The organism is Streptomyces sp. ME02-8801-2C, assembly GCF_033793965.1.
In the GTDB taxonomy this organism is placed as follows: Bacteria; Actinomycetota; Actinomycetes; order Streptomycetales; family Streptomycetaceae; genus Streptomyces.
Genome location: NZ_JARAXP010000018.1, coordinates 1 through 56,110, shown reverse-complemented (window position 1 = coordinate 56,110; position 56,110 = coordinate 1). Strand labels below are relative to the sequence as shown.

Sequence of the window (56,110 nt, the reverse complement as noted above, 5' to 3'; positions counted from 1 at the left end):
GACGGAACGCGGGGGCATCCGGTGCTGTTCGGCGCCGCTCACTGGGCGGGCGTCGAGACGGCGGCGGTCGGCGATCGCGGGGCCCGCGACTATCTCAGGGCCCATGAGGACACGATCACCCTCGTGGCATGCGGTGATGTGGCACTGCCCTACGACATCGACACGGCGGACGACCTGGAGCGCCTCGCGTGACGGCTTCTCGCCACGAAGAATCTCGACATCAACAAATTATTGAACTTCCACGATGAGGAAACTAGCATCCACTGAGAGAAACAGAATCATCAGTTCGCCCACAGCAGCCCGCTGAAGGAAGTGACCGCTCATGTCCGCACCAGCGCCGTCCCCGCTGGCCATCGTCGACGCCGAGCCCCTGCCCCGGCAGGAGGAGGTGCTCACCGACGCGGCGCTCGCCTTCGTGGCCGAACTGCACCGGCGGTTCACGCCCCGGCGTGACGAACTCCTCGCGCGCCGCACGGAGCGCCGTGCCGAGATCGCCCGCACCTCGACCCTCGACTTCCTCCCGGAGACGGCCGCGATCCGCGCCGACGAGTCCTGGCGGGTCGCCCCCTCCCCCGAGGCCCTGAACGACCGGCGCGTCGAGATCACCGGCCCGACCGACCGCAAGATGACGATCAACGCCCTCAACTCGGGCGCGAAGATCTGGCTCGCGGACTTCGAGGACGCCTCCGCGCCGACCTGGGAGAACGTGGTCCTCGGTCAGGTCAACCTGGCCGACGCCTACACCCGGAACATCGACTTCACCGACCCGGCGAGCGGCAAGTCGTACGCCCTCAAGGACGACGCCGAACTCGCGACCGTCGTCATGCGTCCGCGCGGCTGGCATCTGAACGAGCGCCACCTCCAGCTCGACGGGGAGCCGGTGCCCGGTGCCCTCGTCGACTTCGGCCTCTACTTCTTCCACAACGCGCGGCGGCTCATCAACCTCGGCAAGGGCCCGTACTTCTACCTCCCCAAGACCGAGTCGCACCTCGAAGCCCGCCTGTGGAACGACGTGTTCGTCTTCGCGCAGGACTACGTCGGCATCCCGCAGGGCACCGTCCGCGCGACCGTCCTCATCGAGACGATCACCGCCGCGTACGAGATGGAGGAGATCCTCTACGAACTCCGCGACCACGCCTCGGGGTTGAACGCGGGCCGCTGGGACTACCTCTTCTCCATCGTCAAGAACTTCCGTGACGGCGGCGCCAAGTTCGTCCTCCCGGACCGCAACGCGGTGACGATGACAGCCCCGTTCATGCGCGCCTACACCGAACTCCTCGTCCGCACCTGCCACAAGCGGGGCGCCCACGCGATCGGCGGCATGGCGGCGTTCATCCCGTCCCGGCGCGACGAGGAGGTCAACAAGGTCGCCTTCGAGAAGGTCAAGGCCGACAAGGACCGGGAGGCCGGCGACGGTTTCGACGGTTCCTGGGTCGCCCACCCCGACCTCGTCCCGATCGCCATGGCCTCCTTCGACGCGGTCCTCGGCGACCGCCCGAACCAGAAGGACCGGCTGCGCGAGGACGTCCACGTCGAGGCCGCCGACCTGATCGCCGTCGACTCGCTCAAGGCGAGCCCGACGTACGACGGACTGGTCAACGCCGTTCAGGTCGGCATCCGTTACATCGAGGCGTGGCTGCGCGGGCTCGGCGCGGTCGCCATCTTCAACCTCATGGAGGACGCGGCCACCGCCGAGATCTCCCGCTCGCAGATCTGGCAGTGGATCAACGCGGGCGTCGAGTTCGAGAACGGCGAGCGGGCCACGCCGGAGCTGGCCCGCAAGGTCGCCGCCGAGGAACTCGCCGGCATCCGCGCCGAGATCGGCGAGGAGGCCTTCGCGGCCGGCCACTGGCAGCAGGCCCACGACCTGCTGCTCCAGGTCTCCCTGGACGACGACTACGCGGACTTCCTGACCCTGCCGGCGTACGAGCAGCTCAAGGGCTGAGCACGGCGTACGTCATTTCTCCGAGTGGCCCAGGGACTTGTCCGGGGCCACTCGGTCGCGTACGAGGCGCTTGACCGCCGTCGGTTCGGGGAAACCCTGCTCGCGCCGGTCCCACACCACCTCGTCGTTCACACGGACGACGAAGACGCCTCCGGTGCCGGGCCTCAGGGACAGTTCCGTCAGCTCGGTCTCGAAGGTCGTGAGGAGTTCCTGCGCCAGCCAGGCCGCGCGGGGCAGCCAGCGGCACTGGGTGCAGTACTCGATCTCCACCCGGTGCACGGCGTCCATGTCGATCTCCACCCACTGTGTGTCCGTCATCCGAGATGCACCGACCAATCCCGTTCCGCCGCCGGTTTGCCGTGCAGGTCGGGGACCCGCTTGAGCCAGTCCGGCCGGCCCTGCTCCGTCTTCGCCGCGCGTCGGGCGTCCTCGGCGGCGAGTTCCTCGCGGCCGGGGAAATCGGTGGGAAGCCAGGACGCGGACGCCCGCACGCGCGCGTGGAGGTACGTCACATAGGCGTCCCGGACTTCGTCGGGGGTCGCGAAGCCCGCCTCGACCTCCAGCCAGGCGTCCGGTACCTCGGCCAGGACCTCGCGCAGCAACTCCTCCGTCACGCGGGGCGCCAGTTCGGCGTCGGCGGCACGGGTGTCCGGGGCGTGGCCACCGAGGGCGTGGCGGCGGAAGTCGTAGGCCTTGTCCGGTGCCGACAGGTCCCACCTGTGGTGGAAGACGAGGGCGGCGCCGTGGTCGATCAGCCACAGGCGCGGCGGCGCGATGCCGAACGTGGGCCACACCATCAGGTTGGAGCTGTGCGTCGTACGGTCCACGTTGACGGTCAGGGCGTCCAGCCAGACGATCCGGCCCGCCTCCACCGGGTCGACGTCGAACGCGGCAGCCGTCTCCGGGGTGAAGTCCTTCGCGCCCGGGAGGTAGTCCATGCCGAGGTTGAGGCCGGCGCTGGCACGCAGCAGGTCCTGGACCTCCTGGTGGGGCTCGTGGGCGCCGGTGGCCGGGTCGAAGTGGACGAGGACCAGCTCGGGGAAACGCAGCCCGAGGGCGCGCGCCAGTTCCCCGACGACCACCTCGGCGACCAGCGCCTTGCGGCCCTGCGCCGAGCCGGTGAACTTCACGACATACGTGCCGAGGTCGTCGGCCTCGACGACCCCGGGTACGGAGCCGCCCGACCTCAGCGGGGTCACGTATCGAACAGCAGTCACTTCGCGCAGCACACGGGCCACTGTAAATGAGCCGGTCGTCCGGCCCGGCGGATTATTCGCGCAGCGGATTCGGCACCGGCCCGCGCAGCGGATTCGGCAGGGGCAGATACCGGGCGTCCGCCCCGTCCGCGCCCGTCCAGCGGAGCAGCAGGTTCGTCTTGCCGGGGAGGGTGGGCGCGGTGAGTAGGGCGGCGGCCTCGGGGAGGTCGAGACGGCGGCTCTGGCGTTCGAATTCGGTGCGTACGGCGGGCCAGGGGTCGAGGTGCGGGTGGCGCTCGCGCAGTGCCTCGGCGATCTCGACGAGGTGGTTGACGACCAGGCAGTACATCAGCCGCTCCCACCCGGCCGCCCGGCTCACCTCCGGCAGCAGCTTCACGCCCTCCGCGTCCCGGAACAGCGCCTGTACGGGATGTCCGGCGCCGTCGACGGCGATCAGGCAGTTCTGGAGGTGGGCCTCGACGACGACGCCGTGCCGGGCGAACAGTTCGAGGGCGGGGGGCACGACCGCCCGCAGATACGCCGTCCACCAGGCGGCGGGGTCACGGAGGCCGTCCAGCGGGGTGCCGTCGAAGCCCTCCACCAGGGCGGCGGCGAGCAGCGGTGCGGCGCCGGGGAAGACGTGGTCGTGCAGGCCGTCCCTGACCAGTACCGCCAGGGCCTCGAAGGCGAAGTCGGCGGTGCGGTAGCCGCGGTCGCTCAGCCAGGCGCCGGGGGTCTCGCAGGAGGCTGCGGCGGCGGCCACCGCGCTGTCCGTGCGGCGCAGTTTCAGCAGGTCGTGGCGCCAGAGCCGGCGTATGTCGTTGGTGATGCGGACGTCGAGGCTGAACTTGACGAAGAGGTCGTGCCCGGGCACGTACAGCGTGCGGATCGCCGCCGTGGGCCAGGTGTCGAAGCCGGTCGTGCCCAGCCGGATCAGCCGGCCGTCGGCGAAGGCGTCCGTGAGGGTCGGGCCGACGAGGTCGAGCTGCCAGGGGTGGGCCGGCAGCAGCCGGTAGCCGGGCGGGGCCGTGCCGAAGGCGTCCAGGGCGGACACGTCGCCCTCCTCCACGATCGCGTCCTCGCGCACTCCGAGCAGCACCAGCGGGAACGCGGCGTACGCCTCGGGCGCGTACGGCAGCCAGCCCGCGACGGGGCCGCCCCCGCGCGCCTTGGGCGCCGGGTGGTAGGGGTGCCCGGTGAGGAGGGACTGCTCGGAGCGCCGGTACGGGTCCTCGGGCGGGGTGACGCGGGCGCGGGCGGTGAGCAGCGCGGCGACCGTGTCCCGGCTGTCGGCCATCTCGGCGGGCAGCTCGGGGTTGGACAGGCCGGTGTGCGCCCGGAGTTCCTCGGCGACGAGCTTGACGAGTTCGGCGTGCCCGACCCGGTGCCAGGTGCCGTCCGTGTTCACCTCGGGCGCCGCGGGCCGCCGCCCTCCGCGCACGCGCAGCAGACGCTCCCCGCTCGGCAGCCGGTACACCCGCGGCTCGCCCGGCCCGGGCACCGGCCGTGCCACTTCCCGGAGCAGGCAGTTGAGCAGGGGCGCGGTCGCGTACGCGTCGGCGCGCGCCCCGATGCCGTCGTGCGCGGGCACGGCCTCGGGCGTGGTGGGCGGCATGGTGGAGTCCACGCGTTTCCTTCGTTTCTTACGGTGCTCTTCCACGTGCGGTTTCCCGCGGTGCACTGGCGATCAGTATGTCTGTCGTCGTCCCCGCCCGCTCACCAGCACTTACCCGCACCCAAACCCGTACCCGAGGAGCCCGCCGTGCACCGTCCCAGCAGCGCAGAGGCCGAGGTCGCCGACGAACTGGCCGCCGTACGCCCCGACCTCGCCTCGCGCTACGCGGCCGAGCTGCCCGGCGCGCGGGCCGCCGTCCTGACCCGGTTGTGGCGGGCGCTCGTGCACGAGCCGTTGCCGTGGATCGTCCGCCGTGAGCACGGCTCGGGTCTTCTGCTGGCGGACGGCCGCAGGCTGGAGGGCCCGGACGCCGATCCGTACGCCGTCGACGACCGCGTCACCGCCGTACGGCTCGGGACACGGCTCGCGGGGGTGTCGTACGACGATCCGGTGCGGCTGATGAGGGACCTGGCCGTCCCGCACGGTCCCGGCTTCGCGGCCGAACTCGGCCACAGCGTCGCGTCGTTGGCGTTGTCGCGGGCGAACCAGGAAGGTGCTCCGCACGACCCCGTCGCCGGCTGGGAGTGGGAGCAGCGAGTCGTCGACGGGCATCCTTTCCACCCCAACTGCCGTTCCCGGCCCGGATTCTCGGTCGCCGAGCAGCTCGCGTACGGTCCTGAGCACCGGCCGGTGGTGGAGCTAACGCTGGTGACGGGCGACGCGGGTGGCGTGCGGGGCCAGTGGCCCGAGTGGCTGTGGGACGGAGGGCGTCCGCTGATCCCGGTGCATCCCTGGCAGGCGCAGCATGTGCTCCAACTCCCCAGCAGGGGAAAGCTGTCGGCGCGTCCGCTGATGTCCCTGCGCAGCCTCACCCTGCCGGACGGCGGCCCGCATCTCAAGACGGCGCTGAGCGCGCGGCTCACCTCCTCGGTACGGGACATCTCGCCGTATTCGATCGGGACGGCGGCGACCGTGTCGGCGTTCATGGAGTCGATGGCCGCCCGGCTCGACGGGCTGCTGCACATCACCCGCACCCTCGGCGCGGTCACCGCCGACTCCCCTGATCTGGCGGCGGTGCTGAGGGAGCCGCCCGACCTGTACGCGGACGCGGCGGCGGGCGAGCAGGTCGTCCCCGTCGGGGCTCTGGCCGCCACGGAACTTCCCCGGTCCCCCTCCTGGCTGGCCGAGTTCACGCGTCTCGCCCTCACCGTCGGACTGCGGCTGCTCGATCTGGGCGTCGCCCTCGAGGCGCACGGCCAGAACCTCCTCGTCGTGCTCTCGGCGTCCGGGGATCCAGTGCGGCTGGTCTACCGCGACCTCGCGGACATCCGCGTCAGTCCGGCACGGCTCACCCGGCACGGCATCCCGGTGCCGGAACTGACCGGACGGATCGTCACCGACGACGAAACCACCCTGCGCCGCAAGCTGTTCGGCTCGCTGGTGGCGGGAGCCCTGGGTGCGACCGCCGGTGGTGAGGCGGCGCTGCGGACGGCTCTGGAGACGGCGGTACGAGGGCTGCCGCGCACACCGGATCTCCTGGCACTGCTCGAACAGCCGCTGCCCACCAAGGCGTTGACCCTGATGCGGCTGTCGCCGGAGTCGCCCGGCGACCTGTGGACCCAACTCCCCAACCCCTTGGGAGAGGTGAAGCGGGGAGCGAGCTGAGGGACCCGTTGTGAAGCGGGTCGCCACGGGTCAATAGGATCCATCGATGATCACAAGACAACGGCTGGCGGCGGGCGCCTGCGCCCTGTTCGCCGCCCTGGCGGCCGGGATCGCGGTCCCGGCCTCAGCCGTCGCCGACGAAACCACCGCCCTCGCACCAAAGGTCGACCTGGTCCTCGACGTCAGCGGTTCGATGCGGGCCCGGGACATAGACGGCCAGTCGCGGATGGCCGCGGCGAAGCAGGCGTTCAACGAGGTGCTGGACGCGACCCCCGAGGAGGTCCAGCTCGGTATCCGCACGCTGGGCGCCAACTACCCCGGCGACGACCGCAAGGAGGGCTGCAAGGACACCGCGCAGCTCTACCCGGTGGGCCCGCTCGACCGCGTGGAGGCCAAGACGGCGGTCGCGACGCTCACGCCCACCGGCTGGACGCCGATCGGCCCCGCGCTGCTGAAGGCCGCCACCGACCTCGACGGCGGTGAGGGCACCAAGCGCATCGTGCTGATCAGCGACGGCGAGGACACCTGCGCGCCGCTCGACCCGTGCGTGGTGGCCCGGGAGATCGCGGCCAAGGGCATCGGCCTCACCATCGACACCCTCGGTCTGGTCCCCAACACCAAGATGCGCCAGCAGCTCAGCTGTATCGCGGAGGCGACCGGCGGGACGTACACCTCGGTCGAGCACACCGACGAACTCGCCGACAAGGTCAACCAGTTGGTCGTCCGGGCCGCCGACCCGGTGGTGACGCCGGTGGCCGTCGAGGGCGCGGCCGGGTGCACGAACGCCCCGGCGGTGAAGTCCGGTCTGTACACGGACCGCGAGGAGTTCGGTCGGCAGCGCTGGTACCGCGTCGACGTGCTTCCCGGCCAGGAACTGCGCGCCTCGGTGAGCGTGGCGGCCGACCGTGCCGTCAACCCCGACTACGGGGTGCTGCTGCGGGCGGTGACCACGCACGGCCGCGAGATCGTCCGTGGCGAGGGCAACGGCACCGGGCGTACCGATGTCATCTCGACGGGCCTGCGGTATGCGAAGGCGGAGGCCGACGACGAGGACAAGCCGGCGGCCGAGACCGTGTGCCTCCAGGTCACCAACTCCTTCTCGGCGGCCAGCGGTGTGAAGTCCGCGCCCGGTCTGCCGCTCGAGCTGACCGTCGACGTCGTGGACGGTCCGAGCCAGGCGAGCGATGTGGCCTCCTTCGGTCTCGGCCGCGGCTGGTGGCTGCTGGGCACGCTCGTCCTGGTCGGCTTCCTCACGGGTGTCCTGTGGGGCTGGATCTCGCGTTGGCGGGTCGCGGTCTGGAGGACCAACTGATGCGAGTAGGACGACCTCGACAAATGGCAAGAGCTTTCAGGGATCAACTGGTGAGCGGTACGCGGGTGTTGGGCTCGGCCGTGCTGCTGCTCGGGCTGGCCGCGACCCCGGCCGTCGCCGATGCCTCGCCCTCCGCGAGCCCCTCGGACGACAGCGCGGCGCCCACCTCGGCGGGCACGTCGTTCCGTACGGCGACGGAGATCGACCAGGGCGAACAGGCCACCGCGAGCGGCTCGGCGGGCGACTACCTGTACTGGTCGTTCCCGGCGGACGCCGCCCAACGCCCCACCGTCAGGGCGACGGTGAAGCTGCCGGACACGCACGCCTCGGAGGCGTGGCAGCTCGATGTGTACGACGGTCTGCGGCGCCGCCAGGCCTGCCAGTACGGCGCGCAGACGCGCACCGCCGCCGCGGGCACCGCGTCCGTGGAGCTGGCGTGCACCCTGCGCACGGTCCGTGCCTGGTCGGAGCAGTGGGCCAACGACCCGCTGCCGGGCACGTACTACGTCAGGCTGACGGCGGTGGACCTCCCGACCTCCGACCTCGGTCTGCCGGTCAACGCGGAGATCCGGGTCGACTCCAAGGACATCGGCGGTGCGGCCGCGGTGGACGGCTCGCTGGCCGAGCCGCTGGTTCCCGGGATCGCGGTCGAGTCGGAGGAGAAGGAGGACAGTTCGGCGGCTTCCGCGGTGCTGTCCAGCATCGAGCCCGACGACGGCTGGTCCTCCGGCTGGTGGTCCGACCGCTGGGTCTGGACGGCGATCGGCGGCGCGCTGGCGGCCCTGGCAGGGGTCGGCGGCTACGCGCTGACGCGCGGCACGGGACGCCCGAGGCAGGTTCCGCCGGGCGCCTGACCATTCGCTGACGGTCCGTCAACATGCCCGCCGCACACGGTAGCGCGGCGGGCATGCCCCGTTTCCGGACCACTGCCACCCGGCGCCCTGTCCCTCCTCAGCCCTCCCGCAGGGCCTTGGCGAGCGTCCCCTCGCCGGTCACCTCGATGCGTCCGTCGCGTACGGCGTCGAGCACGCCCACCTCTCCCCGGCCGACCGCCGCGCACGTCCCGGTGTCCATCGACAGACGGGCGTCGGGCTCACCGGGGGCCGGCCCGGCGCCGTACACCGGAACGTCCTCGGCGCCGACGTACAGATGGAACTCGCCCTCCTCCAGCCGGACTTCGACCAGTCCCCCGCCGCTCGCCCCGCCCACCGCCTCGAGTCCGCGCAGCAACGGCAGCGCGAACCAGTGCGCCCGTACGGCGTCCGTGGGCCGGCGCTCGCCCAACTCGGGTGCGCCCCACTCCCCCAGCGCCTGGAGGACGGGCAGCAACTGCCGTCCCCGCCCGGTGAGTTCGTACACGTACGCGGCCCCCGGCGGGGGCAGCCGGCGTCGGGTCGTGAGGCCGTCGCGCTCCATGTCCTTCAGCCGTGAGGCCAGTACGTCCGTGCTGACGCCCGGGAGATCCGCGTGCAGATCGGTGTAGCGGCGCGGGCCCGCCAGCAGCTCCCGGACGATCAGGAGGGTCCAGCGGTCGCCGACGACGTCGAGGGCGCGAGCGGTGGAACAGTACTGGTCGTAGCTTCGGCGAGGTGACATGCGACGCAGTCTAGACATGTTGTTGGACTTTCCAAGCGGGAACTTGGTAAAACCAAGCATCACCACGAACCGGAGGGGCGTAAGCGCATGGAGTTCCGGCAGTCGAGCAAGCTCAGCGAGGTCTGCTACGAGATCCGCGGACCGGTGATCGAGCACGCCAACGCGCTGGAGGAGGCGGGCCACAGCGTCCTGCGCCTCAACACCGGCAACCCCGCGCTCTTCGGCTTCGAGGCACCGCCGGAGATCCTCCAGGACATGATCCGTATGCTGCCGCAGGCCCACGGCTACACGGACTCGCGCGGCATCCTCTCCGCCCGCAGGGCCGTCGCCCAGCGCTACCAGGAACGCGGCCTGGAGGTCGATGTCGACGACGTCTTCCTCGGCAACGGCGTCTCGGAACTGGTCTCGATGGCTGTCCAGGCCCTGGTCGAGGACGGCGACGAAGTCCTCATCCCCGCCCCCGACTTCCCCCTCTGGACCGCGGTCACGACCCTCGCCGGCGGCAAGGCGGTCCACTACCTCTGCGACGAACAGGCCGACTGGTATCCGGACCTGGACGACATGGCGGCGAAGATCACCGACCGCACCAAGGCCGTCGTCATCATCAACCCCAACAACCCCACCGGCGCGGTCTACCCCAAGGAGATCATCGAGGGCATCCTCGACCTGGCCCGCCGGCACGGCCTGATGGTCTTCGCCGACGAGATCTACGACCAGATCCTCTACGACGACGAGGTGCACCACTCGGCCGCCGCCCTCGCCCCCGACCTGGTCGTCCTGACCTTCTGCGGCCTGTCGAAGACGTACCGGGTGGCCGGCTTCCGTTCGGGCTGGCTGGTGGTGACCGGGCCGAAGCAGCACGCGCGCAGCTACCTCGAGGGCCTGACGATGCTCGCGTCGATGCGCCTGTGCCCCAACGCGCCCGCGCAGTACGCCATCCAGGCCGCGCTCGGCGGCCGGCAGTCCATCGACGAACTCACCGCCCCCGGCGGGAGGTTGCGCGAACAGCGCGACCGCGCCTGGGAACGCCTCAACGAGATCCCGGGCGTCTCGTGCGTCAAGCCGAAGGGCGCGCTGTACGCGTTCCCGCGCCTCGACCCCGCCGTGCACAAGATCCACGACGACGAGAAGTTCGTCCTGGACCTGCTCCTCCAGGAGAAGATCCAGGTCGTCCAGGGCACGGGCTTCAACTGGCCCTCCACCGACCACTTCCGCATCCTCACCCTCCCGCACGCCGACGACCTGGAGGTGGCGATCAGCAGGATCGGCCGCTTCCTGAGCGGCTACCGGCAGTAGCGCCCGCAGGGGCGGGTCATCCGCCGTCCGTCATGGGTATCCCGTCCCCATGACGGACCGACCGCTGCTGCTCCTCGACGTCGACGGCCCCCTCAACCCGTTCCGCGCCCGGCTTCTGCGCCACCGGGGCTATGTGAGCCGCCGGGTGCATCCGGCCAACTGGTCCTCCCGCCAGAAACCGGGCTCCCGGCGTCTCAGGCGGGGCCTGCGCATTCGGCTGCACCCGGGCCACGGCGCCCAACTGCTCACCCTGCCGTACGAGCTGGCGTGGGCCACCGCCTGGATGCACGAGGCCAACGAGATGATCGGCCCGGCGATCGGGCTGCCCGCCGACCTGCCGGTCATCGAGTTCACCGACCTGTTGTTCACCGAGGACCCCGACGGGCTGTGCTGGAAGACACGGCGCGTCGTGGAGTGGGCCGACGGGCGGCCCTTCGTCTGGGTCGACGACCTGATCACCGACCTCGACGTCCGCCATGTGGCCGAGCATCATGCCGGGCAGGCCCTGCTGCTGCGGATCGACCCGCGCAGGGGTCTCGGGGAGCGCGAGTTCGTCGAGCTGGAGCGCTGGGCTCGCGATGTCAGTCCCTGGTCGTAGTCTTCGAAAGAGTCGGGTCCACCGGTCGACCCGCACCTGTCGACGACCTGGGAGGAGTACGTCATGACACGCCCGCCGACCGCCGCCCAGCGGCGCGTCATCGACGCCGCCGATCCCGTCACCGGCCGGCTGCGGGGTACGGACTTCCAGCTCGCCGCGCTGGTGAGGCGCGGGCTCGCGTTCCGGCATCCACGGCCACCGCACGATCATTTCCTGACGCCTGCCGGTCATCGCGTCCGGGAGGAGGAGCGGCCCGCGACCGCGCCTGCCGCCGCCGAGCCCGCCCCTGTTTCGGGAACCGCCGGAGTGTTCGCCGCGCGGGTGGGCGGCGAGGAGGAGATACCGGCCACCGGGCCGGCCCGGACGCGTGAGGTGCACAGTGCCTGGCAGGGGCTGCTGGAGCTGCGTCGGATGACCAACACGGACGGGGCCGTGGACCGTCCGTGCGACTGGGAGCGTACGCATCTGGTGCAGGCCGCCGCGCTGGCGCTGGAGGCCGCCGGTCACCGCCCGGCGGACGGGGGTGCGGGCAGCGGTGGCTATCGGGTGCAGGCCACTCCGCAGCCGGAGGCCGTCGCCGTGCGCGAACCGGACGCCGACGCGCTGCGGGCCTGTGCGGCCACCCTGGAGAAGGCGGGCTGGCAGGCAGGCGAGTACACCGAGCCGCGTACCGGCGTGCGCTATCTGCTGGCGTCGCCCCGGCGGACGTAACCGGGCTGTGCGCGTGGGCAGTTGAGGACCGTGAGCGACCGCTCAGTACGCTTGCGCCCTCATCGACCAGTCGTGAAGGGGAAGTCGTGGCCGAACCGTTTTCCGTTCCGGTGACCGTGCGCGGGTACGAGACCGATGTGCAGGGGCACCTCAACCAGAGCGTGTACGTCAACTACGCGGAGCACGCCCGCTGGTCGTTACTCCACGCCGCCGGGATCACCCAACAGGGGCTGATATCCAAGGGAGTCGGTCCGGTGGCCCTGGAGACCACCATCCGCTACCAGCGGGAGCTGCGCGCGGGCGACGAGGTCGAGGTGACGTGCGACTTCGCGTGGAGCGAGGGCAAGACGTTCCGTATCCAGCAGACGATCCGCAAGACCGACGGCACGGTCGCCGCCGAGATCACGGCGGTCGGCGGGCTGATGGACCTCACGGCGCGCAAGCTCGTCGCGGACCCGAAGGAGTACTTCCGCGCACTGGCGTCCCAGCCGCAGCTGTTCGGCCTCTGACGCGCGTGCCGGCTCGGCGTGCCGTCGTCCTGGAGACGGCCGATCACCGTCTCCCGGGCCGGCTCCGGCGTACCGGCGCCGGCCCGGATCACCTTGCGGGCGCTGTCGGTGGTGGCCTTCTCCGCCTCCAGCGCCTTCGCCGCGCCGAGCCGGCCGCCGCCCGGACCAGTTGCCTCATCGGCCCCCGGCGGTGACGGCGGCTCCGGCCGAGGGTCGTTCCCCTCGGCCGGAGGTCTTCTCGGGCCCCGTGATCAGGCGCGTCCGGCGCCTCAGGCGCTCGCCGCGAGGGCCGCCAGCCGCCGGGCCTCCGCCCGCGTCGAGCGGGCGATCTCGTCCTCGTCGACGCGCAGCAGCCGCCCGTTCTCGACGATCTGTTCGCCGTTCACGAAGGACGCGGTGACCGGGGCCGCCGCCCCGAAGACGAGGGCGGTGACCGGGTCGGCGATCGACGCGTGGGCCAGGGTGTCCAGGTTCCACAGGACCAGGTCGGCGAGCTTGCCCTCCTCCAGCGACCCCGTCTCCCTCGCCCGGCCAAGCACCTGGGCGCCGCCGTACGTGCCCAGGCGCAGCGCCTGTCGGGCGTTGAGCGCCGCTTCCCGGTGTGCCCCGAGGCGGTTGATGAGGAGGGCGTTGCGCAGTTCGGTGTGGAGTTCGCCGGACTCGTTGGACGCCGTGCCGTCGACGCCGAGGCCGACCGGGACACCGGCCGCCAGCATGTCGGGGACGCGTGCGATGCCCGCCGCCAGCCGGGCGTTGGAGGACGGGCAGTGGGCCACGCCCGTCCTCGTACGGGCGAAGGCGGCGATGTCCGAGTCGTTCATATGGACGCAGTGCGCCATCCACACGTCCTCGCCGAGCCAGCCCGTGGACTCGAAGTAGTCGGTCGGGCCCATGCCGAACAGTTCCTTGCAGAACTGCTCCTCCTCGACCGTCTCCGAGCCGTGCGTGTGCAGCCGCACGCCCTTGCGCCGCGCCAACTCGGCTCCCTCGCGCAGGAGTTCGGTGGATACGGAGAACGGCGAGCAGGGCGCGACCGCGATCTGGGTCATGGCGTCGAAGGAGGGGTCGTGATGCTCGTCGACCGTGGCCTCGGTGGCGGCGAGGGCGCCCTCCAGGGTCTCGACGGCGAAGTCCGGGGGCAGACCGCCGTCCTTCTCGCTGCGGTCCATCGAGCCTCGGGCGAGGGTGAAGCGGACGCCCATCTCGCGGGCCGCGCCGATGATCGCCCCGGACAGGTCGCCGGAGTCCTTCGGGAAGACGTAGTGGTGGTCCATGGCGGTCGTGACACCGCCCCGGGCCATCATGGCCAGCGAGCCCTGCGCCGCCGCCCGCACCATCGGCTCGTCGATGCGCGCCCACGTCGGGTAGAGCGCCACCAGCCAGTTGAAGAGGTTGTGGTCGGTGGCCAGGCCCCGGGTGATCCACTGGTAGTAGTGGTGGTGGGTGTTGACCAGGCCGGGGGTGACGAGATGACCGCTCGCGTCGATACGCCGGACCACGTCCGCGAGGCCCTCGGGCGCTCTGCCCGGGCCGACCGACTCGACGCGGTTGCCGGCGATCACCACATGGCCGGACGCGTACTCGGTGTCGGCGGCGTCCACGGTCGCGATCGCGCAGTTCTCGATGACGATGCGCTGAACCATCGTTCGAACGTCCTTAGAGGTTGGTGAGGTCGGCGGGGATGCGCGCCTCGGCGCCGTCCCGCAGGATCGTGCCCTCGATCAGGCCGTAGGGCCGGTCGGCGGCGAAGTACACCTCATTGTCGTTCTTCAGCCCGAACGGCTTCAGATCCACCAGGAAGTGATGCTTGTTGGGGAGGGCGAAGCGCACCTCGTCGATCTCGTCCCGCCGCTCGATGATCCGCGCGCCCATCTGGAAGAGGGTCTGCTGGAGGGAGAGCGAGTAGGTCTCCGCGAAGGCCGCGAGCAGATGCCCCCTGGTCTGCGCGTAGGACTCCTCCCAGTCGGGCATCTCCCGTGCGTCGTCGGACCAGTTGAAGCGCCAGCGCGCGGACACCTGGGTCGCCAGGATGCGGTCGTACGCCTCGGGGAGCGTCGTGTACTTGTCCTTGACGTAGCCCCAGAACTCGGAGTCGGTCGTGTTCATCACGACGAGGTCCTTGAGCCCGGAGACCACCTCCCACGACGAACCGTCGTAGGTGATCTGGGTCAGCCGGGTCTCCTGGCCCTGCCGGACGAAGGAGTGCTCGCCCTCCCCCGCCGCCTCGATCCGGTCCCAGGAGTACTCCTCGATCCGGATGCGCACCCTGTGGATCGGCTCCTGGCTCGTCACGAAGTGCCGGGCCAGCTGGATGCCGAACTGCTCGGCGGAGTCGATGCCGTGCTCCTTGGCGAAGGCGTACACCGTGTTCTTGGTGGTGTCCGTCGGCAGGACGTTCGCGTTCGAGCCCGAGAGGTGCACCTCGTCCATGTCGCCGGAGAGCGACACGGAGACGTTGAGATCCTTGATGTGGTGGGTGGCGCCGTCGCGGGTGACGCGCACGACGCGGTTCTCGGCCTTGCCGTACTGGTTCTGTCCGAGGAACACGGGACGGGCCGGGCCCGCCGCGCCGGTGGTGGCTGAGTCGGTCATGGTGCTGCTAGCTCCCTCGGTATACGGAGTAGCCGAACGGGTTGAGCAGCAGCGGTACGTGGTAGTGCTCGCCCGGTACGACGGCGAACGTGACCGCCACCTCCGGGAAGAACGCTCCCGCCGCACCGCTGTCCCGATTCGCGGGGGCGTCCTGCTGCGCATCGGCCTGTTTCTTCTCCAGGTAGGGCTGGACCTCGAAGTCGAGCCGTACCTGGGTCGTGCCCGCCGGCAGCGCCGGCAGGTCCTTGCACCGTCCGTCGGCATCGGTCGCGCTGCCGCCGAGCGCCCGCCAGTCCGCTTCCCGTCCGCCGCGCGCGGCGAGCCGGACGGCGACGTTCGCGGCGGGCCGTCCGACGCTGGTGTCCAGGATGTGCGTGGACACGGAGGCGACGGGGGTGATGGGATCAATGGCGTCGGTGCTCACGTCTGTCACTGGTCTGTCACTGCTCTTCCTGTACGAGGTTGCCGAGCCGGATGCGGTTGATCTTCCCCAGTTCGGTGCGGACGATCTCCCGCTCCCGTTCCGGCGTGTTCCCGATCCGTTCCCGCACGGAGTCGCGCATCTGCTCGCCGGTCAGGCCGGTCGCGCAGATCAGGAAGACATGACCGAACCGTTCCTGGTAGGCGAGGTTCAGTTCGAGCATCTCGGCCTTCAGCTCCTCGGAGGCGCCGGCCATACCGCGCTGTTCGCGGGCGGAGGTCGGGTCACCGGGCCTGGGACGGCCGATGGGCGGGTGGCCGGCCATCGCCTCGGCCAGGTCGTCGGCGGTCAGTTCGGCCGTCGCGGTGTCGCTCGCCGCGTACAGGTCCTCGGCGGTGGCGTAGGGGCGCTTCGCGAGCAGGTGCCGTCCCCAGGCCGTCGAGGCGCAGGCCTCGTGGAGGGCGACGCGGGCCGCGGACTCCTCCAGGGCGTTGAACCGGGCGAGGCCGCCAGGGGTCGTACTCGACGTCACGGCAAGCCTCCGTGGCCTTGTGCGTGCGGGGCGGCGTGCTGGACGCACACCGGGCTGGCTGCGCCCAGCTAACGCCGTCCGACGACAAGACGTCAACACTTTGTTGAAAATTCCGGGTTACGGCGGCCGTCACCCCTGGTCCGGCCTCGTCTCACAGCGGGGCCCGGTCCCGCCTCACAGCGGGACGTTGCCGTGCTTCCGGTCGGGCAGCACCGCGTGTTTGCCGTGCAGCATGGCGAGCGCGCGGATCAGTGTGCGGCGGGTGTCGCCGGGGTCGATCACGTCGTCGATCAGTCCCCGCTCGGCGGCGTAGTACGGATGCATCAGTTCCGACTTGTACTCCTCGACCAGTCGGGCGCGGGTGGCCACCGGGTCCTCGGAGGCGGCGATCTCGCGCCGGAAGACCACGTTCGCCGCTCCCTCCGCCCCCATGACGGCTATCTCGTTCGTAGGCCAGGCGAAGGACAGGTCAGCTCCGATGGAGCGGGAGTCCATGACGATGTACGCGCCGCCGTACGCCTTACGCAGTACGAGGGATATACGCGGGACTGAGGCGTTGCAGTACGCGTGCAGCAGCTTCGCCCCATGCCGGATGATCCCCCCGTGCTCCTGGTCCACTCCCGGCAGGAAGCCGGGCACGTCCACCAGGGTCACCAGAGGGATGTTGAAGGAGTCGCAGATGGAGACGAAACGCGCGGCCTTCTCCGAGCCGTGGATGTCCAGCACCCCGGCCAGCGCGGCGGGCTGGTTGGCGACGATGCCCACGACCTGTCCGCCGAGCCGCGCGAACGCGCACACCACGTTGCGGGCCCAGGCCTCGTGCACCTCGAAGAACTCGCCGTCGTCGACAACCTCCCCGATGACCGCGCGCACGTCGTACGCCTGGGCGGGATCGGCGGGAACGATCGAGGTCAGGGCGTCGGTACGCCGGTCGACCGGGTCGGTGCCAGGTGCACCCGGGGGCAGCTCGCGGTTGTTCTGGGGCAGCAGCGAGAGCAGGTAGCGGACGTCCTTGAGACACTCGCTCTCGTCGTCGTAGCAGAACCCGGCGACCCCGGAGATGCCGGCGTGCACGTCCGCGCCGCCGAGGCCGTTGTGGGTGATCTCCTCGCCGGTCACCGCGTGCACCACGTCGGGGCCGGTGAGGAACATCTGCGAGGTCCCGCGGACCATGAACACGAAGTCGGTGAGCGCCGGGGAGTAGGCGGCCCCGCCCGCGCACGGGCCGAGCATCACGCTGAGCTGCGGGATGACCCCCGAGGCGCGGGTGTTGCGCTGGAAGATCCCGCCGTATCCCGCGAGCGCGGTGACGCCCTCCTGGATACGGGCCCCGGCGCCGTCGTTGAGGCCGACCAGTGGTGCCCCGGCGGAGAGCGCCAGGTCCATCACCTTGTGGACCTTCGCGGCGTGGGCCTCGCCCAGAGCACCGGCGAAGACACGGAAGTCATGGGCGTACGCGAAGACCGTACGGCCGTGGACCTGGCCCCAGCCGATGACCACACCGTCGCCGTGCGGCTTGCGGTCCTCGAGGCCGAAGCCGGTGGCGCGGTGCCTGCGCAGGGGCTCGATCTCGGTGAACGTGTCCGGGTCGAAGAGCAGGTCGAGGCGCTCCTGGACGGTGAGCTTCCCCTTGGCGTGCTGGCGGCGCGTGGCGTCCGGGTCCGGGCCCCGGCTCACTTCTTCCTTCAGAAGATTCAACCCGGCGGTCGCCCGGCGCAGGTCGGGCCGGGGTGTCGCGGCCAGGAGTTCGTCGAAGGTCGTCATCGCCCGAAAGTAGTAACCACTGCTCAAAGTGGGCTGAAGACGGGGTGGAGCGCGTCCGGCGCACCGAGGGCCGGCCGAGGCCGGCGGACCTCAGTCGACTCCCGCGGTCTGCTGGTCCATGACCGTGTCACCGGAGAGCACCGCGTGGTGGAGCTGCCGCAGTGACACCGAGGGCTCGAGCCCCAGCTCCGTGACCAGGGCGCCGCGCAGCCGCTGGTAGGCCTCCAGCGCCCGCCAGGACCCGCCCGACCGGTGCAGGGCCAGCATGAGCTGCGCGCAGAACCGCTCATGCATGGGATGACGGGCGGTCAGGACCCTGAGTTCCGGGACCACTTCGGCGTGCCGCCCCAGGCGCAGGTCGGCGTCGATCCGCCGCTCCAGCGCGGCCATGCGGTTCTCCTCCAGGCGCAGCACCTCGAGTTCGAGCATGCTGCCCGTCCGTACGTCCACCAGGGCCGGGCCCTGCCACAGGGCGAGGGCGTTGCCCAGCAGGCGTGAGGCGGTGCGGTAGTCGGTGGCGTCGTAGGCCGACCGCCCGTCGGCGACCAGTTGTTCGAACTCCTGAACATCGATCTGGCCGGGCTGCACCCGCAGCAGATAACCCCCGAACTGCGTCACTAGGACGTCCTTCGCGCTGCGGGCGGGCTCCGCGGGGGTGGCCGCGATCTTCCGGCGCAGCTGGAGGATGTACGTCTGCAGTGTCGTGGACGCGCTGCGCGGTATCCGCTCCCCCCAGATCTCCGCCATCAGCGTGGGGACGGTGACCACGTGCTCCGCCTGCAGGGCGAGCAGCGCGAGTATCTGCCGGGGCTTGGCCGCGCTGGGGACGACCGAGACCCCCTGTTCGTGGGCGGTCAGCGGCCCCAGTAGCTTGATCTCCATAGCGCGCTCTCCCCTTTTGGTCGCATCCCCTGAAACCAGACCCGGGCCAACCTCGCTCGGTGCAGGGCAGGCTCCCATCCACGGCCGGGGCCGCCCAGTGAGCAGCACATGAACACAATCATGAAAAGTTCATAGTCATCCCATGACGCCCGCACTCCCCTGTCCAGTCCCGCTCGGCTCAAAATCACCGCACAGACGGAGAGCATCCGCTCGAATCCGCCGAATGTGACTCACTCACCACGGGAAGGACCCTTGTCATGGACACCCTCTTCACCAAACCTGCACTCGTCGCCGTCGACCTCCTCGAGGACGATCTCCGCTTCGCCGAACTGACCGCCCGCGCCGGCCTGGAGCCGGAACTGGGCCGGCGCTACGAGAACAGCCCCACCCTCGTCCTCGCGGAGTTCGGTCTGTCCGGCGCGGCGCAGGCGCCCGCGGGCGCCGGTGTGGTCATCGAGGACCTGAGCCGGTCCGCCGCCGGAGCCATGGCCATTCCGACCTGGACCACCGCCGGCCCCAGCCCCGAGGAGCCGAAGGTCCCGGCGGTGGCGCCCCGATGGTGAACCGGCCTCCGGCCGCCGACGCCCCCACCGTGGGGTTCAAACGGCATCTGAGAGTCCAGGCGATCGGCGACAAGGCCGTCTACCTGCTCTCGGCCCGTGGCGTGCAGGTGCTGCACGGACCGGAGGTCGTGGCGCTCGCCCCGCTCCTGGACGGCACCCGCACCCTGCCCGGCCTGCTGCGCGAGGCCGCCTCCCGGATGCCGGCCCCCGAGGCCGGCCGGGTGGTGGGCGAGCTGGCGAGGGCCGATCTCATCGGCTACCGGGAAGCCGCCCCCCGGGAGCCGACGGACACGGCCGGCCCGGCCTACTGGGACCTGCTCGGCAACGGCAGCGCCGCCATCGCCAACCTCGCCCGTACGGCGGTGGAGGTGATCGGCGTCGGGCAGGCCGACCGGGCGGCCGCCGTCGCGGCCTGCCGGGCCACGGGCCTCACCGTCGTGGACGAGGACGACGGCGGCCCCGGCGCGGGCCTCTCGCTCGTCCTGTGCGAGGACTACCTCGCACCGGAGCTGGGCGAGGTCGACCTGCGGATGCGGGCCGCGTCCCGCCCATGGCTGCCGGCCAAGCCCGGCGGCCCGGAGTTCTGGGTCGGGCCGGTCTTCTCGCCCGAGGACGGCCCCTGTTGGTCCTGTCTGGCACACCGGCTGCGCGCGCACCGCTCGGCGGAGGAGGCGGTGTGCCGCGCCGGCGGATTCACCGGACCACTGCCGGTCCCGGAGGCCTCGCTGGCCGCGGGCCGGGCCCTGGGCCTCCAGGCGGCCGTACTGGAGGCCGCCAAGTGGATCGCGGGGGTGCGGCACGAGAACGCACGGAGCGTGTACACCCTGGACACCTGCACGCTGCGCTCCGCGCACCACCCGGTGACCCGTCGGCCGCAGTGTCCGCAGTGCGGGGACGGCTCCCTGGTGGCCCGGCGCGCCTTCGAGCCGATACCGCTGGCCTCCCGCCCCAAGGCGCGGCACACCGGTTCGAACCACCGTGCGCTGCCGGCCCGTCAAGTACTGGACCGATACCGGAAGTTGACCGACCCGGTCACCGGGATCGTCTCGGAGGTCGCCCCGGATCCGAACGCCCCGGAGGGCGTCACCAGCTTTCTCTCCGGACACAACCTGGCGCTGGCCGGCCACACGCCGTCCGAGGTCCGCAGGGGGCTGCGACAGTTGAGCGGCGGCAAGGGCGTGACGGCGGAGGAGGCGGAGGCCGGGGCCCTCTGTGAGGCGGTGGAACGTTTCTGCGGAACCCGGCAGGGCGACGAAGCCGTTGTCCTCGGCTCGTTCGAGGAGCTCGGCGAAACGGCCCTCCACCCCAACGACTGCCAGCTCTTCCACGAGCGGCAGTTGCGGGACCGCGCCCGGTGGAACGCCACCCACGGGGGGTTCCAGCAGGTGTGCGCCCCCTTCGATCCCCGGCGCACCATCGAGTGGACGCCGGTCCACTCCCTCACCACGGGCCGGCAGCGGCTGCTGCCCACCTCGATGCTCTACTTCACCAACCCCGCGACCGAAGGCCTGCCCTGGGCCGACTCCAACGGGAACGCCGCCGGGAGCAGCCTGGAGGACGCGATCGTCCAGGGGTTCCTGGAACTCGTGGAGCGGGACGCGGTCGCCCTGTGGTGGTACAACCGCACCCGGCAGCCCGCGATCGACCTGGACGCCTTCGACGAGCCCTGGCTCGCCGAACTGCGGGAGACATACGAGCGCCTGAACCGTGAGGTGTGGGCACTCGACCTCACTTCGGATCTTGGCATTCCGGTAATCGTGGCGTTGTCCCGGCGCACCGACAAACCGGCCGAGGACATCGCGTTCGGCTTCGGCGCGCACTTCGATCCCCGGCTCGCACTGCGCCGGGCGGTCACCGAAATGGGACAACTGCTGTCGCCCGCGGCAGGCGCTCGGGAGGACGGTACCGGATATGGAGTGGACGATCCGGAGATCCTCTCCTGGTGGACTCGGGCAACCATCAGGAATCAGCCATACCTCCTACCGGATCACGTCGAATCGCCTCGGTCACCCAACCATTTCCCCCGGGTTTTCCGCACTGATCTGCTCGAGGACGTGAAGGCGGCGAGCGCCCTCGTGGCGCGGCACGGGATGGAGTTGCTCGTCCTCGACCAGACACTGCCCGATGTGGCTCTGCCCGTGGTCAAGGTGTTGGTGCCGGGCCTGCGGCACTACTGGGCGAGGTTCGCTCCCGGGCGTCTGTACGACGTTCCCGTTCGCCTCGGCCTTCGCGAGCAACCGGTTGCTTACGAACATCTGAACCCGATTCCCATATTCGCGTAATTAATAGCCGTTCGGCCAACCTCCGATGGATCAGGCACCGTATATTTCGATCACAAGTCCAACGGTCTGACGAGGAGGCACTTCATGACCGACCCCTTCCGTCATCCGGAAACCGGACTCGTTCATGACGGTGTTCTCGGGAGACCCGGGGCCGGACAACAGGGGCCAAGACCAATACCACGCGGGGGCGGGATACGAAGACCTCGCCCGGAACGAGATATTCCGGCTACGCACGTCTCGAAGATCATCACCGTCACCACCCTCGTCGGTTACGCGGCGGTTCTTCTGCTCAACGTCCTGTGGGCGAAGCCCAGTCCGGGCAAATTGATCCTGTGTCTGGCCTGTGTGACCGCCCTGTGCGGGGTGCAACTGCTGCACACCTCGCCACGGACCCGGCGCCGGCCCATGCGGTGGCGGATCCTCACGCTCACCATCCAGGCGGTCCTCACCTTCCTGCCGTTCGTCTGGTTCGGCATCACCTGGGGCAGCATGGGCGGGATTCTCGGTGCCTCGATCCTGCTCATGCTGCCCCGTCCGGTGTCCTGGATCCTCTTCGGACTGCTGGCTGCCGCGATCGGCGGCTACGCCTTCGCGCTGCACCTTCCGTTGATCAGTCAGATCTACGCGCCCCTCACCACCCTGCTCACCGGCCTCATCCTCTACGGGCTCACCCGGCTGACCGACCTGGTGCACGAAGTCCACGCGGCGCGGGCCGAGTTGGCGCGTATGGCGGTCGCGCAGGAGCGGCTGCGATTCTCCAGGGACGTGCACGACCTGCTGGGTTACAGCCTCTCCGCGATCACACTGAAGTGCGAGCTGATCCACCGTCTGGTACCGACCCACCCCGGCCGCGCCCTCGACGAGGTGGCCTCGGTGCTGAACGTGTCCCGGCAGGCCCTCGCGGACGCGCGTCTGGTGGCCCGCAGCTACCGCGAGATGTCCCTGGCGGACGAGGCGGAGTCGGCCGCGACGGTCATGGCCGCCGCGGACATCCGGATCACCATGGACATAGCCTGCGGCCGGCTGCACCCGGCGGTGGACACCGCGCTCGCGACCACGCTGCGGGAGGGGATCACCAATGTCCTGAGACACAGCAAGGCGCAGTCGTTCGACATCAGGGCGGTCCGCGAGGACAAGACCGTACGGCTTCTCCTGGTCAACGACGGGGTGGTCGAGAAGGGCCCGTCCACCGCTCCGGTCGGCAGCGGCCTGGAGAATCTCCGCACCCGGCTCGACGCCGTGGGCGGCCGGCTGACCGCCGAAGTGGACGACGACGGCCGGTTCCGGCTCATGGCAGAGGTACCCGTCCGACCGATTCCCCCCGCGACAGTGGTCACTGGCGCGGGGAGGGACGCATAATCGCCACTGCACCTGCGGGACACGGGGACACGCTTGATCAGGGGAAATCGATGCTGTCGGTGAAGATTCTGCTCGCCGAGGATGTGCACATGGTCCGGGGAGCACTGATAGCCCTCCTGGAACTGGAGCCGGACTTCCAGGTGATCGCCTCCGTTGACCGCGGGGACCTCATCGTGGAGACCGCGCTGCGGACGCGCCCCGATGTGGCCGTCCTCGACATCGATCTACCCGGCATGGACGGCATCACCGCCGCCACCGAACTGCACGAACGGCTTCCCAGCTGCCGTGTTCTCATCCTCACCAGCCTCGGCCGGCCCGGCATGGTCCGCCGGGCCCTGTCCGCCCAGGTCTGCGGCTTCCTCCACAAGGACGCGCCGCCCTACCGGCTCGCCCACGCGGTCCGGGCGGTGGCCGCAGGGGAACGGGTCTTCGATCCCCACCTGGCCCTCTCCGCCTGGGAAGCGGTGGAGTGTCCGCTCTCGCCCCGCGAGGCCGAGGTACTCCAACTCGCCTCCCGGGGCGCGGACGCCGCCGAGATCGCCGCCGCCCTGTATCTGACCAAGGGCACCGTGCGCAACTACCTCACGGCGATCGTCGCCAAGCTCAACGCCCGCAACCGGATCGACGCCATACGGATCGCCAAGGAGGCCGACTGGATCCCGTGACGCCGGTTTCCGTCGCCGTGTCACGGCCCCGGCGGGTCCTCGGCGAGCGGCCCGGCGTTCAGTGCGGAGAGCACTCCGGCGAGGTCCACCGCGTTGCTCTCCGGACCATGGCACACCGCCAGGCACCGGGGGCCGTCCGCACCTCCGATCCGGCGCAGCAGCGGGGTCAGCACGGCCTTCGGGCCGATCTCCACCACATGGGTGGGGTCCAGCTGGGCCAGCATCCGCCGGACCGCTTCGGCGAACCTCACGGGTGAGGTGATCTGCCGGGCCCAGTAGGCGGCGCCGAGCGGCTCCGCCAACTCCCTTCCGTACACCGTCGAGTAGAAGGGGACGCGCGGCAGGACGTCGGGGAACCTCCCCGCCACCGCCGTGAACCCGGGGACCACCGCCTCCATGCGCGGCGAGTGGAACGCGTGCCCGACCGGGAGGAGCCGGCTGGAGATGCCGGCGTCCGCCAGCCTGTCGCTGACCCGCGCCAGCCCCTCGAGATCGCCGGAGAGCACGGTGGCCCGGGCCGCGTTGATGGCGCCGATCGACACCCCCGGCTCGGACGCGGAGACCTCCGCCGCCTCGTACGGATCCGCACAGGTCGCCAGCATTCCGCCGTTGTTGGGCAGCCGCTGCATGAACGCGCCCCGCATCGCGACGAGTCGGGCCGCGTGCCCCGGCGTGAGTGCCTCGGCGACCGTCGCCGCGGCGAACTCCCCGAGCCCGTGACCGAGCACGGCCACCGGACGTACCCCGGCGTCCAGCAGGGTCTGCGCGAGGGCGTACTCGACGGCGAAGAGGGCCGGCTGGGACAGCGACGTCCGGTCGATACCGGGATCCTGACTGAGGATCAGGTCGGCCACCGAGCGGCCCAGATAGGGCCGCAGCACCTCGTCCACCCAGGTCAGGCCGATCCGGTAGCTGGTGGAATGGCGGTAGAGGCCCTCCGCCATGCCCGGGTACTGGCTGCCCTGGCCGACGAACACGAACACCACCCGGATGCGCTCGCGCCGCTTCACGCGCACCCGGCGAACCGCCAGATGGCCGGCCAGTTCCCGGACCGTGGGGTACACCCACATGTCCTGGGGGTCGATCAGTGAGCCGAACTCCGCCTCGATGTCCCCGTAGAGGCTCAGCAGTGCCACCGAGTCGAGTCCGCACTCCACCAGGAGGGTCTCCTGCCCGACCTCCCGGCGCGCGTAGTCCGAGATCCGGCGCGTCAGCCAGGTGAGGAACTCCCGTTCGTGCCGCTCGTCGTGCGGTACGTGGTTCACACCAGTCCCCTCTGTCGCCCTGGTTCATCCGGCCAGCGCGTCCAGCCCCGTCACGAGATCCATGTCGAGCTCCTGGTGCAGGGGACGGATACGGCCGCGCAGGAACAGCTCGCGCATCGCGGAACGCTCCACCTTTCCGCTGGTCGTACGGCGTACGGTGCCGGGGCGGACCAGCAGGACACCGCCGACGTGTACGTCGAACTCCTCGGTGAGGCAGCGCTCCACCTGGGTGGCGAGCGCGGCGAGGTCGAGGTCGTAGCCGCTGCGGGTACGCAGCTCCTGGACGACCACCACACGCTCGCGCTCACCGGGAACGGCGAAGGCGGTCCCCGGGCCGAACAGCGCGTTGACCCGCTGTACGGTGCGCTCCACGTCCTGGGGGTACAGATTGCGCCCCGCCACCACGATCACGTCCTTGAGGCGGCCGGTCACATAGAGGTGACCGCCGTCGAGGGTGCCCAGGTCCCCGGTACGCATGAAGTCGCGCTCGCCGTCGGCCGTCGTGGCGCGGAAGACCCGCGCCGTCATGCCCGGGTCGCGCCAGTAGCCGTGGGCAACCCCGCTGCCGCGGACCCAGATCTCACCGATCCGCCCGTCGGGGACCACCGCCCGGGTCTCGGGATCGACGATCCGGATCTCGCAGCCGACGGCGTAGCCGCAGGAGGGCAGCCGCCTGGCCGGACGCCCCGGGGTCGGCTCACGCCACAGGTGGCGTTCCAGGGCCTCCGCGTCCACTGTGCGTTCCTGACGCGGTTGCACTCCCCGGTTGCCGGAGACCAGCAGGGTGGCCTCGGCCAGGCCGTAGCAGGCCGAGAAGGCCCCGGCCCGGAACCCGGCGGGCGCGAACCGCTCGGCGAAGTCCCGCAGGGTCTTGGAGCGGACGGGTTCGCCTCCGGAGACGGCGGTGCGCCAGCCGGAGAGGTCGAGGCCGTTCAGCTGCTCGTCGGTCACCCGCCGCAGGCACAGGTCGTACGCGAAGTCCGGGGCGCCGCTGGCTGAGATCCCATGGCTGCTGATGGCTTCCAGCCAGCGCACCGGCTGCCGGATGAACGACTCGGCCGGGAGCATGACGGACGTACCGCCCAGCCAGAGCGGGTGGAGCAACTGGCCGACGAGGCCCATGTCGTGGTGCAGGGGAAGCCAGCCGCCCAGCCGCGCCCCGGCCGCCGTGCCCAGCGCGTCGTGGATCGCGCGCTGGTTGGCGAGCAGGTTCTCGTGGGTGACGACCACTCCGTGCGGCTGTCCCGTGGAGCCGGAGGTGTACTGGAGGTAGGCGACGGTGTCCGGAGGCAGCTCGGGCAGGCTCCAGGGCGGTGCGGTGGGCACCGCGTCACCGGGCAGACAGGGCGTGTTGCCGTATCCGCACCGGGCCAGCAGCCGGGACACCTCGGGGGCCAGGGCGGCGTCCGTGAGCGTGACGCACGGAGCGGTGTCCTTGACGATCCCGGCGATCCGCTCCTCGTGGTGGGCACGACCGCCGCCCGGTGGCGCGGGAACCGCGATGGCCCCCGCGTACAGACAGGCCAGGAAACTGACGGCGAACTGGTGGCGGGAGCGGTGCACGAGCAGCACCCGCTCCCCGACGGCGTTCTGACTCTGCAGCCAGCCCGCGAGCCTGCGGGCGGAGGCATCCAGGCTCCGGTACGAAACGGATTTCGGACGTCCTCGCTCCGCGCTGTCCGGCAGCAGGAGCAGCGCGTCCCTGCCGGGTGCTTGCGCGGCCCTGGCCAGCATGAGTTCGGTGAAGTTCCGATGACTGGTCAACGCCTCCCCCTCACGTGTGTTCCGTCGGCGCCACCCCCGGGCACCGACCTCGCCGGCGGGGAGACATCCGACCCCTTGCCCGCGCCGCGCGAACTCCCACGCCGGACGGGGATCGTGCCCGCTCACCTGGCGGACCAGGCGACCGCGGAGCGGTGGCAGAGCCGCCCGGGGCCCCATTCGGCCCGCCGCGGGGGTGCCCCGCCGAAGGCGGAGTCGGGGCCCGCGGGGTCTTCGCAGGCTCGCAGCCGTGCCAGCAGCACGGCGGTCACGGCGGCCAGTTCGGTCTCGTCCGGCTGCCCCCGGACCACTTTGAGGAGCTTGTGTTCGGACATGGCACGAGCCTGTACCCGACAACTCGAACGTCGGTCGTGCCACAGCCGCAGGAAGGTGGAGCGGCCCGGCCGGTGGGCCCGGGCGGTCAGGACAGCGGGGACTCGCAGGCGACCCGCGCCCGTTCGACGGTGAGCCGGGTCGTCGTGCCTTCCAGCCGAATCCGGCAGTCGGAGAACCGGCTGCTGCGCAGGGCGTCGTCACAGGGCTGTGCGCTGCTCCACCAGATCAGGCCCAGGTAGGCGCGCGGATCGGTCGTGGAGCGCAGCAGCAGACCGCCCTGACAGTTGGCGTCCTGCATGAACTGGCCGGCCAGGGCCCCGAAGTCCAGCTCGAACTGGGCCGCTTCACCGTCGAGCAGCGCCTCCACCAGTACCACGTGCGCGGCGTCGGCCATGATGTGGTGGGCGCCCATCCGGCCCACTCCCACCGCCTGGCCCGGCTCGATGTCGGCGAGCCGGCCGAGGCGGTCGAGCTGGGCGCTGTAGGTGCCGGTGTGGATCGCGCTCAGCATGTTCCCGTACGAGCGCCAGCAGCTGAGGTGCAGATAGGTGCGCGGCCGGTCGAGGGACCGCAGTGTCACCTGGCCCCTGCTGCCCGTCTGGTGGCGCTGATGCCGCGCGCCGAGTTCCAGTTCCCGTTCGAAGCTATCCCTGGTCCCTTCGTCGTTGAGCTCGAACCACCGCACGGTGACGACAGCGTGGCCGCGCTCGCCCTGGATGTCGGCCGGACGCGGTTCCCACCTCTCCATGCTCGCCCCGTTCAGCGACACAGCACACCGTCCTTGGGGGCCTGATGATCTCGTCGGAGTCTCACGGCAACGCGCGCCCACGCAGCCTGCATCCTGTATCCGAGCAAGAAACACTCGAGGCCAACTCGAGCCCGTAGTGCAGAATGCCGAACCCGACGTTCCGGTTGGGCCGCGGCGCCGTTGCGAGGGTTCCTTGAGTCCTGGTTGAGCGCCGGTTGTCACCCTCCTCCCCACGGTGTTTTCCATGCTGGAGGGAACCGACGACATGTCCGGCACAAGCAAGGGACTGCGAGCGCTCGCCATGGCAACGGCGAAGCGGCTGCTGCGGCCGGTGGGACGGGCCCTGGTGATCTACGGCTGGCTGTGGCTGCCGGGGCCGCCGCCGAAGGAACTCTTCGACTGGCCCGCGAAGGACGGAAGTCCGGTCGGCCATCCGCCGCCGGCCGAGTTCGAGCAACTGGACTCGCGGCGCTTTTGAGTCCGGGGCGGGGCACGCGCCAGCCTGTTCCATGGAAGAACGGTAGGAAGCGATGTCGGTTGCGGCGAGCGGTGCGGACCTCGACGGGGCGTCCGTGGAGGAGCGGATCGCCCGGCTCGAGCACGACTGGGGAGATCTGGACGACCCGGGAAATCCGCTGGGGGCCGAACAGTTCGTGGCGGCGGACGCCGAGCGGCGCCCGCTGCCCGCCGCTGAGCGGCTGCTCGACGACTTCCGGCTCAACGCCGAGTTCGTGCCGGGGGAGTTGGGCGGCAGACTGCTGCGACTGGACGCGCTGGCACGGGTGTTGCGGTCGGTCTTCCGGCGGGACGCGTCGCTGGGCATGGGCTACGGGATGAGCTCGTACATGGCCGCCGCGGTCGTCTGGGCCGGGGGCTCGGCCGAGCAGCGGCGCGCCACCGCCGAACTGCTGCTGTCCGGCGGGCGGATGGTGTGCGCCTATCCGGAGCCCGCCGAAGGGAACGACTTCCTGCAGAACAGCTTCACCACCACCCCGAGCGGTGACGGTTTCCTGCTCAGCGGCCGCAAGGAGGCCCTCAACAACGCCTCGCGGGCCTCGTCGCTGCTGCTGTTCGCGCATCCTGCGGGAGAGGCGGTGGACGGCCACAGCGCGTACCTCGTCCGCGCCCCGGAGCCCGGCAGCCCCGGCTTCCGGTCGCTGCCCAGGCGCTCCACCGTGGGTCTGCGCGGCTGTCTGGTCAACGGCGTGGAGTTCACCGGATACGGGCTCACGGCCGACCAGTTGCTCGGACCGCCGGGCGCCGGGGCCGAACTGGCCGCGCGCGCCTTCCCCGTCATCCGCTGCGTCGGCCCCTCCATGGCCCTGGGGTGCGCCGACACGGCCCTGCGCACCGCCGTCGCGTTCGCCCGCTCGCACCGGTCGCGCAGCAGGGCTTCGCTGCGCACGCCCCGCACCCGCGCCGCACTGGTCGACGCGTTCACCGACCTGCTGCTGTGCGACACGCTGGCCCTGGTGGCCACCCGGGGCCTGCATCTGCTGCCGCGCGAAGGCCCCACACTGAGCGCCGTGGTGAAGTACCTGCTTCCCACGGTGCTCACCGAGATGGTGTACGACCTGTCCATCGTGCTCGGCGCCGAGTCGTACGCGAGCCAGGGACCGTACGCCGTCTTCCAGAAGTCGGCCCGCGACCTGCCGATGATCGGCCTGGGTCCGGTGGGCAGCACGGCGAGCCGGGCGGCGATCGTGACGCACCTTCGCCGGCTGCCCGGGCTGCGGGCGCCCGTGGACGAGGAGGTCCCGGCCGCGCTGTTCCAGCCGTTCGGCCAGGTACTGCCGGGCCTTCGCCCGGAGGAACTGACCCGGGCCGCCGACGTGGACTCACTCCTCGGGACGCTGGAGTCCACCCTGTGGCAGGCATCCGCCGCCGACGGCGGGGAGCTGGAGAAGGCGCTGGCCGGGTACGCCGCCGCGCTCGACGCCGAACTGGCGCGACTGCGCCGGGCCAGCGCCGACCTGGCGGACCGGCCCGAAGGCGGCCCGGGGCTGCGGGGCTTCGCGCTGGCCGAGCGGTACGCCCTGATCACCGCCGGCGCGGCCTGTCTGGGCGTACGGCGCTACCACAGCGGCTCCCCGGACGACTTCCTCTCCGGTCCGGCCTGGGCGGTCATGGTGCTCTTCCGCATCCTGCGCAGACTCGACCCCGGTACGCCGGAGCCGCCCCGCGTCGGGGAGGAGCAGCTGCTCGACGAGCTGCTCCACCGCTTCGACGACGCCCGCAGCTACGACCTGTACGCGACCCTGATCGGCCGATGAGAACAAGAGGCTCCCCATGACTCCGAGGACGCACGAACGGCGGTCTCCCGAGGGCCTCGTCCCGAAGCGGGACGGCGTCCCGCCGGGTGGTGCGGGCGAGCAAGGCGGCGGAATCCGAAGGCCGGTGACGGTGACTCCGCCCATGGGGGTACCCGACTCGCCTCGGCAGGACGCCTCGTGGACCGCCGCTGCTCCGGGGCTCGTCAGGGGCGTCGTACCGGAACGCGCAACGCTTGATCCCGTACACCACGACGCGGGACACACCCCGGAGTGGCGGCCCCCCGCGCCGACGGACGTCTCCCCAGTGGACCCGTCCCCGAGCGGCACGCTCCCGCGCCGCGGTCCCGTCGACGAACCCGCCGACCGCCTCGCGGACCTGGTCCGCCCGCCGGTGCGCTGATGCCTCCCGGGCACGACCGAGGCCCCGGGGACCCCTGGCGGGGGATGCGCGGCGAACTCGACTCGGCGGGCACGTCGGTCGTCCACGCGGCCGTCGCCGACTGGCTCCCCGACGCCCTGGACTCCGACCGGCTGGCGGCGATGCTCGGCCAGGACCACGCCCGGCTGAGGCGGATCGCCCAACCCCAGCTCCGCGCGCGGTTCGCCGCCTCCCGGCTGCTGCTGAAGTCCGCGGCGGCCGCGGCCCTCGACACCTCGGCGGAGGACCTCGAACTGGCGTACAGGCCCGGCGGACGGCCGTATCTGCGCGGTATCGACCAGCTCGACGTGAGCCTGAGCCACACCGAGGAGCTGCTGGTGGTCGGGCTGGCCCGGCACGGCAGGATCGGGGTCGACGTCGAGTTCGCGGACCGGCGGATGCTGAGTCTGGGCACGGAACGCATGGTGTGCACGCCCCACGAGCTGGAGGCGCTGCGCGGCATGGCGGAGGAGAACCGCAACCGGGAACTGGTGCGGCTGTGGACGCTGAAGGAGGCGTACAGCAAGGCGATCGGCCAGGGTCTGCGGTTTCCCTTCACCGGGTTCGGGTTCGACCCGGGGGACGAGCGGGCCCGGATGCTGCGCCCGGACGGATCCCCGGTCGCGGGCGTGGACTGGACGTTCCACAGCTGGCTGCTGGACGACGAGTACATGGTGAGCGCGGCCGTCCACGACCCCGGCTTCGGCGACCGGCGGCGCTCCGGCGGCGTGCCGCTCCTGGCGCCGCCGCTCTCCGCCCCCGGCTCTACCACTCGTTGAGCGCCCTTCCAGAGGCTGCTGTGACGCTCATCGCCGTCCTGGCCGGAAGGCATCGCACGGAAGGGGGGTCGGCAAGGTGCATCGTTATCTCGCGACTCGGCCGTCGGCCGGCGGCTCGGCACGAAGACTGCTGTGCTTCCACCACGCGGGAGCGGGCGCCATGGCGTTCGCCGGCTGGCGACAGCGGGTCGGGCCGGGTGTGTCGGTCCTCCCGGTGCGACTGCCCGGCAGGGAGTCGCTGCGGCGGGAACCCCCGCTCACCGACGCCCAACAGCTCGCCGAGGAACTCACGGAGGACTTCGGTCCGCTCCTGGACGAGCCGTACGCCTTCTACGGGCACAGCCTCGGGGCGCTGGTCGCCCACCGGCTCGCCCTGCACCTCGTGGCCACCGGCCGCAGGCCACCCGAGGTCGTCATGGTCGGCGCCTGCCCCGCCCCGCAGTCGCCCTCGCGACTGCTGGAAGCCGCGTCGCTGCCCGGGGTGACCGACGAGCAGCTGGTGGGCCTGCTCGCCGACGACGAGAGCATGCCCGAGCTGCTGCTCGAGCGCCCCGAGTGGCTGCGCGCCACTCTCACCACGCTCCGGGCGGACCTGCTGCTCGCGCACAGTCTGCGCTCGGCGCCACCGGCCCGACTGCCGTGCCCGCTGTGGGCATTCGCGGGCCGGGACGACCGGATGGTGAGCGCAGCGGAGGTCCGTGCGTGGGAGCACTGTACGACCTCCGGGTTCCACTTCCGGATGATGCCCGGCGCGCATTTCTTCGTCCGCGGCCGTGAGCTACCCCTAGCCGTCAAAGAGGCACTGCATACCGAAATGTCGCTGCCTCGCGTCGGCTGAAATGTTCGTTGTGGAAGGAGATCCGCGGATGGACATCAGCATTCTCGGCCCGTTCAGGGCGACTCAGTCCGGGGTGTCGGTGACACCGACCGCCGTCAAGCCCCGCAAGGTACTCGCCCTTCTCGCCCTGCAGGCAAACCAACTGGTCTCGGTGTCCGCACTGGTGGAGGAGGTGTGGGGGGAGGCACCGCCGCGCAGCGTGCAGACCACCCTGCAGACCTACATCCTCCAGCTGCGCACCCTCATCGCCGCCGCCCTCGAGGAGGACTGTGCCGGGCTGCCGCACGGCGCGAAGAGCGTGCTGATCACCGAGCCCGGGGGGTATCTGCTCGACACCCAGGGCGGGTTGTTCGACATGCAGGAGTACGAGGCCCTGGCCGCCGCCGGGCACCGGTCACTGGAACAGGGCGACTGGTCGGCGGCCTCGGACCATCTGGGCCGGGCGCTCGCCCTGTGGCACGGCCGGGCCCTGGTGGACGTGCAGTGCGGTTCACTGCTGGAGGTGGAGGCCACCCGCCTGGAGGAGTCACGCATGAGCGTGCTGCACGGGCGCATTGAAGCCGACCTGAGACTGGGGCGCCACCACGCGCTCATCGGTGAGCTCTCCGGGCTCGCCGCCCGCTATCCGTTGCACGAGGGCATCCACGGACAGCTGATGGTGGCGCTGTACCGCGCCGGGCGCCGTGGCGACGCGCTGGGCACCTACCAGCAGCTGCGTACCGCCCTCGGCCAGAACCTGGGCCTTGACCCGTCGCCCTCGATCGAGGACCTCCAGCGCGCGGTCCTGGGCTCCTCCCTGCTCGACCTGGACGACGCCCTGTCGCCGGCACCGCTGGCCAAGGTCGGCTGACACCTCGGCCGACACCAGGGCGACCCGACTTCTCTCCCGCCTCCCCTCCCCTCCCCTCCCCTCCCCCGTCCTGTCCTCCCCTCCTGAGAATCCCGGCGCCCGCCGGCATGCGAAAGGAACAACGACGATGAGCGACATCAGCCTGTCCGAGCTGAGCGAGCTGCTGCTCGAGTGCGTCGGAGCCCCCGAAGAGGGCACGAGCCTCGACAGCGACAACGCCCTCGACACGCCCTTCCTGGAGTTCGGTTACGACTCCCTGGCCCTGCTCCAGGTCACGGGTCTGATCACCCGCCGGCACAACATCGTGCTGTCCGACGACGCCGTGATGGAGGCCGAGACGCCGCGCCTGCTGCTGAACATGATCAAAGAGGCGCCGCAGGCCGGGGCGGTCCGATGACGTCCGGCACCGGATTCGACGGCAGGCGGGTGGTGGTCACCGGCGGGACCCGGGGCATCGGACGGGCGATCACCCTGGCCTTCGCCCGGGCCGGCGCGCGGCTCACCGTCGTCCACCGCGCCGACGGCGAGGCGGTCCGGCAGCTCGACGAGGAACTGACCGCCATCGGCTGCGAACACGTTCTCGTACAGGCGGACGTCACCGGTGACACCGGCGCCCGGCTGGTGGCGGACACGGTGCGCGAGCGGTTCGGCGGTGTGGACGTCCTGGTCAACAACGTGGGCGTGGACGGCCATTCCAAGTTCGAGGACCTGTCCGAGGCGGAGTGGCACCGGGTGATGAACCACAACGCCACGTCCACGTACCTCGTCACCCACGCGCTGGTGGGACTGTTCCCGGACGGCGCGTCGGTGGTCAACGTCGGGGCCTCGGTGGCCCTGCGCGGCCGGCCGCTCGGTGTGCACTACAGCGCGTCCAAGGCCGCCCTGGTCGGGTTCACCCGGGCGCTCGCCAAGGAGCTGGGCGGCCGGGGGATCCGGGTCAACACCGTGGCCCCCGGCGTGACCGAGACCGAACCCGGTGCCGGGCTGCCGCCCGTGATCGCCGAACGGATCGCCGGGATGACGGCCCTCGGCCGGCTCGGACGTCCCGAGGACGTCGCCGGGGCGGTCCTCTATCTCGCCGGGGACACGGCCGCGTACGTCACCGGCGCCACCATCGAAGTCGACGGAGGAATCTGATGCCCTACGCAGCCATCACCTATCGCGTCAAACCCGGCCACGAGGAGGAGGTCGCGGAGATCTTCGCGGGCTTCCAGCGGGTCGACACCCCTGACTTCGCCGGGAAGGCGGGCGAGACGGCCGGCCGGCTGCTCGGTACGGCCGTGTTCATCAAGGACGACGTTCTCGTCCGGTTCATCCACTACGAGGGCGACTTCTCGGCCGTCGCCCGGCACATGGCCGCGCAGAAGGGCGTGCACGTCCTGGAGGAGAAGCTCGCCCCGTTCCTCGCCGAGCAGCGGGACACCAGTTCGCCGCAGGGCTTCGCCGAGTACTTCCGCAACGCCACGATGCGTTCGATCGCCCAGCTCACCGTCGACACCCACCCCACGGTGGCCCCGGCGTCATGACGGGACTGCTGGGCGTCGCCGCGCTGCTCGGCGGCGGAATCACCGCGGGGGTGCTGTTCGCCGTGGCGCTGAGTGTGGTGCCCGCGCTCTTCGCGATGGAGACGGGCACCTATGTGTACGCGCACGGGCTGCTGGGCCGTAACTGGGATCCGACGATGCCGGTCATCGTGCTCGGCAGTGCGCTCGCCAACGGTGTCCTCGCCGGCCTGACCGACGGGGCCGCGCGGGTTCTCTTCGCCGTCGCGGTGGTCCTGCTGCTGGGGGTGTCGGGCGTCTCCCATCTGTGCAACGTGCCCATCAACCGGCGCGTCAAGGCCGTCACGGACCCCGCCGCGCTCCCGGCGGACTGGGAGGACCCCCGGCCCCTGTGGCGGCGCTGGCATCTGCTGCGCACCGCGCTCGCCGTCGTGGCACTGGCCGTGACGGCGGCGGCCGTCACGGCTATCTGACGACACGTCAGACACCCCTGTCCTCCCGTGTGTTGGTGCGCACGGGAGGACAGGGGTGTCTGACGTCGGGCCTCAGGCCGGGTTCGCCGCGGCCGCCGGTGCCGCCGGGGCCGCCGCCTGGTCGCGTACGGAGATCTGGGCGACGGTCTTCAGCAGACTGCGCTGGAACGTGGCCACGAAGCCCTCCGTCGTGTCGGTCTCGCGCGGCTTGCTGAGATACGGCTTCAGCTTCTTCTCCACCTCACGAACACCGGGCTGCGCCGCCATGTGGCGGGCGACGGCCTCGAGGTCGCCGGTGTACTCGATGACGCGGACCAGCGTGTCGTCCCGCAGGAAGACGGCGGTGGCCAGGATGGTGCCGGCCGTGCGGCCTGACTCGTCCGTGACGTTGCTGCCGCGCACCCGCTTGAAGTTGCCGAAGATCTCGGTGAGTTCCTTCTCGTAGCCGGGCTTGATGTCGTAGGTGATCGCCGCAAACGGCATGGGACGGCTCCTGTTCGCTCCGGGGTGTGTGCGCCCAGCGGAACCGAGACGGCTCGGGAGTGCCTCGAGGCGCCCTCCATCCCCCGGAGAGCTGGATCTGTGTTCGAGCGGCTCTCCAGACAGCGGTGCGACCGTCCGACCTGATGCTGACCGTGGTTCCCCAGGAGGTACGCCGTGCACCGCACCTTGATCGTCGCCCGTCTGAAGCCCGACAAGGCCGACGACATCGCTGAGATCTTCGCCGAGTCCGACGCCACCGACCTCCCGGGAATGGTCGGCGTCTCCCGTCGCACCCTCTTCCGGTTCCACGGCCTCTACTTCCATCTCGTCGAGGCCGACGAGGACATCACCGGCAACCTCTACCGGGCGCGCAGCCACCCGCTGTACGACGACATCAACACCCGGCTCGCCGAGTGCGTCGAGCCCTACGACCCCGACTGGAAGGAGCCCAAGGACGCGATGGCCGAGCCCTTCTACATCTGGACCAAGGACGGAGGGCGGATCCAGTGACCACCTCCATCACCCGTACCGTGAAGGTCTCCGAGGACGAGGTCGCGGCCAACACCAAGCGTGGCGGCGACATCCGGGTCACCCTCAGCCCCAAGACCGTCGGCTGCACCTCGGGCTTCGGCGGGGTCGTGACCCTGGAGCCCGGTGACTTCATCACCGAGCACTACCACCCGTACTCCGAGGAGTTCCTCCACGTCGTCAGCGGCGATCTGCGGATGACGCTGGACGGCGGCGAACCGATCGCGCTGGCCGCCGGGGACTCGCTGCTCGTCCCGATCGGCGTACGGCACCGGCTGGTCAACGCCGGCGACACCACCGCGAAGTGCGCCTTCCACCTGTCCCCGCTGGCGCCGCGTCCCGAGCTCGGACACGTGGACACCGAGACGGCGCAGCACCCCGAGCAGTCCAACCCGGATGTGGGTGGGGCGCCGTGAGACGACGGGCCGTCATCACCGGTATCGGTGCGGTGGTGCCGGGCGGGGTCGGCCGGGAGGCGTTCTGGAAACTCCTGTCCGAAGGACGCACCGCCACCCGGCGGATCAGCCTGTTCAATCCCACTCCCTTCCGTTCGCAGGTCGCCGCGGAGGTCGACTTCGACCCGGCCGCCGCGGGCCTCGAACCACGCCATGTGCGGCGGATGGACCGTGCCGCGCAGTTCGCCGTCGTCTCCGCCCGGGAGGCGGTCGCGGACAGCGGACTCGACCTGGCCGCGCTCCCCCCGGAGCGGATCACGGTCAGCCTCGGCAGCGCCGTCGGCTGCACCATGGGGCTCGAGGAGGAGTACGTCGTCCTCAGCGACCGGGGCCGCAAGTGGCTGGTCGACCACGAGTACGGCGTACCCCACCTGTACGGCTACATGGTGCCCAGCACCCTCGCCGCCGAGGTCGCCTGGGAGGTCGGCGCCGAGGGGCCGGTCGCCCTGGTCTCCACCGGCTGTACGTCGGGGCTGGACTCGATCGCCCACGCCGTCCAGCTGATCGAGGAGGGCAGCGCGGACGTCGCGCTGGCCGGCGCCACAGACGCCCCGATCTCGCCGATCACCTCGGCGTGTTTCGACGCGATCAAGGCGACGACCACCAACAACACCGATCCGGAGCACGCCTCGAGGCCCTTCGACCGCGACCGGGACGGTTTCGTGCTCGCCGAGGGCTCGGCCGTGCTGGTCCTGGAGGAGCGGGAGGCCGCCGAGGCGCGCGGCGCCCGGATCTACGGCGAGATCGTCGGCTTCGCCGGGCGCAGCAACGCGTACCACATGACGGGACTGAAGCCCGACGGCAGGGAGATGGCCGAGGCCATCACGGTCTCCCTGAACCAGGCGCGGCTCAACCCGACGGACGTGGGCTACATCAACGCCCACGGTTCCGGCACCAAGCAGAACGACCGGCACGAGACGGCGGCGTTCAAGCGGAGTCTGGGCGAGCACGCCTACGACATCCCGGTGAGCTCCATCAAGTCGATGGTCGGCCACTCCCTCGGGGCGATCGGGTCCATCGAGGTGGCGGCCTGTGCCCTCGCCCTGGAGCGGCAGGTCGTGCCGCCGACGGCGAACCTGCACAACTCCGACCCGCAGTGCGACCTGGACTACGTACCGCTCACCGCCCGGGACCACACGATGGACGTGGTGCTGAGCGTCGGCAGCGGGTTCGGCGGGTTCCAGACCGCGATGCTGCTGGCCCGCCCGGGTACGGCGGCCGCGGCAGCCGGAAGGAGCGGGGTATGACGGCCGCAGACACCGCCCCGCCGGTGATCACCGGGATCGGCGTCACCGCCCCCACCGGCATCGGGGTCGAGGCCCACTGGTCGGCGGTGCTCGCCGGGAAGTCGGCGATCAGCCGGATCGAGCGGTTCGACCCGTCCGGGTACCCGGTGCAACTGGCGGGCGAGGTACCGGGGTTCGACGCCGACAGCGCCGTACGGCCCAACCGGCTGGCCTCCCAGACCGACCACTGGACGCATCTGGCGTTCGCGGCCGCCGAGGAGGCGCTCGCGGACGCCGAGGTCGATCCGTCCGGGCTTCCGGAGTACGAGATGGCCGTGGTGACCTCCTCGTCCTCGGGCGGCACCGAGTTCGGGCAGCGGGAGATGACCGCGCTCTACCGGAACGATCCTTCCTGGGTGGGCGCCTACCAGTCCATCGCCTGGTTCTACGCGGCCACCACCGGACAGTTGTCCATCCGCCACAAGATGCGCGGTCCGTGCGGTGTGCTGGCCTGCGAACAGGCCGGCGGGCTCGACGCGGTCGCCCAGGCGAAGCGGCTGACCGACAAGGGTTCCCGGCTGGTGCTCACCGGCGGCACGGACGCTTCGCTGTGCCCGTACGGCCTCACCGCGCAGTTGTCGACCGGCAGGCTCTCCACCGTCCAGGACCCGGGCCGCGCCTATCTGCCCTTCGACGCGGAGGCCCGCGGGTACATCCCCGGCGAGGGCGGGGCGATCCTGGTCCTGGAGAGCGCCGGGTCGGCGGCGGAGCGGGGTGCCGGGCCGGGTTACGGGAGGGTGCTCGGCCACGCCGCCGGTTTCGACCCGCCGCCCGACTCGGGGCGGCCCCGGGTGCTGCGCCGGGTGGCCGCGCAGGCTCTGCGGGCGGCCCGGCTGACGCCGGGGGACATCGACGTGGTGTTCGCCGACGCCGCCGGACTGCCCGCCGACGACCGCGCGGAGGCCGAGGCCCTCGCGGCCCTCTTCGGGCCCTCGGCGGTCCCGGTCACGGCGCCGAAGACCCTCACCGGACGGCTCTACGGCGGGGGCGCGCCCCTCGACGTGGCCACGGCGCTGCTCGCCCTGCGCGACGGAGTCGTCCCGCCCACCGTCGGCACCCGCCGGCCGGCGCCCGGTCTGGAGATCGACCTGGTCACCGACGGTCCCCGGCAACTGCCGCTGCGCCACGCCCTGGTGCTGGCGCGGGGCCACGGGGGCTTCACCTCGGCCCTGGTCCTGGGCCGCTGACGCCGACGGCCGACGGCGGCGCAGGGACCACCGGGACCACCGTGACGACAATGGTTAGGAGCACAACGATGGCTGGACACACCGACAACCACATCGTCATCGACGCCCCCATCGACGTGGTGTGGCAGATGACCAACGACGTGCCGAACTGGCCCGATCTCTTCAGTGAGTACGCCTCCGCCGAGGTGCTGGAGCGCGACGGCGAGACCGTGCTCTTCCGGCTCACCATGCACCCCGACGAGGACGGCAACGTCTGGAGCTGGGTGTCACGGCGCACCAGTGACCCCGAGACCCGCAGTGTGCGGGCCGAGCGGGTGGAGACCGGCCCGTTCGACTTCATGAAGATCTTCTGGGAGTACACGGAGGAACCCGGCGGGGGCGTGCGGATGCGCTGGGTCCAGGACTTCCACATGAAGCCGCAGGCGCCCGCCACCGACGAGGCGATGACCGAGCACCTCAACCGCAACACCAAGGTGCAGATGGCGCTCATCAAGGAGAAGGTCGAGGCCGCCGCGCGCGCCCTGACCCGCTGAGGGGGACCTCGTGCTCGCGTTTCTCACTCCCCTGGTCCTGCTGCTCAACGGGCTCGCGGCCGGGGTGCTGTTCGGCACCCAGCTGGGCGGATTCCCCTATCTGGCCTCGCTGCCCGCCGACCGGTACGTGCACGCCCACGCGTTCTTCGGGACCCGGTACGACCCGGCGATGCCGATCTGTCTGCTCGGCACCGTCGTCTGCGACGCGGCCCTGGTGTTCGTCGCCACCGAACCGGTGGCGCGGGCCGCGTTCGCCACGGCCGCCGTGCTCGCCGCGGCCACCGCCGTCATCTCGGTCGCGAAGAACGTTCCGGTCAACCGGTGGATGCGCACCCTCGACCCGGAGAACCTGCCCGCGGACTTCGCGGACCGGGACCCGCGGCTCGACTGGGGTGCCTGGAACCGCAGGCGCAGCCTGCTGACCGTCGCCGCGCTGCTGGTGAACTGCGCCGCGCTCGGCGTCCTGCTGTGACCGACCGCTCGCGCCCACCCTCAACCTCACCGTCAACCCCGCTGTGGAGGAATCATGGATCTCGCACTTCGTGGCAAGAAAGCCCTGGTCACCGGCGGTACCCGAGGCGTCGGCCGGGGCATCGTCCTCGCCCTCGCCCGGGCCGGCGTCGACGTAGTGACCTGCTACCAGCGTGAGAGCGACTTCGTCACCTCGCTGGAGGCCGAACTCAAGGAGATCGGCGGCGACCACCATGTGCTGCGCGCCGACATCTCGCAGCCGGCCGAAATCGCCGACCTGCTGGAACGGGTCAAGGAGCGGTACGGACGGCTCGACCTGGTCGTCAACAACGCCGGCGCGATCAGCCACATCCCGTACGCCGAGCTCCCGTTGGAGGAGTGGCAGCGGATCTTCACGACCAATGTCACCGGCGCCCATCTGGTGATCCAGCACGCGCTGCCGCTGCTGGGCGAGGGCTCCTCGGTGGTGAGCATCGGCTCCCGGGCCATCGACGCCGGTATCCCGCTGCGCTCGCACTACACGGCGACCAAGGCGGCGCTGGTGGGCCTCAACCGTTCGCTGGCCAAGGAGTTCGGGCCGAAGGGCATCCGCTTCAACGTGGTCGCCCTGGGTGTCATCGAGACCGAGAACTTCCACGCGATGCCCGAGGAGCAGCGCACCGTCATGGCGGAGCGGTACGGCGCCAAGACCGCGCTCGGCAGGCTCGGCACCCCGGACGAGGTGGCCGGCGCCGTGCTGTGGCTCGCGAGCGACCTGTCCCGCTACGTCACCGGCAACACCATCGGCGTCGACGGGGGGATCTCCTGATGACGTTCCGGGTGATGCTGCGCATGGAGATCGAGCCGGGCAAGGAGGCGGACTTCGAACGGGCCTGGTCCTCCGGGACCGACGCGGTGACCGGGCACCCGGCCAACCTGGGGCAGTCGCTGTCCCGGTCCACCGGCGAGGAGAGCACGTACTACATCGTCAGCGACTGGCTGGACGAGGCACGGTTCCGCGAGTTCGAGGACAGCCCCGCCCACCTGGAGCACCGCTCCACGCTGCACCCGTTCCGCCGGAGCGGCTCCTTCCACACGATGGAGCTCGTCACGCACCTCGACGGCAAGGCGGCCGGCCGTGCCCGCTGAGGTCCGGGTCATGGTCTACCAGGCGGCGTACGACGAGGCGCAGCTCGCCGAGGTCAGGACGGCGTACCACCTGGTGAGCAAGCGGCTGGCGGGGGTGCCCGGCATGCTCGGGAACGAGCTGCTGCGCAGCCCCGCCGACCCCACCGCGCTCGCGGTGGTGAGCAGTTGGGAGTCCATGGCCGCGTTCCAGCGCTGGGAGCAGGGCGACGGCCACCGTAACGACACGGCCCCGCTGCGCCCCTTCCGCGACACCCGCGTCCCCGCGCCGTTCGCCGTCTACGAAGTCGACGCGGCGTACTGAGCCGAACGGGCTCGCCGGACCACAGGACGTAACGAAGATTTCGGATGTATCGGACGTACCGAAGGAGAAGGGTTTTGTCATGAATCACCGCCAGTTGGCGTTCATCGGCCTCGGCAACATGGGCAGCGGCATGGCGCATCGGCTGCTGGACCGCGAGTACCAGGTCACCGTGTTCAACCGGACCGCCGCGAAGGCCGGTCCGCTGGTCGAGGCCGGGGCCCTCCTCGCCGACTCCCCCGAGCAGGCCGTGAAGGGGCACCGGGTCGTCCTGCTGAGCCTCAGTGACGAACAGGCGGTCGACGAGGTGCTCTTCGGCCGGGTCGTGCCCGTCCTGGAGCCGGGTTCGCTGATCGTCGACACGTCGACCGTCTCCCCCGGTTACGCCCGGGAGGTGGCCGAGCGGCTGGCCGCCAAGGGGCTGCGCCGGGTCGAGGCCTGTGTGGTGGGCAATCCGCTGCAGGCCCGTGAGGGCGCCCTGCGCGTCTATGTGTCCGGCGCCGAGGAGGACCTGGCCGAGGTGCGGCCGGTGCTGGAGTCGATCGGCTCGCAGGTGCTCCACCTGGGCGCTCCGGGCACGGCGACGAGCATGAAGCTCATCCTGAACCTGCTGCTCGGCGCCCAGGTCGCCTCGATGGCCGAGGCCGTCGCCTACGGCGTCGCCGCCGGCCTGGACCGGGAACAGCTCATCACCTCCATAGCGGAGAGCGGCTTCAGCTCCGTGGTGATGCGGTTCCGGGCGGCTCTGATGCGTACCAGCTCCTACGAACCGGCTTTCTTCCGCGCCGATCTGATGGAGAAGGACATCCGGCTCGCCACGGCCGCGGCCCAGGAGAGCGGACTCGCCCTGCCGGTCCTGAACACGGTCCGGGAGAGGTTCGCCGCGGTGGTCGCCGCCGGGGACGGCCCCAAGGACGCCTCCGTCATCGTCGAACACCCCGTGTAGCCGGGCGGGAAAAAGGCGGGCGCCCTCCTCCGACGGAAGCGGAGGAGGGCGCCCGCCTTCGCGGTACCCGGCTCGGCACAGCGACACCGACGGGGAAGGCGGCGCCCGGACCGTGAGGCCCGCGGGTCCGCCTTCCCCGCCTTGCGCATTGAGGGCTTTGCGCACGGAGGCCGTGCGACCTCACCTCATGCCGCCGCCCGCATCCCGGCCAGGCCGAGGCCCTGGTAGATCTCCAGGGTCGCCGTGGAGTTGTTCAGCGTGATGAAGTGCAGCCCCGGTACGTCCTCTTCGAGCAGCCGCTCGCACATACGGGCCGCGTACTCCACCCCGATCTCCCGTACGGCGGCCGGATCGTCCTCCACCGCGTGCAGCCTCTCGGCGAGCGCCGGCGGGAACACCGCGTTGCTCAGCTGCGCCATGCGCTCGATCTGACCGACGTGGGTGACCGGCATGATCCCGGCGATCACCGGAACCCGGCAGCCCTGTGCGTACAGCCGGTCGCGGAGCCGGAGGTAGTCCTCGACGTCGAAGAACATCTGGGTGACGGCGTAGTCGGCCCCGGCCTCGCACTTGCGGTGGAAGTGCCTGATCTCGCTCTCCCAGTCGGGCGAGCGCGGGTGCCGCTCGGGAAACGCGGCGACCCCGACCCCGAAGTCCCCGCAGGACCGCACCAGGCGGACCAGTTCCTCGGCGTGGCTGAGCCCCTCGGGGTGCGGGCGCCACTCGCCCATGGGGTCCCCCGGCGGGTCCCCTCGCAGCGCGAGGATGTCGCGTACGCCGGCGTCCGCGTACTGGCCGATGATGTGGCGCAGCTCCGCCTCGGAGTGCTCGACCGCGGTGAGATGCGCGACCGGGGTGAGCGTGGTCTCCAGGGCGATGCGTCGGGTCGTCTCGACCGTGCGCTCGCGGGAGGATCCGCCGGCCCCGTAGGTCACGGAGACGAAGGTCGGGTGCAGTGGTTCGAGCCGCCGGATGGACTCCCACAACCGCTGCTCGGCCTTCTCCGTCTTTGCGGGGAAGAACTCGAATGAGTAGGAGCGCACGCCGGCGGCGAGCACGTCTGAGATGCGTGGCACTGCTCGCCTCCCCGAATCAGTAGCGGTAGTGGTCCGGCTTGTACGGGCCCTCGACCTCGACCCCGATGTACGACGCCTGCTCCGGGCGCAGCGTCGTGAGTTTGACGCCGAGGGCGTCGAGGTGGAGGCGGGCGACCTTCTCGTCGAGGTGCTTGGGCAGCACGTAGACGTCGGTCGGGTACTCCTCGGGCTTGGTGAACAGCTCGATCTGGGCCAGGGTCTGGTCCGCGAAGGAGTTGGACATCACGAACGACGGGTGCCCCGTCGCGTTGCCCAGGTTCAGCAGACGGCCCTCCGACAGCACGATCAGCACCTTGCCGTCGGGGAACTTCCACGTGTGGACCTGCGGCTTGACCTCGTCCTTGACGATGCCCTCGATCTTCGCCAGGCCGGCCATGTCGATCTCGTTGTCGAAGTGACCGATGTTCCCCACGATCGCCTGGTGCTTCATCCGGGCCATGTCCGAGGCCATGATGATGTCCTTGTTGCCGGTCGTGGTGATGAAGATGTCCGCCGTCTCCACCACATCGTCCAGCGTCGCGACCTGATAACCGTCCATCGCCGCCTGCAACGCACAGATCGGGTCGATCTCCGTCACGATCACCCGCGCACCCTGACCGCGCAACGACTCCGCACAGCCCTTGCCCACATCCCCGTACCCGAAGACGACCGCCGTCTTGCCGCCGATCAGGACATCCGTGGCCCGGTTGATCCCGTCGATCAGCGAATGCCGGCAGCCGTACTTGTTGTCGAACTTCGACTTCGTCACCGCGTCGTTCACGTTGATCGCGGGGAAGAGGAGGCTGCCCTCGCGCTGCATCTCGTACAGGCGGTGCACACCCGTCGTGGTCTCCTCGGTCACACCACGGATCTCCGACGCCAGCTGCGTCCACTTCTGCGAACCATTGCTGATCGTCCGGTTCAGCAGCTCGAGAATCACCCGGTGCTCGTCGTTCTCGGCCGTCTCGACAGCGGGAACCTTGCCCGCCTTCTCGTACTCGACACCCTTGTGGACCAGGAGCGTGGCGTCACCACCGTCGTCCAGGATCATGTTCGGACCACCCGTGGGACTGCCCGGCCAGGTCAGCGCCTGCTCCGTGCACCACCAGTACTCTTCGAGGGTCTCGCCCTTCCAGGCGAACACCGGGACACCCTGCGGGTTCTCCGGCGTGCCGTGCGGGCCGACCGCGATCGCCGCGGCCGCATGGTCCTGCGTCGAGAAGATGTTGCAGGACACCCAGCGGACCTCGGCACCCAGGGCGACCAGGGTCTCGATCAGGACGGCGGTCTGCACGGTCATGTGCAGCGAACCCATGATCCGGGCACCCGCCAACGGCTGCGCCGCCGCGAACTCCCTACGGATGGACATCAGACCGGGCATCTCATGCTCGGCAAGGGTGATCTCCTTACGGCCGAACGCGGCCAGCGAGAGATCCGCGACCTTGAAGTCCTGTGCGGTGTGGGTCGTGGTCATGCGAGCAGCTCCTCAGCGTGCGTTGAAGTAGGTGGCTTCGGGGTGGTGGATGACGATGGCGTCGGTGGACTGCTCGGGGTGGAGCTGGAACTCCTCGGAGAGGTGGACGCCGATGCGCTCGGGCTGGAGGAGGTCGGCGATCTTGGCGCGGTCCTCGAGGTCGGGGCAGGCGCCGTAGCCGAGGGAGAAACGGGCGCCCCGGTACTTGAGGGCGAACATGTCTTCGACGTCGGCGGGGTCCTCGCCGGCGAAGCCGAGTTCGGAGCGGACGCGGGCGTGCCAGTACTCGGCGAGCGCCTCGGCCAACTGGACGGACAGGCCGTGCAGTTCGAGGTAGTCGCGGTAGGAGTTCGCCTCGAAGAGCTTGGCGGTCTCCTCACCGATCCGGTTGCCGACGGTGACCACCTGAAGGCCCACGACATCCGTCTCGCCGGACTCCTCAGGGCGGAAGAAGTCGGCCAGGCACAGCCGGCGGCCACGACGCTGACGCGGGAACGTGAAACGCGTACGTTCGGAGCCGTCTTCGTTCAGCAGAATGAGGTCGTCGCCCTTGGAGTGGCAGGGGAAGTAGCCGTGGACGACGGCGGCTTCGAGGAGGTTGCCCGTCTGCAGTCGCTCCAGGAGGCCGCGCAGCCGGGGCCGGCCCTCGGTCTCCACCAGTTCCTCGTACGTCGGCCCTTCGCCGGTGCGGGCCTGCTTGAGACCCCACTGCCCCTTGAAGAGCGCGCCCTCGTCCAACCACGAGGCGTATTCCCCCAGTTGGATGCCCTTGACGATTCGCGTGTCCCAGAAGGGCGGGGTGGGGACGGGGTTGTCGATGGCGACGTCGGAGCGGACGTGCCCTTCCTCGGGCCGTTCCTCCACCACCGTGTCGGCGGCGCTCGCCCGCACCCGGCGCTGCTTCAGCTCCGGCAGCTTGGCGCCGGGCACCCCGCGCTTGACGCCGATGAGGGCGTCCATCAGCCGCAGGCCCTCGAACGCGTCACGGGCGTAGCGGACCTCGCCCTCGTAGATCTCGTGCAGGTCCTGCTCCACATACGCCCTGGTCAGGGCCGCGCCGCCGAGGATCACGGGGTAGTCGGCGGCCAGCTTGCGCTGGTTGAGCTCCTGCAGGTTCTCCTTCATGATCACCGTGGACTTGACCAGCAGACCCGACATGCCGATGACGTCGGCCTTGTGCTCCTGCGCGGCCTCGAGAATCGCGGAAACCGGCTGCTTGATACCGATGTTGACGACGTTGTACCCGTTGTTCGACAGGATGATGTCCACGAGGTTCTTGCCGATGTCATGGACGTCACCGCGCACGGTGGCCAGCACGATCGTGCCCTTGCCCTCCGCGTCCGACTTCTCCATGTGCGGCTCGAGATGCGCGACGGCCGTCTTCATCACTTCCGCCGACTGCAACACGAACGGCAACTGCATCTGGCCCGAGCCGAACAGCTCGCCGACGACCTTCATCCCGTCCAGCAGGGTGTCGTTGACGATGTCGAGAGCCGGGCGGGATTGCAGGGCCTCGTCGAGGTCCGCCTCCAGGCCGTTCTTCTCACCATCGATGATCCGCCGCTTGAGCCGCTCCTCCAGGGGAAGGGCGGCGAGTTCCTCGGCCTTGCCCGCCTTCAGCGACTTGGTGGTGGCGCCCTCGAACAGGGCCATCAGCTTCTGCAGGGGGTCGTAACCCTCGCGGCGGCGGTCGTAGACCAGGTCGAGAGCCGTGCTCACCTCCTCCTCGCTGAAGCGGGCGATGGGGAGGATCTTCGACGCGTGCACGATCGCCGAGTCCAGGCCGGCCTTGACGCACTCGTCCAGGAAGACGGAGTTGAGGAGGACGCGGGCGGCCGGGTTGAGGCCGAAGGAGATGTTCGACAGGCCCAGCGTGGTCTGCACGTCCGGGTGGCGGCGCTTGAGCTCGCGGATCGCCTCGATCGTGGCGATGCCGTCCTTTCGCGACTCCTCCTGGCCGGTACAGATCGTGAAGGTGAGGGTGTCGATGAGAATGTCCGACTCGTGGATGCCCCAGTTCGCCGTCAGGTCCTCGATCAGGCGTTCGGCGATGGCGACCTTCGTCTCGACGGTCCTGGCCTGCCCCTCCTCGTCGATGGTGAGCGCGATGAGCGCGGCGCCGTGCTCCCCCGCCAGTCGGGTGACTTTCGCGAACCGGGACTCCGGTCCGTCGCCGTCCTCGTAGTTGACGGAGTTGATGACCGCACGCCCGCCGAGCTTCTCCAGACCCGCCTGCAACACCTCGACCTCGGTGGAGTCCAGGACGATCGGCAGGGTCGAGGCGGTGGCGAAACGGCCCGCCAGCTCCTCCATGTCCGCGACACCGTCCCGGCCCACGTAGTCCACGCACAGGTCGAGCATGTGCGCGCCCTCACGGATCTGGTCGCGGGCCATCTCGACACAGTCGTCCCAGCGGGCCTCCAGCATCGCCTCACGGAACTTCTTCGAACCGTTGGCGTTCGTCCGCTCACCGATCGCCATGTACGACGTGTCCTGACGGAACGGAACCGTCTGGTAGAGCGAGGCGGCACCCGCCTCCGGCTGCGGCCGGCGCTCGGTGACAGCCGTGCCCCGGACCCGCTCCACGACCTGCCGCAGATGCTCGGGCGTCGTGCCGCAGCACCCGCCGACCAGCGAAAGCCCGTACTCGCGGACGAAGTTGTCCTGGGCGTCGGCCAACTCCGGCGCGCCCAGCGGATAGTGCGCGCCGTCCTTGGTCAGCACCGGCAGACCGGCGTTGGGCATGCACGACAGCGGGATACGGGAGTGGCGGGAGAGGTAGCGCAGGTGCTCGCTCATCTCGGCTGGGCCCGTCGCACAGTTGAGGCCGATCATGTCGATGCCGAGGGGCTCCAGCGCGGTCAGCGCGGCGCCGATCTCCGAGCCGAGCAGCATCGTGCCGGTGGCCTCGACCGTCACCGACACGATCACCGGGACATCCGCGCCCAGGGCCTTCAGGGCGCGCCGGGCGCCCAGTACGGCGGCCTTGGTCTGGAGCAGGTCCTGGGTCGTCTCCACGAGCAGCGCGTCCGCGCCGCCTGCCAGCAGGCCCTCGGCGTTTCGCTGGTAGGCGTCGCGGATCGTGCCGTAGGCGATGTGGCCGAGCGTGGGCAGCTTGGTGCCCGGTCCCATCGAGCCCAGGACCCATCGCTCCCGCCCGTCGACGGACGTGAACGCGTCGGCCGTCTCCCGCGCGATACGGGCGCCGGCCTCCGACAGTTCCAGCACCCGGTCGGCGATGTCGTACTCGGCGAGGGCGGCGAGGTTCGCGCCGAAGGTATTGGTCTCGACGCAGTCCACGCCCACCGAGAAGTACGCCTCGTGGACGGAACGGACGATGTCGGGGCGGGTGATGTTGAGGACCTCGTTGCAGCCCTCCAGTTGCTGGAAGTCCTCCAGCGTCGGGTCCTGCGCCTGGAGCATCGTGCCCATCGCGCCGTCGGCCACCACGACGCGCGAGGCGAGCGCCGCCCGCAGGGAGGCGCCGCTCACAGGACTTCGCCGAGGTGTGGGGTGACGGCGTCCGTCGCGACGGATCCGTAACCGGCGCGCAGGGCCACCTTCAGGGCGCGGCGGCTGAGCTCGTACGTCTGGGTGCCGGTGGTGGCCAGGGCCGCGGAGGCCATGGCGCAGCCCAGCCAGGCCGACTGCTCGGTGCCCAGCCGCCAACTCTGTCCGGCGAGGAAGCCGGCCCGGAAGGCGTCTCCGGCACCGGTGGGTTCCGCGACCCGGCGTACGGGGACGGCCGGGATCCGCAGAGGTGCGGACCGGGCGCTCTCGATGTGCACGCCGTCGGCGCCCTGGGTGATCACCCAGGTGCCCACCTGCTCGAGAACGTCCGCCTTGCTCCACCCCGTGCGCTCGGTCAGCAGCTCGGCCTCGTAGGCGTTGGTGAACAGGAAGCGTGCGCCGCGTACGACGTCCTGGGCCTCGGCGCGTTCGAGTACGGCCAGTTGCTGCGAGGGGTCGGCGGAGAAGGTGATGCCGTGGGTCCGGCACTCGCGGGCGTGGCGGACCATCGCGCCGGGGTCGTCGGGTGAGACGAGGACGTGGTCGACGGCCGTCCGGCGGGCGATGTCGGCGATCGATATCTCCCGGGCCTCGGACATGGCCCCCGGGTAGAAGGTGCCGATCTGGTTGTTCTCCCGGTCGGTCGTGCAGATGAACCGGGCGGTGTGGGCCCGGTCGCTGACGCGGACCCAGTCGGTGTCGACGCGGTGCTCCTTCAGCCAGACCCGGTAGTCGTCGAAGTCGACTCCCGCCGCCGCCACCAGTACCGGCTGCACACCGAGCCGTCCCAGACCGAAGGCGATGTTCGCGGCGACACCGCCCCGCCGGATCTCCAGTGACTCGGCGAGAAAGGAAAGGGAAACCTGGTCCAGCCGCTCCCCGATCAGCTGCTGGGCGAAGCTGCCGGAGAAGCCCATCAGCTGGTCGATGGCGATCGAACCGGTCACGGCGATACGCATGGCTGTGCCTCCTGTGATGTGGCGCCTGGTCGAAACCCTGTGGTGCGGTGGCCGTGGTGGTCGGGTCAGCCGATCGCGGACCGCAGGGCGGACACCCGGTCGGTGCGCTCCCAGGTGAAGTCGGGCAGTTCACGGCCGAAGTGGCCGTAGGCCGCGGTCTGGGCGTAGATCGGGCGCAGCAGGTCCAGGTCGCGGATGATGGCGGCCGGGCGGAGGTCGAAGACGGAGGCGATGGCGGCCTCGATCCTGTCGACGGCGACCTTCTCGGTGCCGAAGGTCTCCACGAACAGCCCGACCGGCTCGGCCTTGCCGATGGCGTACGCGACCTGCACCTCGCAGCGGGAGGCCAGCCCCGCCGCGACGACGTTCTTCGCGACCCAGCGCATCGCGTAGGCGGCGGAGCGGTCGACCTTGGAGGGGTCCTTGCCGGAGAAGGCGCCGCCGCCGTGGCGGGCCATGCCGCCGTACGTGTCGATGATGATCTTGCGGCCGGTCAGGCCCGCGTCGCCCATCGGGCCGCCGATCTCGAACCGCCCGGTGGGGTTGACCAGCAGCCGGTAGCCCTCGGTCTCCAGCTTGGTGCCGTCCTCGCCGAGCGCGGCGAGCACGGGTTCGACGACGAACCGGCGGATGTCCGGGGTCAGCAGGCTGTCCAGGGAGATGTCCGGGGCGTGCTGGCTGGACACGACGACGGTGTCCAGCCGTACGGGCCGGTGGCCGTCGTACTCGATGGTCACCTGTGTCTTGCCGTCGGGCCGCAGATACGGCAGAACGCCGTCCTTGCGGACCGCGGTGAGGCGTTGGGCGAGCCGGTGGGCGAGCATGATGGGCAGCGGCATCAGCTCGGGCGTCTCGTCGCAGGCGAAGCCGAACATCAGGCCCTGGTCGCCGGCGCCCTGTCCGTCGAGCTCGTCCGACTCGCCTCCGACGCGCTGCTCGTAGGCCGAGTCCACGCCCTGGGCGATGTCCGGGGACTGCGCGCCCAGGGAGACGGACACTCCGCAGGAGGCGCCGTCGAACCCCTTCTGTGAGGCGTCGTAGCCGATGCCGAGCACGGTCTGCCTGATCAGGGTGGTGATGTCGGCGTACCCCTTGGTGGTGACCTCGCCGGCCACGTGCACCTGGCCCGTGGCGATGAGGGTCTCCACCGCGACACGGGAGGACGGGTCCTGGGACAGCAGGGCGTCCAGGATGCCGTCGCTGATCTGGTCGGCGATCTTGTCGGGATGCCCCTCGGTCACGGACTCCGAGGTGAAGAGGTTACGGGTCACGGGTCCTCCAGCGCGGAAACGGCGGATACGGCGGATACGACGAACAACGGGCTCCCGTGAGGCTGGGCGAGCCGACTGCAGACGGGCTCAAGGGCGGCTGGACACAAGGCCGTTGCGGGGATCGAGCAGATCCCGAGCTGGTTGCTAGCCGGTTGCCGCACTGTCCGTCCAGCACTGGACCCACCCGGTCCGCCGGGGTCCACCCACGTCACGAAGGGGCTGACGGAAGCCATGCGCGTACTGTTCACGACCTGGGCCTGGCCCTCGCACCTGTACGCCCTGGTGCCGCTGGCCTCGGCCTTCCGGGCAGCGGGCCACGAGGTGCTGATCGCCAGTCAGCCGGCCCTGAAGCCGGAGATCGAACGGACCGGGCTGCCCGCCGCCGTGGTGGGCGAGGACGTCGACGCGGTCGGGATGGTGCGCGGATACGTGCTGCCGTCGGCCGCCGGTGAGGCCGCGGGCGGTCCGCAGGCACCCAAGGAGGGCAAGGGGCCCCGGGCGCTGCGCATGTTCTGGGCGCACGCGGATTCGATGACCGACGGTCTGGTGGACCTGGCCCGCGACTGGCGCGCCGACGCGGTGGTGTACGAGCCGACCGCGCTGGCCGGCCCACTGGCCGCCGCGGCCGTGGGGATCCCGGCGATCCGGGTGCTGTACGGCACCGATCTGATGCTACGGGCCCGCAAGCTGCTGCCCGAACTGCTCTCCCCGCTGCTCGAGCGGCACGGCGTGACGGACTTCGACCCGCTGGGAGCCGTCACCGTCGACCCGTGTCCCGACACCTTCCAGGTGCCCACCGACTATCCACGGCTGCCGATCCGGCATGTGCCCTACAACGGTGTCGGCATCGCTCCCGGGCCGCTGACTCCGCCCGCGCCGGGTGTCCGGCGGGTGCTGGTGACCTGGGGCCACACCATGGCCCGGCTCAGCCCCGGTCTCTTCCTCGCCGGGGAGGTCGCGGCGGCGCTGCGCGGCGCGGACACCGAGGTGGTGCTGGCGGTGACGGGGGCGCAGCGCCGACTGCTCGACCCGGCCCTGCTGTCCGGTCCCGGCGCGGTGCGGGTGGTGGAGGACGCCCCGCTGCACACGCTGATGCCGGGCACCGATCTGGTGGTGGCGCACGGCGGCGCGGGGACGGTGCTCGCCTCGCTGCGCGCCGGGGTGCCGCTGCTGCTCGTACCGCAGCTGCCCGACCACACCGGTCACGCGGGGCGGGTCTTCGCGGCCGGCGCGGGAGAGGTGCTGTCCCGGGACGAGGCGACGCCGGAGCGGCTGCGCGAGGAGGCCGGGCGGCTGCTGGACCCCGAGAAGGGGGCGGCGGTGCGCGAGACGGCCCGCCGGCTGCGGGCGGAGATGCTGGACCGGCCCTCCCCCGCCGACATCGTCAACGAACTTCGGACGAAGGTGATCTCGTGTGCGGCATAGCGGGCTGGCTCGACTTCCGGCGTGACCTCGGCGAGGAGGGCGCCACCGTACGGACGATGGTCGCCGCGCTCGCCAATCGCGGCCCGGACGACGAGGCCGTGTGGACCGACCGGCGGGCCGCCCTGGGCCATCGCAGGCTGTCCGTCATCGACCTGGAGAACAGCACGCAGCCGATGGCCGTCGAGGAGGACGGCCGCACCCTGGCGGTCGTCGTGCACAACGGCGAGATCTACAACTTCCGCCAGTTGCGGCGGCAGTTGGAGGGGCTCGGACACCGTTTCCGCACCGCCGGCGACACCGAAGTGGTGGTGCGCGCCTATCTGGAGTGGGGCGACCGCTGCGCCGAGCACCTGGAGGGCATGTTCGCGTTCGCCGTCTGGGACCCGGCCCGCGAAAGGCTGCTGCTGGCCCGTGACCGGCTGGGCATCAAGCCGCTGTTCTACGCCAGGACCGCGAACGGTGTGCTGTTCGGCTCCGAGCCGAAGGCGTTGTTCGCCCACCCGTCCATGGAGTGCGCGGTGGACTCCGAGGGCTTCGCGGAGCTGCTGGCGTACATCGCGACGCCCGGGCACGCCGTCTACCGCGGGGTGCGCGAACTGCCGGCGGGGCACACGGCGGTGGTCCACCAGGGCGGGGTGACCGAGTCCGCGTACTGGACGCTGCCGTCCCGTCCCCACGAGGACGACGCGGCCACCACCATCGACGCCGTACGCGGTCTGCTGGCAGAGTCCGTCGAGGCGCATCTGGTCTCCGACGTGCCGCTGTGCACCCTGCTGTCCGGCGGGGTGGACTCCAGCGCCATCGTCGCGCTGGCCGCTCGTGCCGGAAACCGGCCCCGGACGTTCTCGGTCGACTTCGAGGGGCACACCGAGCGGTTCCGCAAGGACTTCTGGCACGAGGACGCCGACGCGCCGTACGCCGCCGAGGTGGCACGGCACGTGGGCACGGACCACGAGCCGGTGGTGCTGCGCACCGCGGATCTCGCGGACCCGGTGATCGACGCGGCGGCGCTGCGCTCGCAGGACCTGCCGCGCCCGATCCCGGACATGGACCGCTCGCTGTATCTGCTGCTGCGCGCGGTGCGCCAGCGCTCGACCGTGGCGCTGATGGGCGAGGCGGCCGACGAACTCTTCGGCGGCTACCGGTCGTTCCAGGATCCGTCGCTGACCGACACCGGGAACTTCCCCTGGGTGTCGATGGGTCTGAAGGTGGCTCCGCACGGCATGAGCACCGGACTGCTGGACCCCGGGATGCTCCAGAAGATCGACGTTCCCGGGTACGCCGCCCAGCGGTACTCGGAGGCCGTGGCCGAAGTGCCCCGGGTGGCGGGCGAGTCCGAGCTGGAGCACCGGATGCGGCGGGTCAGCCATGTCCATCTGACCCGTTGGATGCCGCTGCTGCTCACCCGGGACGACCGGCTGAGCATGGCGGTCGGCCTGGAGCTGCGGGTGCCGTACTGCGACCACCGCCTGGTCGAGTACGTCTACAACATCCCCTGGGAGATGAAGACCGCGGACGGCCGCGAGAAGAGCGTGCTGCGCTCCGCCGTGGCCGACCTGCTGCCCGCCTCGGTGACCGAACGCCGCAAGAGCCCCTTCCCGATCACCCAGGACCCGGGCTACGGCCAGGTGCTCAAGGAACGGTTCGACGCCGTGGTCAACGACCCGTCAGGACCGGTGGCCCCGCTGCTCGACCGCGAGGCCTGCGCCCGCCTCTCCGCACAGGACCGGCCCATCGAGGTCAGCGGCTGGGGGGAGCGGCGCGACGTGGAGATGGTGCTGCAACTGGACGGCTGGCTACGGCACTACCGCGTACGCCTCGACCTGTGAACCGAGAGCCGAGAACCGAGAACCGATAACCCGGGATTCTCCGACCGAGAACCGACAGGAGCAGATGCCCATGCTGAGCAAGGAACTCCAGGAGCTGGCCGAACCCGTTCTCGCCGAGGTCAGGGAGCACCCGTTCTGGGCGGGGCTGCGGGACGGTTCGCTGCCTGCCGAGTCGCTCGCCTACTTCGTGGAGCAGGACACCGGCTGGCTGCTGCCCGGGTACGCCCGCTCGCTGGCCCGTACGGCCGCCGCCACCCGGTGGGACGCGCACGCCGCGCTGCTGGCCCGCTCGGTCATCGGCACGCTGGAGGCCAGGGACCGGCTGCGCGGGGCGTACGCGGAACTCGCTCCGCGGCTGGAGCTGCCGCCGGCGGCCGAGTCGCCGGAGGTCACCGCGGCCACCCACGCGCACTGCTCGTTCTTCCACGCGGCCACCGCGGCGACGGTGGCGTCCGGGATGGGGGCGCTGCTGCCGATGGTCTGGTTCAACCACCAGATCTCCGACGACCTGCTGCGACGCCATGTGCCGGGCTCCCGCTACGCAGAGTGGATCAAGGTCTACCACCCGGGTGAGGGCTACCAGTACGCGGTGAAGGGCTTCATGGCCGCCTACGACGAGCTGGGCGAGCGCATGGCCGTCCCCGGCCGCGCCGAACTCGTCGACTACTTCACGACCAGCATCCGCTACGAGTGGGCCTTCGCCGAGGCCGCCTGGACCAGGTCCGGCTGGCCCCTGTGACCACAGGTCGCCGCGAGCGCCGACCTGTTGCACCGCCCCCCATGACCGAACCACTCCCTCGCTGATCACCGAACCGATGAAGATGAAACCGTGTGTGAAGGGATCGATGTGAGTACTCAGACCCCGCCCAGGTATCCGTTCGCCTGGAACCCGCCCATGCAGATGCCGGAGGCGCTGAAGGATGTCCACGAGTCCTCGGCGATGGAGGTGACCCTGCCGAGCGGTGACACGGCGACGCTGGTCACCCGGTACCAGGACGTGCGCGCCCTGTTCGCCGACAAGCGGCTGTCGCGCAACATCGCGCGGCCCGACTGCGCCCGGATCTCCAAGGACAACGACCTGTTCATGGATCCGCACATCGACCCGGACCCGCCCAAGCACACCCAGGTGCGCTCCCTGGTGACGAAGGCGTTCACCGCCCGGCGCATCGAGGCGCTGCGGCCATACGTCCAGGAGGTCGCGGACGAGCTCCTGGAGGAGATGGCGGCCGGCCCCCGGCCCGCCGAGCTCAACGAGGCGTTCGCGTTCCCGCTGCCCATCAAGGTGATCTGCAAGCTGCTCGGCGTGCCCGCCGAGGACCGGGACCAGTTCCGCGGTTACGTGGACGGGTTCCTCGCGGTGACCAAGCTGCCGCCGGAGGAGATCGGCAAGGCCCGGCAGAACCTGTGGAAGTACCTGGGCGACCTCATCGAGGACAAGCGCAAGAACCCGGCGGACGACCTGATCAGCGAGTTCATCCGGGTCCGCGACGAGGACGACAACCGGATGAACGAGCACGAGCTGCACTTCTGGTGCCAGGGGCTGCTCATCGCCGGCTACGTGACCACCGCGAGCCAGATCGGCACCGGTACCGCCGTGCTGCTGCACCGCCCCGACCTGGTCCGGGAGATCCAGGCGGACTGGTCACTGGTCCCCTCGACCGTCGAGGAGCTGCTGCGCACGCAGATCATGGGCTCCTCGGTGGGCACGATGCGTTACGCGATCGAGGACATCCCGCTGTCCGACGGCTCGGTGATCAAGAAGGGGACGAGTGTTCTCCTCTCCGAGGAGGGCGCCAACTGTGACCGCCGGGTCTTCGAGAACCCCTTCGAGCTCGACATCCGGCGCCAGGAGAACCACCACATGACCTTCGGGGCGGGCATCCACTACTGCGTGGGCGCCGCGCTGGCCCGGATGGAGCTGCAGATCGCCACCGAGAGTCTGCTGCGCCGCTTCCCCGACATCCACCTCGCCAAGCCGGCCGAGGAACTGCCCCGCGCGCTGGGCGGCTTCATGGAGGGGTTCACCGAGATCCCGGTGGACTGGTGAGGGAGCGGCAACGATGCGTGTGGTAGCCAACTCCGAGACCTGCGCGGTCGCCAGCCTGTGCGTGTACCGGCTCCCCGGTGTCTTCGACCAGGACGAGGAAGGGCTGGTGCTGGTCCTGGACGACCACCCGGACACCGCACTGCACGAGGAGGTCCACCGCGCGGTCCGCGCATGCCCGACGAACTCCATCCGGGTCGTCGAGACCGACTGAGACTCTGTCGGCGGATCCTCTCCCACGGCTGTGGCCCGGGAACCGAACTTCGGTTCCCGGGCCACAGCCGTGCCCCGTACCACCACGGCTTGCCCCGGGCAGGCACGTGTCCGGCACGCGGGCCCGGGACTCGGGCCCGGGACTCGGGCCCGGTGCGCGGCCCGGTGCCGGGGCCGGTGCGCGGCCCGGGGCCAGGGCCAGGGCCGTGCCCCCGGTGCCGGGGCCGGGGCTCGGCCCGGTGCCGGGG

Annotated in this window: 58 protein-coding genes (1 of these 58 cut by a window edge); 38 read left to right on the top strand and 20 right to left on the bottom strand. The window is 70.7% G+C overall.

Annotated features, from left to right (window positions below; genetic code table 11):
• On the top strand, positions 1-192 hold the final stretch of the coding sequence (locus PV396_RS37705; RefSeq protein WP_319212571.1) for a nucleotidyltransferase family protein. 408 nt of this gene lie to the left of the window's left edge; 192 of the gene's 600 nt are visible here — the last part of the coding sequence; the start codon falls outside the window, past its left edge; it ends in the stop codon at positions 190-192.
• 130 nt (positions 193-322) lie between these two features.
• Positions 323-1,945, top strand: a complete 1,623-nt coding sequence (aceB, locus tag PV396_RS37700) for a malate synthase A (protein ID WP_319212569.1) — start codon at positions 323-325, stop codon at positions 1,943-1,945.
• A 12-nt stretch (positions 1,946-1,957) separates the two neighbouring features.
• Here the strand turns inward: aceB and PV396_RS37695 are convergent, their stop codons facing one another.
• The 3 genes from PV396_RS37695 to PV396_RS37685 are packed head-to-tail and all read right to left on the bottom strand — an operon-like array spanning position 1,958 to position 4,756.
• On the bottom strand, positions 1,958-2,263 hold the full coding sequence (locus PV396_RS37695) for a SelT/SelW/SelH family protein (protein ID WP_319212567.1): 306 nt from the start codon (positions 2,261-2,263) through the stop codon (positions 1,958-1,960).
• Complete coding sequence (locus PV396_RS37690; protein ID WP_319212565.1) at positions 2,260-3,174, bottom strand: HipA family kinase; 915 nt, start codon at positions 3,172-3,174, stop codon at positions 2,260-2,262. The genes PV396_RS37695 and PV396_RS37690 overlap by 4 nt, the downstream gene beginning before the upstream one ends.
• Positions 3,175-3,214: 40 nt before the next feature.
• Positions 3,215-4,756, bottom strand: a complete 1,542-nt coding sequence (locus tag PV396_RS37685) for an IucA/IucC family protein (RefSeq protein ID WP_319212673.1) — start codon at positions 4,754-4,756, stop codon at positions 3,215-3,217.
• A gap of 147 nt (positions 4,757-4,903) precedes the next feature.
• Between PV396_RS37685 and PV396_RS37680 the strand changes: the two genes are divergently transcribed.
• Genes PV396_RS37680 through PV396_RS37670 form a run of 3 tightly spaced genes read left to right on the top strand, consistent with a single transcriptional unit; the run spans position 4,904 to position 8,587 of the window.
• Positions 4,904-6,421: an IucA/IucC family siderophore biosynthesis protein gene (locus tag PV396_RS37680; RefSeq protein WP_319212563.1), complete on the top strand. Its 1,518-nt coding sequence runs from the start codon at positions 4,904-4,906 to the stop codon at positions 6,419-6,421.
• A 46-nt stretch (positions 6,422-6,467) separates the two neighbouring features.
• Positions 6,468-7,733 (top strand): VWA domain-containing protein, encoded by a 1,266-nt coding sequence (locus tag PV396_RS37675; RefSeq protein ID WP_319212561.1) that lies wholly within the window; start codon positions 6,468-6,470, stop codon positions 7,731-7,733.
• A 23-nt stretch (positions 7,734-7,756) separates the two neighbouring features.
• Positions 7,757-8,587, top strand: a complete 831-nt coding sequence (locus PV396_RS37670) for a hypothetical protein (RefSeq protein ID WP_416071549.1) — start codon at positions 7,757-7,759, stop codon at positions 8,585-8,587.
• A 97-nt stretch (positions 8,588-8,684) separates the two neighbouring features.
• On the opposite strand, the gene PV396_RS37665 is transcribed toward PV396_RS37670, so the two are convergent.
• Positions 8,685-9,329, bottom strand: a complete 645-nt coding sequence (locus tag PV396_RS37665; protein WP_319212557.1) for a helix-turn-helix domain-containing protein — start codon at positions 9,327-9,329, stop codon at positions 8,685-8,687.
• A gap of 87 nt (positions 9,330-9,416) precedes the next feature.
• Between PV396_RS37665 and PV396_RS37660 the strand changes: the two genes are divergently transcribed.
• From PV396_RS37660 to PV396_RS37645, 4 genes are all read left to right on the top strand, one after another.
• Positions 9,417-10,625: a pyridoxal phosphate-dependent aminotransferase gene (locus tag PV396_RS37660; protein WP_319212555.1), complete on the top strand. Its 1,209-nt coding sequence runs from the start codon at positions 9,417-9,419 to the stop codon at positions 10,623-10,625.
• Between the two features lie 49 nt (positions 10,626-10,674).
• On the top strand, positions 10,675-11,223 hold the full coding sequence (locus PV396_RS37655; RefSeq protein WP_319212553.1) for a hypothetical protein: 549 nt from the start codon (positions 10,675-10,677) through the stop codon (positions 11,221-11,223).
• A 63-nt stretch (positions 11,224-11,286) separates the two neighbouring features.
• Positions 11,287-11,934 carry a hypothetical protein gene (locus PV396_RS37650; RefSeq protein ID WP_319212552.1) on the top strand — a complete coding sequence of 216 codons (648 nt, stop codon included), beginning with the start codon at positions 11,287-11,289 and terminating at the stop codon, positions 11,932-11,934.
• An 86-nt stretch (positions 11,935-12,020) separates the two neighbouring features.
• Positions 12,021-12,443 carry an acyl-CoA thioesterase gene (locus PV396_RS37645; protein WP_319212550.1) on the top strand — a complete coding sequence of 141 codons (423 nt, stop codon included), beginning with the start codon at positions 12,021-12,023 and terminating at the stop codon, positions 12,441-12,443.
• Positions 12,444-12,712: 269 nt separating this feature from the next.
• Here the strand turns inward: PV396_RS37645 and PV396_RS37640 are convergent, their stop codons facing one another.
• The 6 genes from PV396_RS37640 to PV396_RS37615 form a co-directional block, all read right to left on the bottom strand.
• Positions 12,713-14,086 carry an 8-oxoguanine deaminase gene (locus PV396_RS37640; protein WP_319212549.1) on the bottom strand — a complete coding sequence of 458 codons (1,374 nt, stop codon included), beginning with the start codon at positions 14,084-14,086 and terminating at the stop codon, positions 12,713-12,715.
• 13 nt (positions 14,087-14,099) lie between these two features.
• The gene (pucL, locus tag PV396_RS37635; protein WP_319212547.1) at positions 14,100-15,035 is read right to left on the bottom strand and encodes a factor-independent urate hydroxylase; all 936 of its coding nucleotides are present in this window, start codon (positions 15,033-15,035) and stop codon (positions 14,100-14,102) included.
• A 7-nt stretch (positions 15,036-15,042) separates the two neighbouring features.
• The gene (uraH, locus tag PV396_RS37630) at positions 15,043-15,459 is read right to left on the bottom strand and encodes a hydroxyisourate hydrolase (protein WP_319212545.1); all 417 of its coding nucleotides are present in this window, start codon (positions 15,457-15,459) and stop codon (positions 15,043-15,045) included.
• Between the two features lie 16 nt (positions 15,460-15,475).
• Entirely contained in the window at positions 15,476-15,988 is a 513-nt protein-coding gene (gene uraD / locus PV396_RS37625) for a 2-oxo-4-hydroxy-4-carboxy-5-ureidoimidazoline decarboxylase (RefSeq protein WP_319212543.1), read from the bottom strand.
• 174 nt (positions 15,989-16,162) lie between these two features.
• Positions 16,163-17,752, bottom strand: coding sequence for an acyl-CoA carboxylase subunit beta (locus PV396_RS37620; RefSeq protein WP_319212541.1), 1,590 nt, complete (start codon positions 17,750-17,752; stop codon positions 16,163-16,165).
• A gap of 90 nt (positions 17,753-17,842) precedes the next feature.
• A complete protein-coding gene (locus tag PV396_RS37615) occupies positions 17,843-18,634 on the bottom strand; it encodes an AfsR/SARP family transcriptional regulator (RefSeq protein WP_319212539.1) in 792 nt (263 codons plus the stop codon).
• Between the two features lie 257 nt (positions 18,635-18,891).
• Between PV396_RS37615 and PV396_RS37610 the strand changes: the two genes are divergently transcribed.
• From PV396_RS37610 to PV396_RS37595, 4 genes are all read left to right on the top strand, one after another.
• Positions 18,892-19,197: a hypothetical protein gene (locus PV396_RS37610; protein WP_319212537.1), complete on the top strand. Its 306-nt coding sequence runs from the start codon at positions 18,892-18,894 to the stop codon at positions 19,195-19,197.
• A complete protein-coding gene (locus tag PV396_RS37605) occupies positions 19,191-21,479 on the top strand; it encodes a TOMM precursor leader peptide-binding protein (protein ID WP_319212536.1) in 2,289 nt (762 codons plus the stop codon). The genes PV396_RS37610 and PV396_RS37605 overlap by 7 nt, the downstream gene beginning before the upstream one ends.
• Before the next feature lie 324 nt (positions 21,480-21,803).
• Positions 21,804-22,838: a sensor histidine kinase gene (locus PV396_RS37600; RefSeq protein WP_319212534.1), complete on the top strand. Its 1,035-nt coding sequence runs from the start codon at positions 21,804-21,806 to the stop codon at positions 22,836-22,838.
• Positions 22,839-22,888: 50 nt separating this feature from the next.
• Positions 22,889-23,503, top strand: coding sequence for a response regulator transcription factor (locus PV396_RS37595; RefSeq protein ID WP_319212532.1), 615 nt, complete (start codon positions 22,889-22,891; stop codon positions 23,501-23,503).
• Positions 23,504-23,523: 20 nt separating this feature from the next.
• Here the strand turns inward: PV396_RS37595 and PV396_RS37590 are convergent, their stop codons facing one another.
• The 4 genes from PV396_RS37590 to PV396_RS37575 all read right to left on the bottom strand — a co-directional run bounded on the left by PV396_RS37590 (position 23,524) and on the right by PV396_RS37575 (position 27,634).
• Positions 23,524-24,768 (bottom strand): acyltransferase domain-containing protein, encoded by a 1,245-nt coding sequence (locus PV396_RS37590; protein ID WP_319212531.1) that lies wholly within the window; start codon positions 24,766-24,768, stop codon positions 23,524-23,526.
• Between the two features lie 24 nt (positions 24,769-24,792).
• Positions 24,793-26,532, bottom strand: a complete 1,740-nt coding sequence (locus PV396_RS37585; protein ID WP_319212529.1) for a fatty acyl-AMP ligase — start codon at positions 26,530-26,532, stop codon at positions 24,793-24,795.
• Positions 26,533-26,654: 122 nt separating this feature from the next.
• Positions 26,655-26,864, bottom strand: a complete 210-nt coding sequence (locus PV396_RS37580; RefSeq protein WP_319212527.1) for an acyl-CoA carboxylase subunit epsilon — start codon at positions 26,862-26,864, stop codon at positions 26,655-26,657.
• Between the two features lie 86 nt (positions 26,865-26,950).
• Positions 26,951-27,634 (bottom strand): hypothetical protein, encoded by a 684-nt coding sequence (locus PV396_RS37575; protein WP_319212525.1) that lies wholly within the window; start codon positions 27,632-27,634, stop codon positions 26,951-26,953.
• Positions 27,635-27,857: 223 nt separating this feature from the next.
• Here PV396_RS37575 and PV396_RS37570 point away from each other — a divergent pair, with 223 nt between their 5' ends.
• The 10 genes from PV396_RS37570 (at position 27,858) to PV396_RS37525 (ending at position 34,746) form a co-directional block, all read left to right on the top strand.
• Positions 27,858-28,091, top strand: coding sequence for a DUF6059 family protein (locus tag PV396_RS37570; RefSeq protein WP_319212523.1), 234 nt, complete (start codon positions 27,858-27,860; stop codon positions 28,089-28,091).
• 52 nt (positions 28,092-28,143) lie between these two features.
• On the top strand, positions 28,144-29,886 hold the full coding sequence (locus tag PV396_RS37565; protein ID WP_319212521.1) for an acyl-CoA dehydrogenase: 1,743 nt from the start codon (positions 28,144-28,146) through the stop codon (positions 29,884-29,886).
• Between the two features lie 142 nt (positions 29,887-30,028).
• The gene (locus tag PV396_RS37560) at positions 30,029-30,286 is read left to right on the top strand and encodes a hypothetical protein (protein WP_319212519.1); all 258 of its coding nucleotides are present in this window, start codon (positions 30,029-30,031) and stop codon (positions 30,284-30,286) included.
• 44 nt (positions 30,287-30,330) lie between these two features.
• Positions 30,331-31,083: a 4'-phosphopantetheinyl transferase family protein gene (locus PV396_RS37555; RefSeq protein WP_319212517.1), complete on the top strand. Its 753-nt coding sequence runs from the start codon at positions 30,331-30,333 to the stop codon at positions 31,081-31,083.
• Positions 31,084-31,159: 76 nt separating this feature from the next.
• Positions 31,160-31,921, top strand: a complete 762-nt coding sequence (locus PV396_RS37550; protein WP_319212515.1) for a thioesterase II family protein — start codon at positions 31,160-31,162, stop codon at positions 31,919-31,921.
• 28 nt (positions 31,922-31,949) lie between these two features.
• Positions 31,950-32,771: an AfsR/SARP family transcriptional regulator gene (locus PV396_RS37545; protein WP_319212513.1), complete on the top strand. Its 822-nt coding sequence runs from the start codon at positions 31,950-31,952 to the stop codon at positions 32,769-32,771.
• A gap of 127 nt (positions 32,772-32,898) precedes the next feature.
• Complete coding sequence (locus PV396_RS37540; protein ID WP_319212511.1) at positions 32,899-33,168, top strand: acyl carrier protein; 270 nt, start codon at positions 32,899-32,901, stop codon at positions 33,166-33,168.
• On the top strand, positions 33,165-33,908 hold the full coding sequence (locus tag PV396_RS37535) for an SDR family NAD(P)-dependent oxidoreductase (protein WP_319212510.1): 744 nt from the start codon (positions 33,165-33,167) through the stop codon (positions 33,906-33,908). The genes PV396_RS37540 and PV396_RS37535 overlap by 4 nt, the downstream gene beginning before the upstream one ends.
• Complete coding sequence (locus tag PV396_RS37530; protein WP_319212508.1) at positions 33,908-34,297, top strand: SchA/CurD-like domain-containing protein; 390 nt, start codon at positions 33,908-33,910, stop codon at positions 34,295-34,297. The genes PV396_RS37535 and PV396_RS37530 overlap by 1 nt, the downstream gene beginning before the upstream one ends.
• A complete protein-coding gene (locus tag PV396_RS37525; protein WP_319212506.1) occupies positions 34,294-34,746 on the top strand; it encodes a DUF1772 domain-containing protein in 453 nt (150 codons plus the stop codon). Before PV396_RS37530 ends, PV396_RS37525 begins: the two co-directional genes overlap by 4 nt.
• Before the next feature lie 72 nt (positions 34,747-34,818).
• Here PV396_RS37525 and PV396_RS37520 read toward each other — a convergent pair whose 3' ends face one another.
• Complete coding sequence (locus PV396_RS37520) at positions 34,819-35,229, bottom strand: SchA/CurD-like domain-containing protein (RefSeq protein ID WP_319212504.1); 411 nt, start codon at positions 35,227-35,229, stop codon at positions 34,819-34,821.
• A gap of 174 nt (positions 35,230-35,403) precedes the next feature.
• On the opposite strand from PV396_RS37520, the gene PV396_RS37515 reads away from it, so the two are divergent.
• The 10 genes from PV396_RS37515 (at position 35,404) to PV396_RS37470 (ending at position 42,061) form a co-directional block, all read left to right on the top strand.
• Positions 35,404-35,739 (top strand): TcmI family type II polyketide cyclase, encoded by a 336-nt coding sequence (locus PV396_RS37515; RefSeq protein WP_319212503.1) that lies wholly within the window; start codon positions 35,404-35,406, stop codon positions 35,737-35,739.
• Positions 35,736-36,173 (top strand): cupin domain-containing protein, encoded by a 438-nt coding sequence (locus tag PV396_RS37510; protein ID WP_319212500.1) that lies wholly within the window; start codon positions 35,736-35,738, stop codon positions 36,171-36,173. The genes PV396_RS37515 and PV396_RS37510 overlap by 4 nt, the downstream gene beginning before the upstream one ends.
• Positions 36,170-37,459, top strand: a complete 1,290-nt coding sequence (locus tag PV396_RS37505; protein WP_319212498.1) for a beta-ketoacyl-[acyl-carrier-protein] synthase family protein — start codon at positions 36,170-36,172, stop codon at positions 37,457-37,459. Before PV396_RS37510 ends, PV396_RS37505 begins: the two co-directional genes overlap by 4 nt.
• A complete protein-coding gene (locus PV396_RS37500) occupies positions 37,456-38,685 on the top strand; it encodes a ketosynthase chain-length factor (RefSeq protein ID WP_319212496.1) in 1,230 nt (409 codons plus the stop codon). Before PV396_RS37505 ends, PV396_RS37500 begins: the two co-directional genes overlap by 4 nt.
• A gap of 68 nt (positions 38,686-38,753) precedes the next feature.
• On the top strand, positions 38,754-39,218 hold the full coding sequence (locus PV396_RS37495) for an SRPBCC family protein (protein WP_319212494.1): 465 nt from the start codon (positions 38,754-38,756) through the stop codon (positions 39,216-39,218).
• 10 nt (positions 39,219-39,228) lie between these two features.
• Entirely contained in the window at positions 39,229-39,690 is a 462-nt protein-coding gene (locus tag PV396_RS37490) for an anthrone oxygenase family protein (RefSeq protein WP_319212492.1), read from the top strand.
• A 54-nt stretch (positions 39,691-39,744) separates the two neighbouring features.
• On the top strand, positions 39,745-40,497 hold the full coding sequence (locus PV396_RS37485) for an SDR family oxidoreductase (RefSeq protein WP_319212490.1): 753 nt from the start codon (positions 39,745-39,747) through the stop codon (positions 40,495-40,497).
• Positions 40,497-40,817: an antibiotic biosynthesis monooxygenase family protein gene (locus PV396_RS37480; protein ID WP_319212488.1), complete on the top strand. Its 321-nt coding sequence runs from the start codon at positions 40,497-40,499 to the stop codon at positions 40,815-40,817. The genes PV396_RS37485 and PV396_RS37480 overlap by 1 nt, the downstream gene beginning before the upstream one ends.
• Entirely contained in the window at positions 40,807-41,118 is a 312-nt protein-coding gene (locus PV396_RS37475) for an antibiotic biosynthesis monooxygenase family protein (RefSeq protein WP_319212486.1), read from the top strand. Before PV396_RS37480 ends, PV396_RS37475 begins: the two co-directional genes overlap by 11 nt.
• Positions 41,119-41,197: 79 nt before the next feature.
• Positions 41,198-42,061: an NAD(P)-dependent oxidoreductase gene (locus PV396_RS37470; protein ID WP_319212484.1), complete on the top strand. Its 864-nt coding sequence runs from the start codon at positions 41,198-41,200 to the stop codon at positions 42,059-42,061.
• Between the two features lie 185 nt (positions 42,062-42,246).
• On the opposite strand, the gene metF is transcribed toward PV396_RS37470, so the two are convergent.
• The 5 genes from metF to metK all read right to left on the bottom strand — a co-directional run bounded on the left by metF (position 42,247) and on the right by metK (position 50,351).
• Positions 42,247-43,128, bottom strand: a complete 882-nt coding sequence (gene metF, locus PV396_RS37465; RefSeq protein ID WP_319212672.1) for a methylenetetrahydrofolate reductase [NAD(P)H] — start codon at positions 43,126-43,128, stop codon at positions 42,247-42,249.
• Between the two features lie 25 nt (positions 43,129-43,153).
• Positions 43,154-44,611: an adenosylhomocysteinase gene (gene ahcY / locus PV396_RS37460; protein ID WP_319212482.1), complete on the bottom strand. Its 1,458-nt coding sequence runs from the start codon at positions 44,609-44,611 to the stop codon at positions 43,154-43,156.
• A gap of 12 nt (positions 44,612-44,623) precedes the next feature.
• Complete coding sequence (metH, locus tag PV396_RS37455) at positions 44,624-48,103, bottom strand: methionine synthase (protein WP_416071548.1); 3,480 nt, start codon at positions 48,101-48,103, stop codon at positions 44,624-44,626.
• Positions 48,100-49,080, bottom strand: coding sequence for a carbohydrate kinase family protein (locus PV396_RS37450; RefSeq protein WP_319212480.1), 981 nt, complete (start codon positions 49,078-49,080; stop codon positions 48,100-48,102). The genes metH and PV396_RS37450 overlap by 4 nt, the downstream gene beginning before the upstream one ends.
• A 65-nt stretch (positions 49,081-49,145) precedes the next feature.
• Positions 49,146-50,351 (bottom strand): methionine adenosyltransferase, encoded by a 1,206-nt coding sequence (metK, locus tag PV396_RS37445; RefSeq protein ID WP_319212478.1) that lies wholly within the window; start codon positions 50,349-50,351, stop codon positions 49,146-49,148.
• Positions 50,352-50,582: 231 nt separating this feature from the next.
• On the opposite strand from metK, the gene PV396_RS37440 reads away from it, so the two are divergent.
• From PV396_RS37440 to PV396_RS37420, 5 genes are all read left to right on the top strand, one after another.
• Complete coding sequence (locus tag PV396_RS37440) at positions 50,583-51,776, top strand: nucleotide disphospho-sugar-binding domain-containing protein (RefSeq protein ID WP_319212476.1); 1,194 nt, start codon at positions 50,583-50,585, stop codon at positions 51,774-51,776.
• Entirely contained in the window at positions 51,764-53,605 is a 1,842-nt protein-coding gene (gene asnB / locus PV396_RS37435) for an asparagine synthase (glutamine-hydrolyzing) (RefSeq protein ID WP_319212474.1), read from the top strand. Before PV396_RS37440 ends, asnB begins: the two co-directional genes overlap by 13 nt.
• Positions 53,606-53,675: 70 nt before the next feature.
• Positions 53,676-54,344: a TenA family transcriptional regulator gene (locus PV396_RS37430; protein ID WP_319212472.1), complete on the top strand. Its 669-nt coding sequence runs from the start codon at positions 53,676-53,678 to the stop codon at positions 54,342-54,344.
• Between the two features lie 108 nt (positions 54,345-54,452).
• Complete coding sequence (locus PV396_RS37425) at positions 54,453-55,652, top strand: cytochrome P450 (protein ID WP_319212470.1); 1,200 nt, start codon at positions 54,453-54,455, stop codon at positions 55,650-55,652.
• A 13-nt stretch (positions 55,653-55,665) separates the two neighbouring features.
• Complete coding sequence (locus PV396_RS37420; RefSeq protein ID WP_319212468.1) at positions 55,666-55,863, top strand: ferredoxin; 198 nt, start codon at positions 55,666-55,668, stop codon at positions 55,861-55,863.
• Positions 55,864-56,110 lie beyond the last annotated feature (247 nt).

What these genes read in the sequence shown, in the direction of transcription:
- aceB (WP_319212569.1), top strand. Translation starts at nt 323, where the DNA reads ATGTCCGCACCAGCGCCGTCCCCGCTGGCCATCGTCGACGCCGAGCCC.
- PV396_RS37695 (WP_319212567.1), bottom strand. Translation starts at nt 2,263, where the DNA reads ATGACGGACACACAGTGGGTGGAGATCGACATGGACGCCGTGCACCGG.
- PV396_RS37685 (WP_319212673.1), bottom strand. Translation starts at nt 4,756, where the DNA reads ATGCCGCCCACCACGCCCGAGGCCGTGCCCGCGCACGACGGCATCGGG.
- PV396_RS37675 (WP_319212561.1), top strand. Translation starts at nt 6,468, where the DNA reads ATGATCACAAGACAACGGCTGGCGGCGGGCGCCTGCGCCCTGTTCGCC.
- PV396_RS37670 (WP_416071549.1), top strand. Translation starts at nt 7,757, where the DNA reads ATGGCAAGAGCTTTCAGGGATCAACTGGTGAGCGGTACGCGGGTGTTG.
- PV396_RS37665 (WP_319212557.1), bottom strand. Translation starts at nt 9,329, where the DNA reads ATGTCACCTCGCCGAAGCTACGACCAGTACTGTTCCACCGCTCGCGCC.
- PV396_RS37660 (WP_319212555.1), top strand. Translation starts at nt 9,417, where the DNA reads ATGGAGTTCCGGCAGTCGAGCAAGCTCAGCGAGGTCTGCTACGAGATC.
- PV396_RS37655 (WP_319212553.1), top strand. Translation starts at nt 10,675, where the DNA reads ATGACGGACCGACCGCTGCTGCTCCTCGACGTCGACGGCCCCCTCAAC.
- PV396_RS37650 (WP_319212552.1), top strand. Translation starts at nt 11,287, where the DNA reads ATGACACGCCCGCCGACCGCCGCCCAGCGGCGCGTCATCGACGCCGCC.
- PV396_RS37640 (WP_319212549.1), bottom strand. Translation starts at nt 14,086, where the DNA reads ATGGTTCAGCGCATCGTCATCGAGAACTGCGCGATCGCGACCGTGGAC.
- pucL (WP_319212547.1), bottom strand. Translation starts at nt 15,035, where the DNA reads ATGACCGACTCAGCCACCACCGGCGCGGCGGGCCCGGCCCGTCCCGTG.
- PV396_RS37620 (WP_319212541.1), bottom strand. Translation starts at nt 17,752, where the DNA reads ATGACGACCTTCGACGAACTCCTGGCCGCGACACCCCGGCCCGACCTG.
- PV396_RS37615 (WP_319212539.1), bottom strand. Translation starts at nt 18,634, where the DNA reads ATGGAGATCAAGCTACTGGGGCCGCTGACCGCCCACGAACAGGGGGTC.
- PV396_RS37610 (WP_319212537.1), top strand. Translation starts at nt 18,892, where the DNA reads ATGGACACCCTCTTCACCAAACCTGCACTCGTCGCCGTCGACCTCCTC.
- PV396_RS37605 (WP_319212536.1), top strand. Translation starts at nt 19,191, where the DNA reads ATGGTGAACCGGCCTCCGGCCGCCGACGCCCCCACCGTGGGGTTCAAA.
- PV396_RS37595 (WP_319212532.1), top strand. Translation starts at nt 22,889, where the DNA reads ATGCTGTCGGTGAAGATTCTGCTCGCCGAGGATGTGCACATGGTCCGG.
- PV396_RS37580 (WP_319212527.1), bottom strand. Translation starts at nt 26,864, where the DNA reads ATGTCCGAACACAAGCTCCTCAAAGTGGTCCGGGGGCAGCCGGACGAG.
- PV396_RS37570 (WP_319212523.1), top strand. Translation starts at nt 27,858, where the DNA reads ATGCTGGAGGGAACCGACGACATGTCCGGCACAAGCAAGGGACTGCGA.
- PV396_RS37565 (WP_319212521.1), top strand. Translation starts at nt 28,144, where the DNA reads ATGTCGGTTGCGGCGAGCGGTGCGGACCTCGACGGGGCGTCCGTGGAG.
- PV396_RS37560 (WP_319212519.1), top strand. Translation starts at nt 30,029, where the DNA reads ATGGGGGTACCCGACTCGCCTCGGCAGGACGCCTCGTGGACCGCCGCT.
- PV396_RS37555 (WP_319212517.1), top strand. Translation starts at nt 30,331, where the DNA reads ATGCGCGGCGAACTCGACTCGGCGGGCACGTCGGTCGTCCACGCGGCC.
- PV396_RS37545 (WP_319212513.1), top strand. Translation starts at nt 31,950, where the DNA reads ATGGACATCAGCATTCTCGGCCCGTTCAGGGCGACTCAGTCCGGGGTG.
- PV396_RS37540 (WP_319212511.1), top strand. Translation starts at nt 32,899, where the DNA reads ATGAGCGACATCAGCCTGTCCGAGCTGAGCGAGCTGCTGCTCGAGTGC.
- PV396_RS37535 (WP_319212510.1), top strand. Translation starts at nt 33,165, where the DNA reads ATGACGTCCGGCACCGGATTCGACGGCAGGCGGGTGGTGGTCACCGGC.
- PV396_RS37530 (WP_319212508.1), top strand. Translation starts at nt 33,908, where the DNA reads ATGCCCTACGCAGCCATCACCTATCGCGTCAAACCCGGCCACGAGGAG.
- PV396_RS37525 (WP_319212506.1), top strand. Translation starts at nt 34,294, where the DNA reads ATGACGGGACTGCTGGGCGTCGCCGCGCTGCTCGGCGGCGGAATCACC.
- PV396_RS37520 (WP_319212504.1), bottom strand. Translation starts at nt 35,229, where the DNA reads ATGCCGTTTGCGGCGATCACCTACGACATCAAGCCCGGCTACGAGAAG.
- PV396_RS37500 (WP_319212496.1), top strand. Translation starts at nt 37,456, where the DNA reads ATGACGGCCGCAGACACCGCCCCGCCGGTGATCACCGGGATCGGCGTC.
- PV396_RS37495 (WP_319212494.1), top strand. Translation starts at nt 38,754, where the DNA reads ATGGCTGGACACACCGACAACCACATCGTCATCGACGCCCCCATCGAC.
- PV396_RS37485 (WP_319212490.1), top strand. Translation starts at nt 39,745, where the DNA reads ATGGATCTCGCACTTCGTGGCAAGAAAGCCCTGGTCACCGGCGGTACC.
- PV396_RS37480 (WP_319212488.1), top strand. Translation starts at nt 40,497, where the DNA reads ATGACGTTCCGGGTGATGCTGCGCATGGAGATCGAGCCGGGCAAGGAG.
- PV396_RS37470 (WP_319212484.1), top strand. Translation starts at nt 41,198, where the DNA reads ATGAATCACCGCCAGTTGGCGTTCATCGGCCTCGGCAACATGGGCAGC.
- ahcY (WP_319212482.1), bottom strand. Translation starts at nt 44,611, where the DNA reads ATGACCACGACCCACACCGCACAGGACTTCAAGGTCGCGGATCTCTCG.
- PV396_RS37450 (WP_319212480.1), bottom strand. Translation starts at nt 49,080, where the DNA reads ATGCGTATCGCCGTGACCGGTTCGATCGCCATCGACCAGCTGATGGGC.
- PV396_RS37440 (WP_319212476.1), top strand. Translation starts at nt 50,583, where the DNA reads ATGCGCGTACTGTTCACGACCTGGGCCTGGCCCTCGCACCTGTACGCC.
- PV396_RS37430 (WP_319212472.1), top strand. Translation starts at nt 53,676, where the DNA reads ATGCTGAGCAAGGAACTCCAGGAGCTGGCCGAACCCGTTCTCGCCGAG.
- PV396_RS37420 (WP_319212468.1), top strand. Translation starts at nt 55,666, where the DNA reads ATGCGTGTGGTAGCCAACTCCGAGACCTGCGCGGTCGCCAGCCTGTGC.